Annotated in this window: 58 protein-coding genes and 1 riboswitch (2 of these 59 only partly in view); of the genes, 30 read left to right on the top strand and 28 right to left on the bottom strand. The window is 66.8% G+C overall.

The genetic code is table 11. The annotated features are described in order from the left end of the window. A protein-coding gene (locus BH683_RS08350; protein ID WP_084835787.1) for an alpha/beta hydrolase crosses the window boundary here: on the bottom strand, positions 1–1,130 show its 5' portion. Its footprint begins 37 nt before the window's first position; only the first 1,130 of its 1,167 coding nucleotides appear in the window; it begins with the start codon at positions 1,128–1,130; its stop codon lies off the left edge, out of view. Between the two features lie 86 nt (positions 1,131–1,216). On the opposite strand from BH683_RS08350, the gene BH683_RS08345 reads away from it, so the two are divergent. Next, positions 1,217–2,167 carry a formylglycine-generating enzyme family protein gene (locus BH683_RS08345; protein ID WP_084835786.1) on the top strand — a complete coding sequence of 317 codons (951 nt, stop codon included), beginning with the start codon at positions 1,217–1,219 and terminating at the stop codon, positions 2,165–2,167. Between the two features lie 26 nt (positions 2,168–2,193). On the opposite strand, the gene BH683_RS08340 is transcribed toward BH683_RS08345, so the two are convergent. Next, positions 2,194–2,763 carry a hypothetical protein gene (locus BH683_RS08340; protein WP_143696013.1) on the bottom strand — a complete coding sequence of 190 codons (570 nt, stop codon included), beginning with the start codon at positions 2,761–2,763 and terminating at the stop codon, positions 2,194–2,196. Between the two features lie 156 nt (positions 2,764–2,919). On the opposite strand from BH683_RS08340, the gene BH683_RS08335 reads away from it, so the two are divergent. From BH683_RS08335 to BH683_RS08325, 3 genes are read left to right on the top strand one after another with little or no spacing between them, the layout of a single operon-like run. Further along, positions 2,920–3,294 carry a TraR/DksA C4-type zinc finger protein gene (locus BH683_RS08335; protein WP_084835784.1) on the top strand — a complete coding sequence of 125 codons (375 nt, stop codon included), beginning with the start codon at positions 2,920–2,922 and terminating at the stop codon, positions 3,292–3,294. Between the two features lie 55 nt (positions 3,295–3,349). Continuing rightward, entirely contained in the window at positions 3,350–3,697 is a 348-nt protein-coding gene (locus tag BH683_RS08330) for a hypothetical protein (RefSeq protein ID WP_084835783.1), read from the top strand. 58 nt (positions 3,698–3,755) lie between these two features. Further along, positions 3,756–4,196, top strand: coding sequence for a hypothetical protein (locus BH683_RS08325; RefSeq protein WP_084835782.1), 441 nt, complete (start codon positions 3,756–3,758; stop codon positions 4,194–4,196). On the opposite strand, the gene BH683_RS08320 is transcribed toward BH683_RS08325, so the two are convergent. The 3 genes from BH683_RS08320 to BH683_RS08310 form a co-directional block, all read right to left on the bottom strand. Beyond that, the gene (locus tag BH683_RS08320) at positions 4,189–5,529 is read right to left on the bottom strand and encodes a lipase family protein (protein WP_084835781.1); all 1,341 of its coding nucleotides are present in this window, start codon (positions 5,527–5,529) and stop codon (positions 4,189–4,191) included. The two genes, BH683_RS08325 and BH683_RS08320, sit on opposite strands and share 8 nt — an antisense overlap. Positions 5,530–5,584: 55 nt before the next feature. After that, entirely contained in the window at positions 5,585–7,171 is a 1,587-nt protein-coding gene (locus BH683_RS08315) for a GMC oxidoreductase (protein WP_084835780.1), read from the bottom strand. Between the two features lie 149 nt (positions 7,172–7,320). Beyond that, positions 7,321–7,872: a TetR/AcrR family transcriptional regulator gene (locus tag BH683_RS08310; protein ID WP_084835779.1), complete on the bottom strand. Its 552-nt coding sequence runs from the start codon at positions 7,870–7,872 to the stop codon at positions 7,321–7,323. A gap of 44 nt (positions 7,873–7,916) precedes the next feature. On the opposite strand from BH683_RS08310, the gene BH683_RS08305 reads away from it, so the two are divergent. From BH683_RS08305 to BH683_RS08290, 5 genes are all read left to right on the top strand, one after another. Continuing rightward, positions 7,917–8,711, top strand: a complete 795-nt coding sequence (locus BH683_RS08305) for an alpha/beta hydrolase (RefSeq protein ID WP_084835778.1) — start codon at positions 7,917–7,919, stop codon at positions 8,709–8,711. Then, complete coding sequence (locus BH683_RS08300; RefSeq protein ID WP_348639217.1) at positions 8,708–9,901, top strand: SpoIIE family protein phosphatase; 1,194 nt, start codon at positions 8,708–8,710, stop codon at positions 9,899–9,901. The genes BH683_RS08305 and BH683_RS08300 overlap by 4 nt, the downstream gene beginning before the upstream one ends. Before the next feature lie 86 nt (positions 9,902–9,987). Next, entirely contained in the window at positions 9,988–10,140 is a 153-nt protein-coding gene (locus BH683_RS28630) for a hypothetical protein (protein WP_168186997.1), read from the top strand. A gap of 53 nt (positions 10,141–10,193) precedes the next feature. After that, positions 10,194–11,075: a hypothetical protein gene (locus BH683_RS08295; protein ID WP_084835777.1), complete on the top strand. Its 882-nt coding sequence runs from the start codon at positions 10,194–10,196 to the stop codon at positions 11,073–11,075. 314 nt (positions 11,076–11,389) lie between these two features. Next, positions 11,390–12,331, top strand: coding sequence for a dioxygenase (locus BH683_RS08290; RefSeq protein ID WP_084835776.1), 942 nt, complete (start codon positions 11,390–11,392; stop codon positions 12,329–12,331). Positions 12,332–12,376: 45 nt separating this feature from the next. Here BH683_RS08290 and BH683_RS08285 read toward each other — a convergent pair whose 3' ends face one another. Continuing rightward, positions 12,377–12,589, bottom strand: a complete 213-nt coding sequence (locus BH683_RS08285; RefSeq protein WP_084835775.1) for a hypothetical protein — start codon at positions 12,587–12,589, stop codon at positions 12,377–12,379. Between the two features lie 127 nt (positions 12,590–12,716). On the opposite strand from BH683_RS08285, the gene BH683_RS08280 reads away from it, so the two are divergent. Further along, entirely contained in the window at positions 12,717–13,835 is a 1,119-nt protein-coding gene (locus tag BH683_RS08280; protein ID WP_084835809.1) for an XdhC/CoxI family protein, read from the top strand. 79 nt (positions 13,836–13,914) lie between these two features. Here the strand turns inward: BH683_RS08280 and BH683_RS08275 are convergent, their stop codons facing one another. Both BH683_RS08275 and BH683_RS08270 read right to left on the bottom strand, forming a co-directional pair. Next, complete coding sequence (locus BH683_RS08275; protein WP_143696012.1) at positions 13,915–14,646, bottom strand: pentapeptide repeat-containing protein; 732 nt, start codon at positions 14,644–14,646, stop codon at positions 13,915–13,917. A 90-nt stretch (positions 14,647–14,736) separates the two neighbouring features. After that, on the bottom strand, positions 14,737–16,350 hold the full coding sequence (locus BH683_RS08270) for an FAD-dependent monooxygenase (protein ID WP_084835773.1): 1,614 nt from the start codon (positions 16,348–16,350) through the stop codon (positions 14,737–14,739). A 214-nt stretch (positions 16,351–16,564) separates the two neighbouring features. Between BH683_RS08270 and BH683_RS08265 the strand changes: the two genes are divergently transcribed. After that, positions 16,565–17,116: a YceI family protein gene (locus BH683_RS08265; protein WP_084835772.1), complete on the top strand. Its 552-nt coding sequence runs from the start codon at positions 16,565–16,567 to the stop codon at positions 17,114–17,116. 103 nt (positions 17,117–17,219) lie between these two features. Here the strand turns inward: BH683_RS08265 and BH683_RS08260 are convergent, their stop codons facing one another. Beyond that, positions 17,220–17,834 carry a TetR/AcrR family transcriptional regulator gene (locus tag BH683_RS08260; protein ID WP_143696011.1) on the bottom strand — a complete coding sequence of 205 codons (615 nt, stop codon included), beginning with the start codon at positions 17,832–17,834 and terminating at the stop codon, positions 17,220–17,222. 113 nt (positions 17,835–17,947) lie between these two features. On the opposite strand from BH683_RS08260, the gene BH683_RS08255 reads away from it, so the two are divergent. The 3 genes from BH683_RS08255 to BH683_RS08245 are packed head-to-tail and all read left to right on the top strand — an operon-like array spanning position 17,948 to position 21,463. Continuing rightward, positions 17,948–19,630 (top strand): adenylate/guanylate cyclase domain-containing protein, encoded by a 1,683-nt coding sequence (locus BH683_RS08255; RefSeq protein WP_246833255.1) that lies wholly within the window; start codon positions 17,948–17,950, stop codon positions 19,628–19,630. Positions 19,631–19,681: 51 nt separating this feature from the next. Continuing rightward, positions 19,682–20,566, top strand: a complete 885-nt coding sequence (locus tag BH683_RS08250) for an oxidoreductase (protein ID WP_084835769.1) — start codon at positions 19,682–19,684, stop codon at positions 20,564–20,566. A gap of 21 nt (positions 20,567–20,587) precedes the next feature. Further along, complete coding sequence (locus BH683_RS08245) at positions 20,588–21,463, top strand: oxidoreductase (protein WP_084835768.1); 876 nt, start codon at positions 20,588–20,590, stop codon at positions 21,461–21,463. Between the two features lie 10 nt (positions 21,464–21,473). Here the strand turns inward: BH683_RS08245 and BH683_RS08240 are convergent, their stop codons facing one another. Beyond that, complete coding sequence (locus BH683_RS08240; RefSeq protein WP_084835767.1) at positions 21,474–22,139, bottom strand: alpha-ketoglutarate-dependent dioxygenase AlkB; 666 nt, start codon at positions 22,137–22,139, stop codon at positions 21,474–21,476. 232 nt (positions 22,140–22,371) lie between these two features. Between BH683_RS08240 and BH683_RS08230 the strand changes: the two genes are divergently transcribed. Together BH683_RS08230 and BH683_RS08225 are read left to right on the top strand one after the other, a co-directional pair. Further along, positions 22,372–23,733: a hemolysin family protein gene (locus BH683_RS08230; protein WP_084835765.1), complete on the top strand. Its 1,362-nt coding sequence runs from the start codon at positions 22,372–22,374 to the stop codon at positions 23,731–23,733. Beyond that, complete coding sequence (locus BH683_RS08225) at positions 23,726–24,742, top strand: hemolysin family protein (RefSeq protein WP_084835764.1); 1,017 nt, start codon at positions 23,726–23,728, stop codon at positions 24,740–24,742. Before BH683_RS08230 ends, BH683_RS08225 begins: the two co-directional genes overlap by 8 nt. A gap of 23 nt (positions 24,743–24,765) precedes the next feature. On the opposite strand, the gene BH683_RS08220 is transcribed toward BH683_RS08225, so the two are convergent. Beyond that, positions 24,766–25,941 carry a pyridoxal phosphate-dependent aminotransferase gene (locus tag BH683_RS08220; RefSeq protein ID WP_084835763.1) on the bottom strand — a complete coding sequence of 392 codons (1,176 nt, stop codon included), beginning with the start codon at positions 25,939–25,941 and terminating at the stop codon, positions 24,766–24,768. 143 nt (positions 25,942–26,084) lie between these two features. Here BH683_RS08220 and BH683_RS08215 point away from each other — a divergent pair, with 143 nt between their 5' ends. Continuing rightward, complete coding sequence (locus tag BH683_RS08215) at positions 26,085–26,912, top strand: hypothetical protein (protein WP_143696010.1); 828 nt, start codon at positions 26,085–26,087, stop codon at positions 26,910–26,912. Between the two features lie 31 nt (positions 26,913–26,943). Here BH683_RS08215 and BH683_RS08210 read toward each other — a convergent pair whose 3' ends face one another. After that, positions 26,944–28,596 carry a DNA repair helicase XPB gene (locus BH683_RS08210; RefSeq protein ID WP_084835761.1) on the bottom strand — a complete coding sequence of 551 codons (1,653 nt, stop codon included), beginning with the start codon at positions 28,594–28,596 and terminating at the stop codon, positions 26,944–26,946. 91 nt (positions 28,597–28,687) lie between these two features. Then, complete coding sequence (locus BH683_RS08205; RefSeq protein WP_094647330.1) at positions 28,688–31,018, bottom strand: helicase-associated domain-containing protein; 2,331 nt, start codon at positions 31,016–31,018, stop codon at positions 28,688–28,690. A gap of 6 nt (positions 31,019–31,024) precedes the next feature. Here BH683_RS08205 and BH683_RS08200 point away from each other — a divergent pair, with 6 nt between their 5' ends. From BH683_RS08200 to BH683_RS08180, 5 genes are read left to right on the top strand one after another with little or no spacing between them, the layout of a single operon-like run. Continuing rightward, positions 31,025–31,213, top strand: a complete 189-nt coding sequence (locus BH683_RS08200; protein ID WP_110469776.1) for a hypothetical protein — start codon at positions 31,025–31,027, stop codon at positions 31,211–31,213. 4 nt (positions 31,214–31,217) lie between these two features. Then, positions 31,218–31,718 (top strand): cyclic pyranopterin monophosphate synthase MoaC, encoded by a 501-nt coding sequence (gene moaC, locus BH683_RS08195; protein WP_084835759.1) that lies wholly within the window; start codon positions 31,218–31,220, stop codon positions 31,716–31,718. Positions 31,719–31,733: 15 nt separating this feature from the next. Next, the gene (locus BH683_RS08190) at positions 31,734–32,210 is read left to right on the top strand and encodes a MogA/MoaB family molybdenum cofactor biosynthesis protein (protein WP_084835758.1); all 477 of its coding nucleotides are present in this window, start codon (positions 31,734–31,736) and stop codon (positions 32,208–32,210) included. After that, the gene (locus tag BH683_RS08185) at positions 32,210–32,647 is read left to right on the top strand and encodes a molybdenum cofactor biosynthesis protein MoaE (RefSeq protein ID WP_084835757.1); all 438 of its coding nucleotides are present in this window, start codon (positions 32,210–32,212) and stop codon (positions 32,645–32,647) included. Before BH683_RS08190 ends, BH683_RS08185 begins: the two co-directional genes overlap by 1 nt. A 57-nt stretch (positions 32,648–32,704) precedes the next feature. Then, positions 32,705–33,466 (top strand): alpha/beta fold hydrolase, encoded by a 762-nt coding sequence (locus tag BH683_RS08180; RefSeq protein ID WP_143696009.1) that lies wholly within the window; start codon positions 32,705–32,707, stop codon positions 33,464–33,466. A 150-nt stretch (positions 33,467–33,616) separates the two neighbouring features. Here BH683_RS08180 and BH683_RS08175 read toward each other — a convergent pair whose 3' ends face one another. From BH683_RS08175 to BH683_RS08155, 5 genes are all read right to left on the bottom strand, one after another. Then, positions 33,617–34,225 (bottom strand): transglycosylase family protein, encoded by a 609-nt coding sequence (locus BH683_RS08175; RefSeq protein WP_084835807.1) that lies wholly within the window; start codon positions 34,223–34,225, stop codon positions 33,617–33,619. Positions 34,226–34,231: 6 nt separating this feature from the next. After that, positions 34,232–34,419: riboswitch (cyclic di-AMP (ydaO/yuaA leader) on the bottom strand. Positions 34,420–34,729: 310 nt separating this feature from the next. Beyond that, positions 34,730–34,978: a MoaD/ThiS family protein gene (locus BH683_RS08170; RefSeq protein WP_084835755.1), complete on the bottom strand. Its 249-nt coding sequence runs from the start codon at positions 34,976–34,978 to the stop codon at positions 34,730–34,732. A 1-nt stretch (position 34,979) separates the two neighbouring features. Next, positions 34,980–36,071 carry a GTP 3',8-cyclase MoaA gene (moaA, locus tag BH683_RS08165; protein ID WP_084835754.1) on the bottom strand — a complete coding sequence of 364 codons (1,092 nt, stop codon included), beginning with the start codon at positions 36,069–36,071 and terminating at the stop codon, positions 34,980–34,982. Between the two features lie 100 nt (positions 36,072–36,171). Further along, the gene (locus tag BH683_RS08160) at positions 36,172–36,699 is read right to left on the bottom strand and encodes a flavin reductase family protein (RefSeq protein ID WP_084835753.1); all 528 of its coding nucleotides are present in this window, start codon (positions 36,697–36,699) and stop codon (positions 36,172–36,174) included. 13 nt (positions 36,700–36,712) lie between these two features. Beyond that, positions 36,713–36,958, bottom strand: a complete 246-nt coding sequence (locus tag BH683_RS08155; RefSeq protein WP_084835752.1) for a hypothetical protein — start codon at positions 36,956–36,958, stop codon at positions 36,713–36,715. 157 nt (positions 36,959–37,115) lie between these two features. On the opposite strand from BH683_RS08155, the gene BH683_RS08150 reads away from it, so the two are divergent. Beyond that, the gene (locus BH683_RS08150) at positions 37,116–37,532 is read left to right on the top strand and encodes a cold-shock protein (protein WP_084835751.1); all 417 of its coding nucleotides are present in this window, start codon (positions 37,116–37,118) and stop codon (positions 37,530–37,532) included. A gap of 87 nt (positions 37,533–37,619) precedes the next feature. On the opposite strand, the gene BH683_RS08145 is transcribed toward BH683_RS08150, so the two are convergent. Further along, complete coding sequence (locus BH683_RS08145) at positions 37,620–38,153, bottom strand: DUF2771 family protein (RefSeq protein WP_084835750.1); 534 nt, start codon at positions 38,151–38,153, stop codon at positions 37,620–37,622. Continuing rightward, entirely contained in the window at positions 38,150–40,003 is a 1,854-nt protein-coding gene (locus BH683_RS08140) for an MFS transporter (protein ID WP_246833254.1), read from the bottom strand. Before BH683_RS08140 ends, BH683_RS08145 begins: the two co-directional genes overlap by 4 nt. Positions 40,004–40,147: 144 nt before the next feature. On the opposite strand from BH683_RS08140, the gene BH683_RS08135 reads away from it, so the two are divergent. Genes BH683_RS08135 through BH683_RS08125 form a run of 3 tightly spaced genes read left to right on the top strand, consistent with a single transcriptional unit; the run spans position 40,148 to position 44,281 of the window. Next, on the top strand, positions 40,148–40,876 hold the full coding sequence (locus BH683_RS08135) for a DUF3027 domain-containing protein (RefSeq protein WP_094647338.1): 729 nt from the start codon (positions 40,148–40,150) through the stop codon (positions 40,874–40,876). 5 nt (positions 40,877–40,881) lie between these two features. Then, the gene (locus BH683_RS08130; RefSeq protein WP_084835748.1) at positions 40,882–43,632 is read left to right on the top strand and encodes a hypothetical protein; all 2,751 of its coding nucleotides are present in this window, start codon (positions 40,882–40,884) and stop codon (positions 43,630–43,632) included. Continuing rightward, entirely contained in the window at positions 43,616–44,281 is a 666-nt protein-coding gene (locus tag BH683_RS08125) for a phosphatase PAP2 family protein (RefSeq protein WP_246833253.1), read from the top strand. The genes BH683_RS08130 and BH683_RS08125 overlap by 17 nt, the downstream gene beginning before the upstream one ends. Here BH683_RS08125 and BH683_RS08120 read toward each other — a convergent pair. After that, positions 44,169–44,411, bottom strand: a complete 243-nt coding sequence (locus BH683_RS08120) for a DUF2530 domain-containing protein (RefSeq protein ID WP_084835746.1) — start codon at positions 44,409–44,411, stop codon at positions 44,169–44,171. The two genes, BH683_RS08125 and BH683_RS08120, sit on opposite strands and share 113 nt — an antisense overlap. A gap of 223 nt (positions 44,412–44,634) precedes the next feature. On the opposite strand from BH683_RS08120, the gene BH683_RS08115 reads away from it, so the two are divergent. Continuing rightward, complete coding sequence (locus tag BH683_RS08115; RefSeq protein ID WP_246833252.1) at positions 44,635–45,066, top strand: MarR family transcriptional regulator; 432 nt, start codon at positions 44,635–44,637, stop codon at positions 45,064–45,066. Positions 45,067–45,271: 205 nt separating this feature from the next. Here BH683_RS08115 and BH683_RS08110 read toward each other — a convergent pair whose 3' ends face one another. Beyond that, positions 45,272–46,498 (bottom strand): GNAT family N-acetyltransferase, encoded by a 1,227-nt coding sequence (locus BH683_RS08110; protein WP_084835745.1) that lies wholly within the window; start codon positions 46,496–46,498, stop codon positions 45,272–45,274. Between the two features lie 74 nt (positions 46,499–46,572). On the opposite strand from BH683_RS08110, the gene BH683_RS08105 reads away from it, so the two are divergent. Continuing rightward, on the top strand, positions 46,573–47,409 hold the full coding sequence (locus BH683_RS08105; protein ID WP_084835804.1) for an RNA methyltransferase: 837 nt from the start codon (positions 46,573–46,575) through the stop codon (positions 47,407–47,409). Here the strand turns inward: BH683_RS08105 and BH683_RS08100 are convergent. From BH683_RS08100 to BH683_RS08085, 4 genes are all read right to left on the bottom strand, one after another. After that, complete coding sequence (locus BH683_RS08100; RefSeq protein ID WP_084835744.1) at positions 47,406–48,164, bottom strand: hypothetical protein; 759 nt, start codon at positions 48,162–48,164, stop codon at positions 47,406–47,408. The genes BH683_RS08105 and BH683_RS08100 overlap by 4 nt on opposite strands. 76 nt (positions 48,165–48,240) lie before the next feature. Then, positions 48,241–49,266 carry a septation protein SepH gene (gene sepH, locus BH683_RS08095; RefSeq protein WP_084835803.1) on the bottom strand — a complete coding sequence of 342 codons (1,026 nt, stop codon included), beginning with the start codon at positions 49,264–49,266 and terminating at the stop codon, positions 48,241–48,243. A 146-nt stretch (positions 49,267–49,412) separates the two neighbouring features. Then, positions 49,413–50,546: a phosphoserine transaminase gene (gene serC / locus BH683_RS08090; protein ID WP_084835743.1), complete on the bottom strand. Its 1,134-nt coding sequence runs from the start codon at positions 50,544–50,546 to the stop codon at positions 49,413–49,415. 101 nt (positions 50,547–50,647) lie between these two features. Further along, positions 50,648–51,775 carry a citrate synthase 2 gene (locus BH683_RS08085; RefSeq protein WP_084835742.1) on the bottom strand — a complete coding sequence of 376 codons (1,128 nt, stop codon included), beginning with the start codon at positions 51,773–51,775 and terminating at the stop codon, positions 50,648–50,650. A 128-nt stretch (positions 51,776–51,903) separates the two neighbouring features. Between BH683_RS08085 and pdxH the strand changes: the two genes are divergently transcribed. Both pdxH and BH683_RS08075 read left to right on the top strand, forming a co-directional pair. Then, a complete protein-coding gene (gene pdxH / locus BH683_RS08080) occupies positions 51,904–52,581 on the top strand; it encodes a pyridoxamine 5'-phosphate oxidase (protein WP_094647334.1) in 678 nt (225 codons plus the stop codon). Beyond that, positions 52,582–53,850 (top strand): MFS transporter, encoded by a 1,269-nt coding sequence (locus BH683_RS08075; protein ID WP_084835740.1) that lies wholly within the window; start codon positions 52,582–52,584, stop codon positions 53,848–53,850. A gap of 67 nt (positions 53,851–53,917) precedes the next feature. Here the strand turns inward: BH683_RS08075 and BH683_RS08070 are convergent, their stop codons facing one another. Together BH683_RS08070 and BH683_RS08065 are read right to left on the bottom strand one after the other, a co-directional pair. Then, positions 53,918–55,258 carry an AarF/ABC1/UbiB kinase family protein gene (locus BH683_RS08070; RefSeq protein ID WP_084835739.1) on the bottom strand — a complete coding sequence of 447 codons (1,341 nt, stop codon included), beginning with the start codon at positions 55,256–55,258 and terminating at the stop codon, positions 53,918–53,920. Between the two features lie 332 nt (positions 55,259–55,590). Further along, a protein-coding gene (locus BH683_RS08065) for an oxygenase MpaB family protein (protein ID WP_246833251.1) crosses the window boundary here: on the bottom strand, positions 55,591–56,191 show its 3' portion. Its footprint extends 419 nt past the window's final position; 601 of the gene's 1,020 nt are visible here — the last part of the coding sequence; its start codon lies beyond the right edge, outside the window; it ends in the stop codon at positions 55,591–55,593.

The following is a 56,191-nucleotide window of genomic DNA, read 5'->3' as shown; positions in this document are numbered from 1 at the left end:
GCAACGGCCGAATCACCGTCGCGCAGTTCGAGCTCTGTCAGGAACGGATCGATCGCGTCCTCGATCGCCCGGTTGTAGAGCACAGGTTGCTGCCCCGGATTGGCGTGCCCGGTGCCCGGCATGCGAACGACCAGCAGCCGCCCGTCGGGGCCGCCGGTGTGCTCGAACAGTGCCCGCTGGCTGTAGTCGACGTCGACCACGGGATCAGCGTCGCCGAAGGTCGGCCGGAGGAAGACGAACGCCGGGCTGTTGTCGCCGGAGGTCAGGGTCTCCAGGTCGTCTTGAGCGCCGGAGGCGACGATGGCACGGAACTGCGACTCGATCAGACCGTTGCTGGCGGTGTTCTTCGACAAGATCTTCTTGTGCATCACCTCGTCGACGACGTGGGTGAGTTCGCCCAGGTCGACGAACCGATTGTGGCCGGACGACGGGAACAGGTAGCGATCCTTGCGTGCCACGGTCTCGACCAGCAGTCGCAGCGATCGACTCTCCCGGGCACCGGGTAGCCAGCCCATCCAGCGCAGCATGTCCTCCCCGGCGTCTCGGCTCTGCGCGCGGACGGCGTGCAGATTGATCGGTGTGCAGTCGAGGATGACGGCCTTCAACTCGAGGTCGGTGTCCTCGGCGATGTGCTCGGCGACTTCGAGTGCGATGATCCCGCCCATACTGTGGCCGGCCAGCACGATCCGGTCGACTCCTTCACGCAGGGCATGCTGGGCGATGATCCTGCTGATCACCGCGGTGTCGAGACCGGAGTTGTCGTACTGCACCGCCCAGACCTGACCGATCCTGGTGAACGAGGGCAGTGCCATGGCCGTGGCGCTCGCGTCGAGATTGCCGAGGCCGACGAGGTCGACGACTGCGGTGTCCTGGTCGAGCGGGTCCTGCGCGTCGTAGATGTGGTGTACCTGCGGGTGCGTCGACGCCAGCCGGGCGCGCTCGGGTGCGACGTCGTACACCCAATACTGGGTGCACACGATGACCACGGCCAGTAGCGCGACACCGAGCTGCACAACGGAGCGGCGAGGTGTTCTGCCTCCGCCCGATCGGGTCTCACGCAGCCGCTCTTTGCGGCGGTCATCGTCCCAGTCGGTGACCGTCCGCGGAGCGGGGCGGAGGTCGTAAGCCATTGCGCTCCAGTCTAGGCGCGCGGGCGGTGGGCGTATCCGGCCGAAGGCCGGGCGTCCGCTCTGGCCGCTGCCAATACAGTGGCCCCATGACAGATGGTTGCTGTTCGCCGAGCGGCGGCCCGGCCGAGAATGCTCCAGCAGAGAACGAAACCGCCGCTGCTGTGCACTCTCGCGCGAACCCGACGGCGTCCGAATCGCTGATCACCGTGCCGGCTCAGACGTTCCGGATGGGCGACGACTCGCAGTGGGCTTACCCCGCGGACGGGGAGGGGCCGGTGCATGAGGTGTCGCTGTCGGCGTTCCGGCTCGACCGGTACGCGGTGACCAATGCTCGCTTCGCCGAGTTCGTCGCCGCGACCGGATGGCGTACCGACGCCGAGAAGTACGAGTGGTCGTTCGTGTTCGACGGCTTCCTGCCCGCTGACTTCCCGCCCACCCGCGGGGTCGAGGGCACCCCGTGGTGGCGGCAGGTGTTCGGTGCGGATTGGAACCATCCAGAAGGTCCTCAGTCCGACATCGACGACCGGCCGGATCACCCGGTGGTGCATGTCTCGTGGAACGATGCCCGCGCGTTCTGTGCCTGGTCGGGTACCCGGTTGGCGACCGAGGCCGAGTGGGAGGCGGGCGCGCGGGGCGGATTGGCGGGCATGCCGTTTCCGTGGGGTGATGAGCTCGAACCCGCAGGGATGCACCGGATGAACGTCTTCCAAGGCGTGTTCCCGGGCGAGAACACCGCGGCGGACGGGTTTGTCGGCACCGCTCCGGTCGACGCGTACGAGCCGAACGGGTACGGGCTGCACAACATGACGGGCAACGTGTGGGAGTGGTGCTCCGACTGGCGCGACCCCGCGTACTACGCGCATTCACCCGCGGTGAGTCCGACTGGGCCGAGCACCGGATCGGAACGTGTTCAACGCGGCGGTTCTTACCTGTGTCACGCGTCGTACTGCCGCCGGTATCGGGTGTCGGCGCGGATCGGCAGCGCGCCCGACAGCTCTTCGGGCAACGTCGGATTCCGGGTTGCTGCCGACGTCTGACCCCCGTCCGAGCCGGGGGGCCCACGTCAGTGGGTGAGGTACACCTTGACGAGGGTGATGATCGTGGCCACCGCCGCCACCCCGACCCCGGATGCGATTGTGCGCCAAGATACTTTGCTCGATTGCAAGCGCTCGACAACGAGTCCGAGAAATCCGATCCGGACGATGATGATGGCTGCTGCGCACAGCTGGGCGCCGGGCGGGTCGAACAACTCGATCACCTCGAACGACCCGACCACCAAGATGATGAACGGTAGCGTCCCCGAGGTGATGATCGGGAACGCATCGCGCAGTGCCGCAGCGACGTCCATCTTCGACGGCTCCGGGCCGTCCGTCTCGCCCGGTCGTCGGGCCGTGATGCCGTGGGACAACCATTCGGCGAACACGTGCGCAAAGAACGTCGACACCGTGGTGCCCAGCACCAGCCAGGCCGCCTGCCTGTTCTCGACCGCGTGCGACTCGGAGACCACCACGACCGACAGCACGAGGATGTTGCCGTAGGCAAACGCCGATATCCGGCGCGCGGCACGGGCAGGCGGCAACCTGCGGCCACCGTCGCGGCGGGTCAGCGACGTGAAAAACCCGGGTTCTCTCACGATCTGGTGGTCCTTGTCGTCCGAGTGCTGCTGTGGCGAGGACGCGTACTGCCGCCCCGGTTGATGTCGACACATCGTACAAAGATCGGGCCGTTAGACCCGCAGTATTGTGCGGCGCGCGCCCGTGTTGTCCCTGGACGTCCGTATCATCGCGCCATGGACCCCGATGTCGCCCGCGAAGCCCTCGCGACCGAACGCGCCGAGGCCGCGGAGTTGATCGAGACGATGTCGGTTCGCCTGCGGTCGGTGGTGGAGGCCGGAGCCGGCGAGAGCTCCGACGACGAACACGATCCGGAAGGATCGACCTTGGCCTTCGAGCGCGGCCAGCTCGTCGCGCAGATCGAGAGATCGAAGGCGCTGGTCCTCGACATCGACGCTGCCCTGCTCCGGGTCGACGACGGCACCTACGGCATCTGTGAACAGTGTGGATCCGCGATCGCCGAGGCCCGGCTCGAGGCACTTCCCGCAGCGCGGCTGTGCATCACCTGCGCTTCGGCTGCGGACTCGTCGCGGCGCTGGGGGATACGCTGACGACCGGAGACTGCGGCGGCGCGCCGCGACGACCATTCGTGAAGACGGGGGGATCATGAGCACGTTTCAGAAGATCGCAGCAGTGGTGAACACGGGATTCAGGGTCGTCGCCCGTATTCCCGTGCTCGACAAGATCATCGGTAAGGCGATCACCACCATCACCTACACCGGTCGGAAGTCGGGCAAGACCTTCTCCATCCCGGTCGCATACAAACGTTCCGGCGACGACGTGATCATCGGGGTCGCGATGCCCGACAAGAAGACCTGGTGGCGCAACTTCTCCGGCGCCGGCGCGCCGATCTCGATCGAGCTCGACGGCGTCGATCGACCCGGGCACGGGGTGAGCCGCCGCAACGACAAAGGTGAGGTCTCGGTGAAGGTGACGCTGAATCCGTCCCTCTGAGAAAGCTTTACCCGCCGGGTAATCGCCGGACCCGGGCCGGACGGTGCAGCCTTGTCCCATGGACGGACGAGCGCACGAGACCACAACAGTTCCCGACCAGCCGGCGATCCTGCGCCACGCATTTGCCGTCGCGGCCGCCGGACGTATCGCCTGGGGCGTTGCCGCGCTGGTGTCGCCGGGAGCGACCCTTCGGGCCGCTGGAGTCCCCGAATCACAGTCGCCGGAGGTCGACTACCTGACGCGGGTATTCGGTGCCCGGGCATCGGCCATCGGACTCGGCTACCTCACGGGAGATTCGGCGGCGAGAGTCCGGTGGCAGCGGCTCGGGATGCTGGTCGATTCCCTCGACACGATCAGTGGCCTGACCGCGTTGCGGAGTATCGACGACGCACCGCGGCGCCGAGCGGCCGCACTCCTGGTGGCGATCACCGGCACCTATGCCGCACTCGGGGTTGCCGGCTCGGTCCACGCGTTGCTGTCAGGGTGCCGGCTCAGCTGAACGTGCAGCCGTTGACCGGTTTGTCGGCGAAACGGTCCATCAGGTAATCGATCACCCCGTTGGTGACGATGCCGTCGATGACCTCGGGCCCGAAATGGTTGGGAATGACCAGTCCCGGCCCGATCGGGGGTAGTTCGTTGGTGCGGAACGTGACGTCGGCGCCGCCGTCGCACCAATTCGTGGCGAGCGCCTTCACCTGGTTGTGAGGGATGGTGTCGTCGTTGATGCCGGCGGTGACCAAGACGGGCGTGCTCGGCGTCAGGGTTCCGATTCGTTGCTGCTCGAATATGGGTGCGGCCTCGGGGATGGTCTCGAGATTCGCCAGCAATGATCGGCCGTCTCTGGTCAGCGAGCTCGTCCGCAGGAAGGGGTGCTTGAGGATCACATCACCGATGCACTCGGTGCTCAGTTGATCGAGCATCACCTGACCCGCTGGTGATGTGCGTTCGCGCAGGGGCTTTTCCAGGGCAGGATGCCGCGCGACGAAGCCGTTGATGGCGAAGCCGATCGCGCCGCCGATGAGGTTTCCGTCGTCGATCTTGGTCAGCACGGCGAGTAGATCAGCGGGTGGCGCACCCGACCAGGTCCCCTTGAGATTCAACTCGGGTGCGTAGGTCGGCTGGAGTTCGGCTGCGGCGGCGGTGGCACCGCCACCCTGTGAGTAGCCCCAGAACGCGATCGGCGTCTGGGGTCCGCTGCCGCTGATCGCGTTCGCGGCCCGAGCTGCGTCGAGCACCGCGTGTGCCTCTTCGATGCGGTTGACATAGGTGTGGACGCCAGGGGTGCCCAACCCGATGTAGTCGGTGACGAAGACCCTGGCTCCCAGGGCATTCCACCTGGCCGCAGCCGGAGCTTCCTGATTCGCGGACAGCGACAGCTGATCGGGGTTCAGGAGTAGGCCGGTGGAAAACGCCAGGGACGGCGCGCAGTGGTCGCCCTGGCCCATGGTGCCGGGTGCGATGACGACGGTCGGCCGTTCGCCACCGCCCTGCCACGGCTGGGTCGAATCGATGAAGGTTCCGGTCACCACGGTGGGATCCCCGGTCTCCAGCTGCGAGGTGTACATCACGCGCTTCGCCGAACCCGGCCACGGGCCGTTGAGTCCGGGGACGGACACGAGCAGCGGCATGGGTTCGGTGCGAACCACCGAACCGGGTGTGCTCGAGACGTCCGCGGGTGGTTGGTAGAACGCGGTCACCGGCGCCGCGGTCGCTTGCGGGACTGCGGTGTTCAGGCCGACTGCGGTCGTGATCGACAGCAACACGGCGAGTATGCCTGCCCTGCCGCGCCGGCGACGCGGCGGCCGGTTGGAGTTCGAGACGTCGTTGGTCATGGTCTTTCCTGTTCGCGGTCAGCGTGTGCAGATGTCGGTCGATCACCCGTGGCCGTCATATCGCGACACCCACGTCGCGGACGACTATCTGGTCGAGAGCTCGCTCGGCCACCGCAGCGATGGTCATCGACGGGTTGCAGGCCGCGGAGTTACCCGGCATCAGGGCGCCGTCGAGAACATAGAGCCCGGGTTGGCCGTGTACCCGGCCCTCGAGGTCGCAGACCGATCCCATGCTCGCCCCACCGAGGGGATGCCAGGTGGAGGGGAACGCCAGGTTGGTATCGGTGAGAATGCCTGCCGGCCCGGCGATCTTGCGTACCGCGGGTCCGATGTGCCCGTTCTGGACGGCCGAATCGGCGTCTGTCGGCCAGCGCAGTCGAGCGTCGTCGCCCGCGGAGTCGTAGTAGAACCGGCCACGCCCCCGGCTGACCCCGTAACCGACCATCATCGTGCTGCGGGCGTCGAACGACAACGGTGGCACGGAGGCCTGGATGACGGTGAACGCCGATTCCGGGTTGTCCCAGTTCTTGCTGCCGTAGACGACCGGGCCACCCTGCGGCGCCCCGAACTCGGTCTCGAGGTTGGTCCAGACGTAGATCCGGTCGGCGTTCGAGCCCCAGTTGCCGCCCAGATCGTCGGGCATGTCGGGGATCTGACCTTTGGCGGCAGCACGCATCAGCAGCTTGGTGGTGTTCATGCTGCCCGCTGCCATGATCAGCGCCTTGGTGGTCAGGATCTTGTTCTCGAGCACCTTTCCGGAGGTGTCGGTCCGTTCGACGTGGACGATCCACCGGCCGTCCTTGGCCCGCTCGACGTCGGTGACCTGGTGCAGCGTCTGTACCGTCGCGAGTCCGGTCGCCTCCGCTGCGGCGATGTAGGTGACGTCCACCGAGTGCTTACCGCCGTTGTTGACCCCGAGTGCGCCGGATCCGTTCGAATACGACGGCTTCATCTTTCCGGCGACCTCGTCGAGGGCGAAGTTCCAGTCGATCGGCATCGGGATCTTCGACACCGGGAGTCCGGCTCGCCGGACATTGTCGGCGAACACTCTCGGTGCCCGATAGTTCGGGCTCGCGATCAGTTCGTCCGGAGCGACCTGCAGTTGCAGCATCTGGGCGACACGCGGGTAGTGGACCCGGTTCATCAGCGCCCAGTCGAGCTCCTGTGGGAAGTGCGTGTTGAACACGGCTTCGACGGGCTGCAGCGTCATCCCCTGGTAGACCAGGGACCCACCCCCGACCCCCGCTGCGCACAACGTGGTCATGTTGTCGCCGACCACGGCTTCGAGGAGCCCGACGTACGGGTCGAACACCGCGGGTTTGCCGAAGAGCTGCGGGGCGGACTTGTGCCAGAGAATGCGCTTGTCCGGGGAGGTTGCGTCGGGGAAGGTGTTGGCGTTCGGGCCTGTGGGCCAGCGTTTTCCGCGCTCGAGCACCGTCACCGGAACACCGGCCTGCGCCAGGCGCAGGGCCGCGACCCCGCCACCGAAGCCGGACCCGATGACCACCGCACGGTGGTCTTCGCGGGTCAGCGGGATCGCGGAGGGATTCGGCGCCGCTTGCGCGAGCACCCGAGAGCCGGCCAGCGCAACACCCGCGGCTGCCGCACCGGTCAGAAAGGTGCGGCGTTTGATGGCAGAAATGACATGACCCCCATTGGCTGTCGTACTCCACTGCGTCCGGAGACCCTGGTGATCCCGACCCCCGCAGCGTGCTCAAACCTAGACACTCGGAGCGTAGAGTGTCAAGAATTACTGTGCGACCTCGATTGTGTCCGGTGTCACGACGGTGATCACGGGTATGAGGGCAGCGCAGGCCCGAGCCAGCGCGTCAGGAACTGTCGTAGATCGTCATCGGAATGGACCGACTCGTCGTCGAACAGGACGACGGACAGCCCCAGGCGCAGTGCGATCTCGACGATGTCGTCGAGGTTTGCCTGCACGGCTGCATTGCGTGCGGCCAAGGGCGAGAGGAGCTCGTGCGCAATGGGTCTGGCTCGGGTCATCATCCCGGTGTCGAACACGGGGTTGCCTTCACCGGCCGTCAACAGCGTGGCGAGGAGCTGATCGTCACGGACGAGTGCACGACCGCTGACGATCAGTTCGACGATGTACTCGACCGGTGACTCGATCGATTCCATTCGAGATCGGATGGCGGAGAGGATCTCCAGGGCGACTCCGGCGACCGCCTGCGACACCAGATCCTCGCGCGACCCGAAGATCGAGTAGACGGTCTGTCGGGAGACCCCGGCGGCCGACGCGACCGCAGCGATGTTCACCGCCTCGAATCCGCCGCTCCCGATCAGGCCGAGAGTGGCATCGAGGATCTTCTGGCGTGACCGCATCCGGTCATTATCAACCACGTCGGGCCGGGTGAGAGGATGGTCGGGTGGATGTGCGGGTGCGAAACAACGTGACGATCACCGGCGTGGACGACGCCCCGACCGTGATGCTTGCGCACGGCTTCGGATGTGACCAGCATCTGTGGCGCCTGGTCACCGCGCAGTTGGAGCAGCATTTCCGGGTCGTCCTGTTCGATCACGTGGGGTCTGGTTCGTCTGATCCGGCGGCCTGGGACGCGCAGCGCTATGCCTCACTCGATGGGTATGCGCAGGACGTGCTCGAGCTCGTCCGAGACCTGGATCTGCGTGACGTCGTGTTCGTCGGTCACTCGGTGGCCGCCATGATCGGGGTGCTGGCCGTGGCGGCGGATCCGAGCCGCTTCTCGAAGTTGGTGTTGCTGACGCCCTCACCGCGTTATCTCGACGACGAGGGGTACCGCGGCGGCTTCACCAGGGGCGACATCGACGAACTGCTCGAATCCCTGGAGAGCAACTATCTGGGATGGTCGCGGCAGATGGCGCCGGCGATCATGGGAACCCCGGAGCGCCCGGAACTCGGCGACGAACTGACCGAGAGCTTCTGCCGCACCGACCCCTCCCGCGCCCGCGTGTTCGCGCGCACCACCTTCCTGTCCGACAACCGGGCCGACCTCGCTCGCGTGAGGGTGCCGACCCTGGTGATCGAATGTGCCCACGACTCGCTGGCTCCTCGCGAGGTCGGCGCCTACGTCACCGAGCACATCGCGGGGAGTCGACTGGTGACCCTCGATGCCACCGGACACTGTCCGCAGCTCAGTGCGCCGGACGCAACCGCGGACGCGATCACGGCATTCGCCAGGTGATCGGTGGCACCGGTGGTTCCGACGAGCTCGAAGACCTCTTCGAAAACGCACCGTGCGGCTTTTTGTCGATGTCGCCGGAAGGCCGCATCGGCAGGGTCAACAGGACCCTGTGCGGATGGTTGGATCGTTCGCCGAGCTCGCTGATCGGTACACAGTTCACGACGATCCTCAGCGCAGGCGGCCGGATCCACTACGAAACCCACTTCCGCCCGGTGCTGCAGATGAGTGGACAACTCGACGCGATCTCGGTCGATCTGGTGCGCGCCGACGATTCTCGGCTGCCGGTCTTCGTCGATGCCAACGCGAAGACCGACGCCGCCGGCAATGTGGTCCTGATCCGGGTCACCGTGCAGGATGCCCGCGAAAGGCGTTCGTACGAACAGGAACTCCTCTCCGAACGGCGACGGGCCGAGCGCGAGCGTGCGCGGGTGGGGGTTCTCGCCGCCACCCTGCAGCGCGCGATGCTACCCCCGTCCCTGTCCCCGCCGGACGGCCTGGAAGCCGCTGCGTACCATCACCCGGCCTCCTCCGACGATGTCGGCGGTGACTTCTACGATCTGTTCCCGCTGTCCTCCACCCAGTGGGGATTCTTCCTGGGAGACGTGTCGGGCAAGGGCGCCGCCGCGGCTGCGGTGACGTCGCTGACCCGCTACACCCTGCGCGCGGCGGCGGTGTACGACGCCGATCCGGTTGCCGTGCTGCACAACCTCGATACCGTCTTGAGCCACGAATACCACGGCGACGACCCCCATTTCTGCACCGTGATCTTCGGGGTGCTGACCATCCGCGAGGGCGAGGCCGACCGCGGTGGGGGATGGGACGTCGAGCTGGCCAGTGGCGGCCACCCACCGGCCCTGCTGTTGCGGGCCGACGGCACGGCGCGGCAGATCAGCACCGCGGGCGGTCAGTTCGTCGGAATCCTCACTGATCCCACGTTCGTCTCCGCGCGAGTGCGACTCGGTGCGGGCGACACCCTGGTCCTCTACACCGACGGGCTCACCGAAGCCCGCACCGGCGTCGGCACTGCGCGATACGACGACGACGGTGCGCTGCTCGAGTTCGCGAACGCGCAGGCCCCGGCCTCTGCTGCGGACGTCGTGGCGGCGCTCGAACGACTACTCGCCGGTTTCGGGTCGGGTCTCGACGACGACACCGCGATACTTGCGCTGGGTGTTCCGGCCGATGAGTGAATCCGGGTCGCCCCGGCGGTCTCACGGCCGGTGAGTGCGGCCTGCTGGACGAATGGCGCGCGTGCCTGCGGGCGTAATCTGGGCCGATGACCTCCGAGAAAGAGCGCCCCGACTCCGACGAGCCCACCGAAGAACCGAAAGGCGGGCGGCCGGGCCCTGTCGACGAGGGCGGCACAGGCGGGATGGCGACCCGCGAGGTCGCGCCGGAGATCGTGCACAAGAAGGGCAGAAAAGACTGACAGCTGCCCCGACCTGCATCACTGCGCCATCGTGAACGCAGTAGCGTTCGGGCATGACTCAAGTGTTCGCGTCGGTGCTGGAGGTCGGTACTGCCCGGATCAGATCGATCCCGGGCGGTTCACTGATCTTGCAAATCGTGTCGGATCTCGCCCGCAGTGAGATCGCCGACCGGGCGATGACCCTTGCGGGGCAGGCCTTCACCTCGATACTCCCCGTGATGATCCTGCTGTCCGCGATCCCGGGCAAGGGCGTTCTCGACGACGCGCTCGCGGGGTACGACCTCACCTCCGGCGACCTGGCGCTCGGTTCCTCGGGCAAGCAGGATGCCGCCGTGACCTTCGGGGTGCTCGGTGCGGTGATGACTCTCGTGAGTGCTACGTCGTTTTCTCGCGCCCTGGACCGGATGTACTCCCGGGTCTGGGGAGTACCGAGGCTGTCGCTGAAACAGAGCTGGCGTTGGCTGGTCGTCATCGTCGCCGTTGCGATCGGCGTCGCGATCCAGACAGTGCTGCCCTCGCTCCGCGACGTCTGGTCGGTCCGGGCGGCCGTCGACTTCGGTGTGGAATTGGCGCTCGGGTACATGCTGTGGGCTGTCCTGTGGTTCGGGATCGCCTGGCTGCTCACCTCGGGCCGGGTCAACACGCGGTGCCTGCTGCTCAACGCCGGCATCACGGCCGCGGGGCTCACCGTACTGGTCGTCGCGACGCATATCGGGATGTCTCGGGTGCTGGCGTCGGCGACGAACCAGTTCGGCATCCTCGGCGTCATCTTCACGGTGATCAGCTGGCTCTTTGTCTTTTCGGCGATCGTCATCGCGGCGACCGTGATCGTGCACGCATTGTTCGTCGAAGAGGGTGTGGTCGGACGGTGGCTTCAGGCCGCCGGCACGCACGGCCCCCGGGTTGACCCGCCGCAGGCGGTGGCCATCGACTGAGGAAAGTCGGCAGACGAAAAAGCCGCCGGCCAGATGGTCGGCGGCTTTCTCGATGCCAGGGACGGTGCCCGCCAATGCGCCTCTCGGCAAGTGGCCGCTCTCGGCGGCTTATGGGGTGGTACCCGGGGCTTGATCCGGACACCGTCAGACCGTTCAACCGGACGATCGAGGGATCTATTCCCTTGTGGTCGTGGTCTTCGAAAGTGGCCCGAGATGGACCGCTCCCAGCGAACTCACAGGGTATGTGCAGGTCGCGCGGGGCCTGCGTGGATACCAATGGATACACACGACAGCAGCCCCTGAAGGAGTAAACGATGAGCAAGCGCCGGATGTTCGGTCGCGACCCCGAGGTGCACGAGCACGACCTCGGCCTTTCCCATGACATGAAGACGATGTCGCGCCGCGGGGCCCTGGCGCTGTTCGGCGCGGCAGGCGCCACCGCCGCTCTCGCCGCGTGCGGTTCCTCGTCGACGTCGTCCTCGTCGACGGCCACCGCAGGTACGGCCACCTCGACCGCAACAGCGGTGGGTGAGTGCGTGGCCGCAGCACCCGGCGAAACCGCGGGACCGTACCCGGGCGACGGGTCGAACGGCCCCAACGTCCTGGTCGAATCGGGCATTGTCCGCAAGGACATCACCAGTAGTTTCGGTACGTCGATGGGTAGGGCCGAGGGCGTCCCGGTCACCATCACGATGGCGTTGCAGGATCTGACGAAGAACTGCGATCCGGGTGCCGGTATGGCCGTCTACCTCTGGCACTGCGACCGCGATGGTGAGTACTCGCTGTACGGGAAGGCGATCACCGACCAGAACTATCTGCGCGGTGTGCAGGTCGCCGGCGCCGACGGCACGGTGTCGTTCACCTCGATCTTCCCGGCCGCGTACTCGGGCCGGTGGCCCCACATCCACTTCGAGGTCTACGACTCCCTGGACGTCGCGATCGCGGGAGAGAACGCTCGGCTCACCTCGCAGATCGCGCTGCCGCAGGAAGCCTGCGACGCGGTCTTCGCCGGTGCGGAAGGGTACGAGAACAGCGTCACCAACATGACCCGCACCACCCTGTCCTCGGACAACGTCTTCGGTGACGGCTGGGATGCCGAACTCGCCACCGCGACCGGCAGTGTCGCCGGCGGCTACGACATCGCGATCACCATTGGTGTGGCCGCGAAGTCGGAGAACGCCCAGGCTGCCCCGCCCGCCGGCGGCGGACCGGGCGGCGCAGGCGAGCCCGGAGGCGAACCCCCGGCCATGCCCTGACCCTGCCGACCGCGTGCGAAACAGCCGCCGACCGCGTGCGAAAAGTCAGGTCGCGAACGACAGTCCGCGAAGCTCGAGCTCTTCGGTGAGGATGCGAATGGCCTTGGGGCCGACGCCATGAATTGCCAGGAGTTCCTTCGCGGTGACCGCGGTCAGATCGGAGAACGTCGCGTAACCGCGGGCCGCCAGTTCGCGGCGAGCGACCTTGCCCAGTCGTACCGGGAACTCGGTCGCCGACACGGTGTCATCTGGTGCCATCGGATGACTCTCCTGCGCCGAATGGACTGTGGGTGTGGGCGGGTGCCACGATCGGAGTTTACGTTGGACGTTGCCGGCGCGGTGCCGGTCGCAGAAGGACTGGCCGGGCACCGGCATGGAGGCCACAATGCAGGATGTGCTCGCAGAGCTGATGGAGATCTGGCGCAGCGGCGGGACAGCCGGTGTCGGCACCGTTGTCCGGACTTTTCGTTCGGCGCCTCGGCCGCCCGGTGCGTCGATGGTGGTCGCACCGAACGGCACCGTCAGTGGGTCGGTGTCCGGCGGTTGCGTCGAGGGGGCGGTCTACGAGTCCGCGTCCGCTGTCACCGAGTCGGGGATACCGTCGCTGCAGCGCTACGGGGTGAGCGACGACGACGCGTTCGCGGTCGGGCTGACCTGCGGCGGAATCTTGGACATCTTCACCGAATCCATATCGCAGGCAACGTTTCCCGAGCTCGGCGACATCGCCGACGACATCGAGCAGCACCGTCCGGTGGCCATTGCGACCGTGATCTCACACTCCGACGCCTCGTGGGTGGGCCGCCGGCTGATCGTCCGTGCCGACACCGCGCAGGGGTCGCTCGGCTCCGACAGGATGGACGCCGCCGTGATCGACGACGCGCGTGGGCTGTTGGCTGCCGGTCGCAGTGAGGTGTTGACCTATGGTCCCGACGGTCAGCGCAGAGGCGAGGGCATGGCCGTGTTCGTCGCCGCGCACGCCCCCCGCCCTCGGATGCTGGTGTTCGGGGCCATCGATTTCGCCGCGGCGGTTGCTCAGCAGGGCTCCTTTCTGGGCTACCGCGTGACGGTGTGCGATGCCCGCGCCGTCTTCGCGACGTCCGCACGTTTTCCGACCGCCGACGAGGTCGTCGTCGAGTGGCCGCACCGGTACCTTTCGGCTCAGCTCGCGGCCGGATCGCTCGACGCCCGGACGGTCATCTGCGTCCTCACGCACGACCCCAAATTCGACGTCCCGTTGCTCGAGGTGGCGCTGCAGATACCGGAGGTCGCCTTCGTCGGCGCGATGGGGTCGAGGCGAACCCACCTCGACAGGCTCGAGCGGTTACGCGAGGCGGGGCTCGCGCAGGCACAGATCGACCGGCTCTCCAGTCCGATCGGACTCGACCTCGGTGCCCGGACGCCTGCGGAGACCGCGGTGTCCATCGCGGCCGAGATCATCGCGAAGCGCTGGGGCGGCGGCGGTCGTCCGCTCACCGAGATCGACGGCCGAATTCACCACGAGTGACCCGATGATGGGTCGTTCTGGCGGTCGCGACCTGCGCACATGCTCGCCATAACGACCCATCATCGGGGAGAGCGGGGGGCTATTCGGCGCTGGGTGGTGGGGTGAAGCCGGCGGGCCAGACGGTCTCCTCGTCGTAGGACACACCCTCGAAGTTCGCACCGGTGAGGTCGGCGCCGGTCAGATCCACCCCGATGAAAGTGGCATCCACGAACGTCGCGTCCGTGAGATCGATACCGGCGAGGCTGACGTCGAACAGCGCCGTCCGGCTGAAGTCGGCACCGGGTGCCCGGGCCCCGGTCAGCTCCGTGAGCACCACAGGTTGTCCGGGGGCCGGAGACCGAGCGAGCTCGTTGTTGATCACCACGGACCGCAGGACAGCACCGGTGAGGTCGGCACTCTTCAGGTTGACGCCGATGGCCACCACCTCGGTGAGGTCGGCGTAGGCAAGGTTCGCGCCTTCCAGATTGGTCTGCAGCAGATCGCAGCCGTTGAGCTTCGCCTCGCCGAGGTTCGCGCGGGGCAGATCGAGGCCGGCCAGGCTCAGTCCGGCCAGATCGATGGCGTAGAACGGCCGCTCGACCGTCGGATCGGCGATGGAGCGGCCCCGGACGAAGCGAAGATTCTCGAGCCGCTCGGCGCGTGCGTTCTCCTGCCGGGAGATCTCGTGATCGCGATCGGCGCGCACGTCGTCGATGAGTTTCTGCCCGACGATGGTGCCGGCGCTGATCACCACCGCCACGATCCCGGAGATCAGGACGTCGCGGACCCACCACCGTGGTTCGCGGGTGGACCGCCCGGGATCCGTCGACATCTGCTCATCCTCACGCACTCCGGGGCCGCGTTCGGCCGAACTCCGTCCATCGGCGGGTCCCCGGCCGGGGACCCGCCGGTCCGACGCGATCTATCGGAAGGTCTTCTTCAGGAAAGCGACGAGATCGTCCTCGGATACCGCGCTCGCGCTGTACCCGAGGTAGCCGTCGGGCCGGATCACGAACAGCGACCGATCGTGCGCGCCATAGGCTTCGGCGAAGGTGCCGGCGGCGTCTCGGATGACCGGCAGCACGGTTGCCGCGACCTCGGCGCCCGGGGAGGCGACGAGGTAGATGTCGAGCTCCCCGTGTGCGGCCGCCTGCGCGGTCTCGACAACGCGCTCGATCTCGAGGAGATCGTCGGTGGTCGTTGTCCCGTCCAGGTAGATGACGCAGGTGTGCCGCAACCGGTCCAGCAGTGAGAACAAGCGGATCGGGTCGGTGACCATGTCCCTGGTGAGACCTTTGGCGTCCGGGGCGCGCACACCCGGCCGGAGGGTCGCCTCGTCGGTGGACTTGCCGATGACAGGGCTGTCGACGTACTCGATGAGGAGCTGGGCCTCGCGGCGCATGACGTAGGCCGGATCGTTCTCACCTGCGCCGATACCCTCACGGGCGCTGCGGACGGTGCGGCCGACGACCTCCTCGCCGACGGGCCGGCGTTCGGCGTCGTAGCTGTCGGTCAACTCCGCAGATGCCTTGCCCTGGACGGCCAACGCCAGTTTCCACGCCAGGTTGTGGGCATCCTGGATTCCGGTGTTCATACCCTGCCCGCCGGTGGGCGGGTGGATGTGCGCGGCGTCCCCTGCGACGAAGACGCGCCCGTGGCCGTAGGAGTCGACGATGCGGTGGCTGATCCGGAACACCGACGACCAGCGCAGATTTCGCGCGGTGGTCGGCTCGGGGGAGAGGCGATCGAGAACGGCCTGGACGTGAGAGAGTTCGGGCTTCTTCTCACCCTCGAATCCATGTGCGACAGCGCCGCGTTCGGGTTTCGCGGTAGCGAGTTCGTCGGGGACCAACATCGACATCCGGTACCTGCCCCGGCCGTACAGGGGGATGCAGACGAGCAGATCATCGGTCTTCCCGTCGGTCTGGTGCATTGCCCGGATTCCATAGCCTGCGGGCTGCGACCAATCGACCTCGACGTCGCCGAGCATGTACTGCTCTTCGAAGGCCGCGCCCTCGAAGGTCAGGCCGAGGGCCTTTCGGGTGACGCTGTGCGCTCCGTCCGCGCCGATGAGGTACTGAGCGGTGATCGTCTCTTCGCCGTCGGACGTGGACAGGGTCGCGGTGACGCCGTCCGCGTTCTGCTCGAATCCGGTCAGTGCCTTACCGCGCTCGATCGGCAGCTCGAGGGTCGAGAGTCGGTCTCGCAGGATGCGCTCGGTGACGTACTGGGGGATCGAGGAGAAGCCGAACGGGACGTCGTCCGGCAGTTCGAGGTCGATCCGTCCCGCTTCCTCACCGTTGACGAAGACCACCTGGCCGCGCATCTGTGTCGAGGAGTCCAGGATCTGACGCAGCACACCCATGCCCTCGAAGACCTCGAGCGTCCGGGGCTGGACGCCGACTGCCTTTGCATACTGCGGTGGTTCGAGCAGGGGGTCGACGATCCGGCACCGGACGCCGTGGCGTCGCAGCTCGATCGCGGCGGTCAATCCGACCGGTCCGGCTCCGACCACGAGGACTTCTGTTTCTGCCACTGCGCTACCGCCTGTCTCGAGTTTCGCTTCCCGCCCCGACTGAAGATTATGCAATGAAACGGACACCCGGGAGTGCTTCCGGTCACATTGTGGCCGCGTCGGCGCAGGTCAGTAGTGCTCCCAAGTTTGATTGCCGAATCGGGGAATGTATTCGGACCGAGGTCCGTTTAGACTCTCTGTAGACCAAAAACGCAGGACACCAAGGAGCAATCACATGAGCACCACTCTCACCACCACCGATCTCGAAGCCGGCACCTGGACCATCGATCCCGTGCACTCGTCCGTCTCCTTTTCCGTCCGCCACCTCATGGTCAGCAAGGTGCGCGGCAAGTTCGAGACCTTCTCCGGCGCCATCACCGTCGACGAGAAAGGCGCTCCTTCCGTCACCGCCGAGATCGACGTGAACTCGATCAACACCGGCAACGAAGGCCGCGACGGCCACATCAAGTCCGCTGATTTCTTCGAGGTCGAGAAGTACCCGACCGCCACGTTCACGAGCACCTCGGTCAAGGCCGACGGCGACGACTACGCCCTCGAAGGTGACTTCACCCTTCATGGCGTGACCCGCCCGGTCACCCTCAAGCTCGAGTTCAACGGCGTCAACCCCGGCATGGGCAACGGTCCGGTCGCCGGCTTCGAGGCCTCGGTTGTGCTCAACCGCAAGGACTTCGGCATCGACCTCGACATGCCCCTCGAGACCGGCGGCAGCGTCGTCGGCGACAAGGTCACCATCACCCTCGAGATCGAGGCCGGCAAGTCTGCCTGATCTCGCCTGAAACCACCTGGTCCGATCCCCCCGTCGGATCAGGTTCAGCGGCGGCCGCGCGTACCGGAAGATCCCGGTGCCGCGGCCGCCGTTTCCATGTCTGTCAGTGGGCGATGAGACCGGCCAGCAGCAGATCGACGAGGCCGCCGAGGTAGTGCTCGTCGACGGGTTCGCGACTGAGCAGCACCCGCGTGTAGATGGGTGCGTGGAGCACCTCGAGCGCCATCGCGAAGTCGGGGCGTGCGTTCTCGCCGATCTCGCCGCGCGCGATGGCCCGCGCAAAGATCACCGCCAGCACGTCGAGCCGGGCCTCGACCATGCGGCGCCGGGCCTCGTCGAGCGGGTCGATGTCCACAGGCATCGCCGCCAGACGCAGGAGTGCCTTCATCTGAGGACTCGTGAGCGAGGTGTAGAGGTCGGTGCACATCGCGATGAGATCGCCGCGGAGCGAACCCGTGTCCGGTGAGGCGATCGTCGGATCGAAATGATCGATGAGGGCGTCTGTGACCAGTTGCTCTTTGGTCTTCCAGCGCCGATAGATCGACGTCACGTGGACGCCCGCGCGCTCGGCGACGTGCGCGATGGTCAGACCGTCGAAACCGACGTTGAGCAGCTCGTGGACCGCAGCCGACATCACACCGTCGCGGACGGCCGCCCCCCGGCGATGCGACCGGGTGGCGCTCGGCCGTTCCGGTGCGGGGGGTGGGGGCTGCGTCACCTGCTCCACTCTAACGCAACTCCAGTTGCAATATGTATACTCACCGGCGAGACTTCCGTTGCGGTCAGGGCCACGTCCGAGGCACGATCAGCGGCGAGAGAAGGCGGACCTCGATGGCACGACCGAGCACTCGACGATCCGGGGTCGCCGGTGCGCTCAGTGCGGTCATGCACCTCGACGATTTCCTGATCGGTGTGCCCGACCCCAGTCAGGACGGCCCGGACAGTCGCAGACATGTCGCCAACCGGTTCATCATCCTCGCGGTCCTCGGCCTCGCGATCAGCAACATCATCGCCGCGATCGAGACCGTGGTGATGATCCAGCTGGTGATGACCGGTGGTGAGCTGAGTGTCTCGGGGATGGTGTCCGGGACCAACCTGCCCGTTCTCGTCATCGCGGTGGTGGCGGCGCTCGCCGTGGGCGGCGCGCTCAGTGTCTATCTGCTCTACCCCCAGCTGACCTGGTTCGTCAAAGCCGTACCCGCCACCCCGGCCAAGCGTCGATCGATCCAGTTGATGCCGCTGCAGCAGGCGGGAGCAGCGATGCTCACCTGGGCTGTCGGTGCCATCGTCTACATCCCGATCGGGCTGGGCGGTTCGGCCGTCGAGTTCGTCGTCTACGGTTCCGCATTCCTGATGGCGGGCACGTCGGCCGGCTGCCTCAGTTACCTGTTCGTGGAGCGGATGTCGCGGCCGCTGGTCGCCATCGCGCTGCGCGGAGGGGTGCTCGGCGGCGCGATACTCGGTGTGCGCGAGCGTCTGCTGGCGGTCTGGATCGTGTTCTGTGCCGTCCCGCTGTTCGGCATCATCGCGATCAACGTCGGTCGCCTGACGGGCTGGCTACCGGACAACCGCATGCTGATCGATACGCCGACGGTGGTGCTCGCCATCTTCTGCCTGCTCGGCGGGATCCGGGCCACCGTGTTGGTCTCTCGGTCGATCACCGACCCGCTGCGCGAGATCCGGACCGGTATGGAGCAGCTGCAGTCGGGTCAGGTTCACCCCGTTGTGGACGTCTACGATTCGTCCGAGCTGGGGATCCTGCAGCAGGGCTTCAACGACATGGTGGCCGGGCTCGCCGAACGAGAGCAGATCAGGGAACTCTTCGAGCGTCATGTCGGGGATGGTGTCGCGCGACTGGCATTGGAACAGGGCGCGGGCTTCCACGGTGAGAACGCCTTCGTCGGCGTGCTGTTCGTCGACATCCAGGGGTCGACCAAGCTCGCCGAGCGCGAGAAACCCGAAACGGTCGCCACTCTCCTCAACAGCTTCTTCGCCATCGTCGCAGAGGTCGTCGACCGTCATGACGGTTTCATCAACAAGTTCGAGGGCGACGCCGCACTGGCAATCTTCGGTGCCCCGAGCGAGGTCGACGACCCCGCGGGCGACGCACTGGCCGCTGCCCGTGATCTCTACGCGGAACTAGAGGTTCTTCGGCCGCTTCGTTTTTCGATCGGCGTCTCCGCGGGCACCGTGTTCGCAGGCAACATCGGCGCGGTGACCCGGTACGAGTACACCGTGGTCGGTGACGCCGTCAACGAATCGGCCAGGCTGTCCGAGGCCGCCAAATCGGTGCGGTCTCATGTGCTGGCCAGCGGATCCGCGCTGGATGCGTCGGAAGACGAGTCCGCGCAATGGAATTCGATCGGTTCGCTGGTGCTGCGTGGTCGCGCAGTGCCGACCAAGCTCTACACCATCGCCGCCGGCGCCGACCCGGCCGGATGGAGCCTCAAATCGCTGGTCGGCAGTGCGCTCAAGATCCCTGGCATGATGCTCGGACTACGTGAGCGCCGGTAAATACCTTCCAACACAAGGAGACATGCACGTGAACCCAGGTACGTTGAAGCGATGACGTGGACTACCGCTGACATCCCAGACCAGACCGGACGCAAGATCCTCATCACCGGGGCCAACAGTGGCCTGGGCAAAGAGGCCGCACTCGCGCTCGGCGCCGCGGGCGCCGAGGTGATCCTCGCCTGCCGCACCGTGTCCAAGGCCGAACCGGTGGCAGCCAGGATCGGCGCGGGCGCGTCGATCACCGAACTCGATCTCGCCGATCTCAGTTCGGTGCAGGCGTGTGCCGAGCGCACCGGACCGATCGACGTGCTGATCAACAACGCAGGCGTGATGGCGGTGCCCGAGGCCCGAACCGCCGAGGGTTTCGAGATGCAGTTCGGCACAAATCATCTCGGGCACTTCGCGCTGACGGGACTGCTGCTGCCCAAGATCTCCGATCGGGTGGTGACCATGTCGTCGTTCATGCACCAGATCGGCAAGATCAACCTCGAGGACCCCAACTATCGCGAGCGCAGGTACAGCCGCTGGCCCGCGTACGGGCAGTCGAAGCTGGCGAATCTGTTGTTCGGCTACGAGCTCGCGGCAAGGCTCAGGGCATCGGGGTCCCCGGTGAAATCCATTGTGGCGCATCCGGGATATGCGGCGACCGAGCTGCAATCCCATACCGAGTCGATCTGGGACCGATTCATGGGGATCGGAAATCTGGCCGCGCAGTCCGCGGCCGATGGTGCGCTACCCGAGCTGTATGCTGCGACGTCCCCGCAGGCCCGCTCCGGCGCGTTCTACGGACCCACGAAGCTCGGCGGCATGCGCGGTGCACCGGGACCCGCGAAATCGAACAAGCGCTCGCACGACGAGCTTGTCGCCGCCGGTCTGTGGGACCTGTCCGAGTCGCTCACCGGCGTGCGTTTCGCCTTCTCCGGTGCCGAGCGCTGACCGGCCGGTAGGTTCGGGGACATGGCATGGACAACGAAGGACATCCCTGACCTGAGTGGCCAGAGCTTTGTGGTCACGGGGGCGAACGGGGGGCTGGGGGAGTACGTGACGGCCGCGCTGGCCGACAAGGGCGCGCGGGTGGTGATGGCCTGCAGGAACACCGCCAAGGCGGCCCCCATCGCCCAGCGGATCGGCGGCGACGTCGAAGTCGTGGCATTGGACCTGGGGGATCTGGCGTCGGTGCGGGCGTTCGCCGAACAGGCCGGGCCGTTCGACGTGCTGATCAACAACGCGGGCATCATGAACGTCCCGATGCGCCGCACCGTCGACGGCTTCGAGACGCAGTTCGGGGTGAATCATCTCGGCCATTTCGCGCTCACCGGGCTGCTGCTCGATCGCATCTCGAACCGGGTCGTGACGGTGTCGAGCATCGCGCACCGGCAGACCAACACCCTGCATGTCGAGGACCTGAACTACGAGAACCGCGGCTATGTACCCGCCGTCGCCTACGGGCAGGCCAAGCTCGCCAACCTGATGTTCGCGCGCGAACTACAACGCCGCTTCGAGGCGGCGGGTTCGCCGCTCAAGTCGTACGCCGTCCACCCGGGGGTCTCGTCCACCGAGCTGTTCACCCACTCCGAGACGCTGATGGACCGGATCGCGAAACCGGCGACGAAGATCATCGGCCACCATCCCCGCAAGGCTGCGCTGTCGACGCTGTATGCGGCGACGGTCGCCGACGCCGATCCCCGAACATATTGGGGGCCGACATGGCTCATGGGGGTTCGCGGACCGGTGGGGAAGTCGCCGTCGACCAAGTTGTCGAAGAACGAGCAGTTGTGGCAACAACTCTGGGATGAATCGGCGAAGCTGACCGGCGTCGACTACCCGCTCTGAAGTCGCCGCCTCAGCGAACGCCGTGGGGGCGGAACTGCACACTGATCCTGGGTCCGACCCCGGTGGTCTTCGGAACCGCATGCTGCCACGTGCGCTGGCAACTACCGCCCATCACCAAGAGGTCGCCGTGGCCGACGGTGAACTTCAGCGATCGGCCACCGCCTGTGGGGCGAAGCAGCAACGGTCGCGGTGATCCGAGGGAAAGAATCGCGACCATCGTGTCCTCGGTCTTACCGCGACCGATGGTGTCGCCGTGCCAGGCGACACTGTCGTTGCCGTTGCGGTACAGGCATAGTCCGGCCGAGCTGAATCCCTCGGGCAACTCGTCACGGTAGAAGTCGGTGAGAGCACCGCGGCATGTCTCGAGCAGCGGGTGTGGGAACGTGCGGCGGTCTTCGTAGTGGCTGACCAGTCGCGGTACCGGCAAGACGCGGTCGTACATGACCCGGCGTTCCTCGCGCCACGCGGCGTCTGACTCCAGACGGTCGAACAATTCGTCGGCAGCGGTGACCCAGCCCGGCCTCAGATCGACCCAGGCTCCGGCGCTGAGCGTGCGCCGGGCGACGGCTCCGGGGAGCGGAGACAACCCGTCGGTGTTGACGCCGATCATCGAGTTGCTGTCGGCGTCCTCTGCTGCGTCCTCCTCGAACAGCGACGCCTGGCGACCGGGATGCATGAGGTACAGGCTACCCGGTGTCGAACATACAAGCGAACAGTTGTGGAGATGAATGTGGCCTCGTCGTGCCGTCATCGCCCACCGCCCGCACCGATTGCAAAATATCCTTTACTATTGGCGGGTACATTGTCCGATCGATCGTCTCGACAACAGAAAGAGCCATGGTCAGCGCACCGTGCAGTAGCACACCGCCCGTATCCCTCACGAACATCGAAGCGGGGTCGAGCCCGCGTTGACGGTTCTGACCATCGCGTTCGGAATTCTTGTAGTCCTTCTCATCACCGCACTCACGGGGTATTTCGTAGCCCAGGAGTTCGCGTACATGTCCGTCGACCGGTCCCGGCTCAAGGCCGGAGCCGAGGCAGGCGATGCCGGCGCGGCGCGGGCATTGTCGGTGACCCGCCGTACATCGTTCATGCTCTCGGGCGCCCAGCTCGGGATCACGGTGACCGGTCTGCTGGTCGGCTATGTCGCAGAGCCGCTCATCGGCCGCGGGCTCGGAGAGCTACTCGGTGGTGTCGGTATCCCGACCGCGGTCGGGATCGCCGTCGGCGCCGTCCTGGCCGTGCTGTTCTCGACGTTCGTGCAGATGCTGTTCGGTGAGCTCTTCCCGAAAAACCTGGCCATCGCGCGACCCGAACCGGTCGCCCGGTGGCTGGCGCTCTCGACCACCCTGTACCTGCGCTTGTTCGGCTGGCTGATCTGGCTGTTCGACCAGTCGTCCAACCTGCTCCTGAAGGCGTTGCGCATCGAACCGGTGCATGACGTCGAGCACTCGGCGACGGCCCGCGACCTCGAGCACATCGTGGCGCAGTCGCGCGATGCCGGGGAACTGCCCGCTGAACTGTCGACCTTGCTGGACCGCATTCTCGACTTCCCGACGCGGACCGCCGAACACGCCATGATCCCGCGCTCACGGGTCGACACCGTCGATGCCGACACCCTGGCCTCGGAGGTGCTGGCGAAGATGGGGTCCGGGCATACGCGGTACCCCGTGATCGGTGAAGGCGCCGACGAGCTGTGCGGTGTGATCCACCTGCATGATCTGCTCGGCGACTCGGTCGACGGTACGGCGCTGGGTCGGATGCGCCCCGCGGTCGTCGTACCCACGACGCTGCCGTTGCCTCAGGTGCTGGCGCAGCTGTCGGCGTCGTCCGAGGAGATGGCACTCGTCGTGGACGAATACGGCGGTTTTGCCGGTGTGATCACCACCGAGGACATGGCCGAGGAACTCGTCGGTGAGATCGTCGACGAACATGATCCCGAAGGTGCCGGGGATGTGCAGGGATCGCTCGAATCGGGATGGACGATGCCCGGCGACATGCACATCGACGAGGTGCAGCGAGTGCTCGGATTCGACCTGCCCGAAGGCGATTTCGAGACTCTCGCCGGCGCGGTCGTCGCCCGGTTCGAAGGGTTGCCCGCGATCGGTGAGGTGGTCCGGATCCCCCTCCCTGCCGACCCATCGGATCTGCTCGACGAAGATGCGGCGCCGCAGCGCACCCTCGTCGCAGAAGTGCTGGAGATCGACAAGCACGTGCCCGCATCGTTGTTCGTGATGCTGGCCATCGACAAAGGATCTGACGATGAGTAATCCATGGATTGTTCTCGCCGTCACCGTGGGGCTCATCGCTGCCAGTGCGTTCTTCGTCGCCGTCGAGTTCGCGCTGATCGCTGCGCGAAGGCATCGCCTCGAAGACGCCGCGCCGGGCAGCCGGTCGGCGCGCGCGGCGCTGCGTAGTTCCAGCGAGCTCTCGGTGTTGCTCGCCGGCTCGCAGCTCGGAATCACCGTCTGCACGCTCGCGCTCGGCGCGGTCACCAAACCTGCTGTGCACCACTGGCTCACCCCGGCGTTCGACGACTGGGGCGCGCCGCTCTGGCTGGCCGACGTCCTCGGATTCGTGCTCGCGCTGATCATCGTCACGTTCTTGCATCTCGTGGTCGGCGAGATGGCGCCCAAGTCCTGGGCGATCGCTCACCCGGAGAAGTCGGCCACCCTGCTGGCCATCCCGATGCGCGGATTCATGTGGCTGACGCGGCCACTGCTCAACCTGCTGAATCAGATGGCCAACGCGCTGCTGCGCACGGTCGGTGTGACGCCGGTGGATCAGGTTGACACGGGCCAGGATTCGGCCGCCCTGAAACACCTCGTCGAGCACTCGGCGACGGTGGGAACGCTCGACGAGCGCTATCACGGACAACTCGCGGTCGCACTGGAGCTCGAGCACCTGACCGTCGGCGAACTCGTCGCCCCCGCAATCGGGGCACCGAGCACGGTGGATGTCGGCGCGAGCGCGGCAGACGTGCGCGACGCCGGTCACCGCAGCGGACACCTGCGGCTGCTGGTGCGCGGCGTGGACGGCATCGCAGGGGTCGTGCATGTGCGTGACAGCGTGGATGCGCCCACACATGCGACAGCGTCAGACCTGATGCGTCCGGTGCTCACGCTGACAGCGGCGACGCCCGTGTACGAGGCACTCGGCACGATGCGGGAGAGCCGCAATCACCTGGCAGTCGTCGTCGACGACGCCGGGTTCCGTGGGGTGCTGACCATCAACGACGTCCTGGCAAAGCTGATGCCCACGCCGGCAGCGTCCGCCTAGACCTCCGCTCGATGGCGCCTGGGTCAGGCGAGTGCTCGGAGCCGGTCCGCAGCTTGCGCGATCACCTCGTCTTTCTTGGCAAAGGCGAAGCGGACCAGATGATTCCACGGCTCGGGGTGGTCGACGAAGGCGCTTACCGGCACCGCGGCCACCCCGATGCGGCCGGGGAGGTCGCGGCACAGGGCGGCGCCGTCGTGGTAGCCGAGTGGCCGCGGGTCGGCGCAGACGAAATAGGTTCCCTCGCTCCGGTGAACGCCGAATCCGACGTCCGTCAGCGCCGCCGAGATCAGGTCGCGTTTGCGTTGCAGGGCCGCTGCCGATCCCGCAACCCAGTCCATCTGCGACTCCAGGGCCACCGCCACCGCCGGCTGAAACGGGCCACTGCCGACGTAGCTCATGAACTGTTTCGCAGCCCGGGCCGCGGCGACGAGCTGGGCCGGACCGCTGATCCAGCCCACCTTCCAGCCGGTGACATTGAAGGTCTTACCCGCCGACGAGACCCGTAATGTCCGTTCCTTCATGCCGGGCAGGGTGGCCAGAGGGGTGTGCTCACGGCCGTCGAACAGCAGATGCTCGTACACCTCGTCGGTCAACGCGACGACGTCGTTGTCGATACAGACCGTGGCTATGGCGGCGAGGTCGTCGGCGGAAAGAACGGTCCCCGTGGGGTTGTGGGGACTGTTGATCACCACCAGCGCGGTCTTCGGGGTCACGGCAGCCGCGAGCGCATCGCGGTCGAGGGCGAAGCCGTCGCCGTCCGCGACCAGGGGCACGGTCACCCGCTTGGCCCCCGCCATGGCGGTCGCGGCGGCGTAGGCGTCGTAGTAGGGCTCGATCATGACGACCTCGGAGCCCGGCTCCACGAGGCCGACGATGGCGCCGGCGATCGCCTCGGTGGCGCCGACGGTGATCAGTACCTCGGTGTCCGAGTCGTACTGCAGTCCATAGTGATCGAGTTGGTGTTCGGCCACGGCGGCTCGCAGGGCGGGGATCCCGGGTCCGGGTGGATATTGATTCTGACCGGTGGCGATGGCGTCCTGGGCGGCGGCGAGCATGGCGGCGGGCCCGTCGGTGTCCGGAAAGCCCTGGCCGAGATTGATCGCGTCGTGCGCGACCGCCAACTGCGACATCTCCGCGAAAATGGTGGACGAAAACGGTTGTAGCCGTGCGACGGTCCGCGTGTCACCCTTGGCAGTCATTCCGCCAGCTTACCTATTTGCGATCGCGATCAATCGGCTTGGTAAAGCGGAAAATGTGGGCCGCCAGGGTGCAATTGACCGGCGGGAGGGCTCCCCGGCCAGTACGCTCACAGCGCAGGCATCCACGTCACCGGAGGTATCTCGTGTCCGATCAAGGCCCATATCCCGGTGCGCCCGGGCCGTTCAATCAGCCCGGCGGGGGCAATCCGTACAACCCTCCCGGCGGCGGCAATCCTTACAATCAACCGCCCGGTCCGCAGGGGCAGCCCGGTTACCCACCGCCCGGCGGGCAGCCGAATTACCCGCCCAACCCGCAACAGGGCGGGCAGCCGTACCCCGCCGGCGGGCAGCAATACGGACAGCCTGGCCAGCCGTACGGCGGTGGGCAACCGCCCTACGGCGGCGGTGTGCCCCAGTTCGGCGGCTCGAACTACAACACCCCGCCACCGAAGAAAAAGAAGACGATCTGGATCGTCATCGGATCGTTGGTGGCGCTCGTCGTAGCCGCTGTCGTCGCACTGGTGGTGGTCGGCGTGGTTCTGGCCGACGACATCAGCGATGTGAAGGCGGGCGACTGCGTCACCGTCACCGGCTCGAACTCCGACGCCGACTTCGACAAGGTCGACTGCGGCGACACGGGTTCGCTGAACTTCTATGTCGCCGACAAACTCGACACCACCGACGGCTCGTGCGGGGGAGAGCAATACTCCGAGCTGACCCAGACCGGCGACGAGACCACCAAACTCTGTCTCGTTCCGAACTTCGAAGAGGGCAAGTGCTACGAGATCCCGATCTCGTCACTGACCGGCATGAAAGAGGTGGCCTGCGGTGCGGGCGACAGCAGCCAGCTCAACCGGACGGTGAAGGTCACTGCGAGGGTCGACTCCGTGAACGTTCCCGACTGCGACGACCCCGTCACCTTCGACAAGCCGAAGCCGCTGGGCTACTGCCTGGGCGACCCCACCGAGTGACCAATCACCGAGGCCGGCGACGGAACTCGGGTCAGCCGACCGCGGGCCCGAGCAGGTCGTCGGCATCGGTGATCCGGTACGCATAACCTTGCTCGGCGAGGAAGCGCTGCCGGTGGGCGGCGTAGTCGGCGTCGACGGTGTCGCGCGAGACCACCGAGTAGAAGTGGGCTTGCCCGCCATCGGCTTTCGGACGCAGTAGCCGACCCAGTCGCTGAGCCTCTTCCTGTCGCGATCCGAAGGTTCCGGACACCTGCACGGCGACCGACGCCTCGGGCAGGTCGATGGAGAAGTTGGCGACCTTCGAGACCACCAGCGTCTGGATCTCACCGGTGCGGAACTGCGCGAACAACACCTCGCGTTCCTTGTTCTTCGTCGACCCCTTGATGACCGGTGCATCGAGGGCTTCGCCCAGTTCGTCCAGTTGGTCGAGGTACGCCCCGATGATCAGCGTCTGAGAATCCTTGTGATTCTTGAGGATCGACTTCACCACGTTGATCTTGGTGTGCGCGGTGGAGCAGAGCTTGTACTTCTCCTCCGGCTCGGCCACCGCGTATTCGAGGCGTTCGTTGTCGGTCAGGGTCACCCGCACCTCGATGCATTCGGCAGGCGCGATCCAGCCCTGGGCCTCGATGTCCTTCCACGGCGCGTCGTAGCGCTTCGGTCCGATCAGGCTGAAGACGTCACCTTCACGGCCGTCCTCGCGGACGAGCGTCGCGGTGAGCCCGAGGCGACGACGGGACTGCAGATCGGCGGTCATCCGGAACACCGGTGCCGGCAGCAGGTGGACCTCGTCGTAGATGATCAGACCCCAGTCGCGGGAGTCGAAGAGGTCGAGATTGCGGTACTCGCCTTTCGACTTACGAGTCATCACCTGATAGGTCGCGATGGTGACCGGCCGGATCTCTTTGCGCTCGCCTGAGTACTCGCCGATCTCTTCCTCGGTGAGTGAGGTCCGTGCGATCAATTCTCGTTTCCACTGCCGTCCGGCGACGGTGTTGGTGACCAGGATCAGCGTGGTGGCCTGCGCGGTGGCCATCGCGGCGGCTCCGACCATCGTCTTGCCCGCACCACAGGGCAGGACCACGACGCCCGACCCGCCCGCCCAGAACGACTCGGCCGCGAGCTGCTGGTAGTCGCGCAGCTCCCAGCCGTTCTCGTCCAGGGAGATCGAGTGGGCTTCTCCGTCGACGTAGCCCGCGAGGTCCTCGGCGGGCCAGCCGACCTTGAGCAGGATCTGCTTGAGGCGCCCGCGTTCGGAGGCGTGCACGATGACCGTGTCGTCGTCGACCCGCGCCCCGAGCATCGGCGCGACCTTCTTGTTGCGCATGATCTCGACCAGGACGGCCCGGTCATTGCTCACCAGCGTCAGACCGTGGACGGGACTCTTCACCAGTTGGAGCCGGCCGAAGCGCCCCATGGTGTCGACGACGTCCATCAGCAGGGGTTGCGGCACCGCGTACCGGGAGAAGCTGACCAGGGCGTCGACGACCTGCTCGGCGTCATGTCCGGCGGCCCGCGCGTTCCACAGGGCGAGGGGGGTCACGCGGTAGGTGTGCACGTGTTCGGGAGCCCGTTCGAGCTCGGCGAAGGGTGCGATCGCCGCCCGCGCCTCGGCCGCCTGGGGGTGGTCGACCTCGAGTAGCAGGGTTTTGTCGGATTGCACGATCAATGGTCCATCGGTCACAAGGATCCATTGTCCACGACAGCCGGTTGTGGTGGCTTCTGGCGAGGCCGACCTGGGGTTTCGTCCGCCGAAACCCACCAAGATCGGGAGGTCAGTCGACTATTTCGACCGTGGTGATGCGGTGCAGGGAGAACCGGTGCTCTTCTTCGCTGCCCGGTTCGACCGCGACGACCTGCCCCGCACCGATCATCCGGGGCGCGACGATGTGCTTGCTGGCGAACCCCTGAGCGTTGACGTAGCCCAGACGCACTGTGCGTTTGGTGTTCAGGGCGGTCTGCAGCAGCGCTGCGGCGGGCGTCCCGCCGCCGGTCACCGCAGAACCTCCGGCGCCGATCCTGGTGGCCACGGCGGCGTTGGCCGCGTCCTGCGATCGCATGTGGGTGACGACGGTGGCCAGGCGGTCCCGGGTCGGGGGCACGAGCGCTGACGTGCGGGCCGTCCGGCGTTCCCTCGGGGTCGGCAGCCGGGCGCTGCGCGTTCGCAGATCCACCAGTGCACCGGTCGTGTCCTCGCCCGCCGGGGCGAAACCCGCTGCCCGGAGAGCTTCGAGGACTTCGATCAACGGGTCGGTGCTCACCGCGACCGTCGGTGCCAGGGCCCTCAGGGAGAGCTGCTCGGCGACGGGGGAGTTCAGCACCGCTGCCAGCATGGTCGCGTCCTCGCATCGGATGAACGAGGTGGCAACGCCGACTCGCAGCTGACCGTGTTTGCGCGCCACATCGTCGATCAGATAGGTGATCGACTGTGGCACCGGGGTTTTCGAATGTGTGGTGAAGAAGGTGACCAGCTCGGTCCCGGTGCGGCCGGCGTCGAGTGCGCGCCGGACCGACGACTCGGAGACGCGATAGACCGAAGCGGCACCGCCGGATTCGAGGTCGGCCACCAGGGCGAGGTCGGCGGCGAGTTCCGGTGTGAGCGGTCCGGGAGCGGTGACCGTCTGATCGGCCTGGGCCAGAAAGAAGTCGATGGGCGACGGGATGGATCGCGCCATCGCCGCCACGGTGTGCTTCTCCACCTCGTCGGCGGCCCCCGCTGCGATCAACTGGCGTCCCGCCGACGTCAGCGCGCCGTGGGCGACCAGACCCAGAGCCTGTGCTTCGGACAGGGTTTCGGTGATCGTCGTTCGCGGCATCCGGCGCACCCATCGAGGGTGTCGCCAGGCGATGTACCTGGCCACCGACACCGGCGTGACGTCGGCGCCGGCCTGTGCCGCACCGAGTGCCTCGAGCACCAGCAGCCGTTCGGCGCGGGCGGCACCTTCGGCCATCTCGCCGACCAAGGCCCCGATGGGGGTGCCGTCGGGGGTGCGGCCGCCGATCTGCCACGGCCGCCTCTGCAGGTTCACCCATGCCGACGCGATCGAGAACCAGCGTCGCTCGGCGGCCTGATGGATCCAGCTGTCTGTCGATGAGGTGGGCGCCCAGGACGGTTCGACCCCGTCGGAGATGTCGGGAACGGGGAACCCGGAGTCGATGAGCCGCAGTTCGGCCAGTACCTCCAGGACCAGGCCGATGCGCTTCTCGTCGACGCCGACCAGTTTCGCCAGCCGGCGGATCTCCCGCACGCCCATTCCGCCGGCCCGCAGGACGGCTGCGGGTTGCACGCCCAAGGTGTCGAGGGTGTCGCCGGCGTGCCGGAGGAACTCCAGCGCTTCACCGGCGGCTGCGGCGTCGACCTCGCTCAACGCGATCTTCCGGCCCCCGGCGCCGGTGAGTTCCGGCGGACGCAGATCGGAAGGCTCGGACGGGTCTTCGCCGCGGATCAGCTGGCCGACGACCACCGGCAACTCCACGGTCTGATCGTCGACGACGACCAGCAGATCCTCCCGCACCAACCGCGGCACCGGACGATCCGAGTCGGGGCCGAGCGCGGCGTCACGGGTGCGTCCGAGACCCGGACCCGAGGCCAGCGTGCCGAGAAGCTCTCGTTCACGCTCGGGGAGTGCGGCGATCTTCTCCCGGATCTCCTCGAGGGTCAGGGTGTTGATCGCCGCCGTCGCCAGTCGTGAACGCCAGGGCCAGGCTGCGGCCAGGTGCGGGCCCGTGACCAGCGCTTCCGGGGGTCCCCAGAGCAGGGCGAGGTCGACGAGTCTGTCGATCCGGGCGCTGATGTCCGCCGGATCCAGCCGGCCGGACAGCGTCTTGACGATGTCTGCGGCGGCCACCGGGGTGGGGCCGAGAACGCTCACCGTCTCGAGTATTGCGATCGAGGGCAGATCCAGTTCTTCGCCGCTGCGGTTGACCGATGCGGCCGACAGGGCCCGCTGCGCCAGCACCGCGACCCCGGGCGGTGGCGGGCTCGCCAGGTCGGGACGCGATTGCATGAGGTCGAGCAGCTGGTCGTCGTCGCGGCCCGCGAGGTCGTCGGCCAGACTGGTTGGCGCCTCGGTCTTCATCCAGCCGATGATATGCGGGTAGTTCATGGCAGAATGACGCCCGTGGCTGAAAAGAAGAAGTACGTCGACAATGGCTGGCCGGTAGTTCCCGAGGGCGAGCACGCGGTCAGCGAGTTCGCGGCCAACGTGTCCGGGTCGCTGTCACCGTTCGGAGATGTGGAGTTCCCGCTGCCCGTCGAGGATCTGCCGTACATCCACCCGAAGACCTCCGTCAATCGCTGATCCGTTGACGACGTCGCCCGAGGGTGGACGCCTCAGTCATCTCGACGATGCCGGGGCGGCCCGCATGGTCGACGTGGGCGGTAAGCCGGCGACGACGCGAAAAGCTGTGGCCACCGGTACCTTTCGGACCACAGCCGAAGTGATCACGTTGCTCTCGTCCAACGGGTTGCCCAAGGGGGATGCGCTCGCCACGGCCCGCATCGCGGGGATCATGGCGGCCAAGAAAACCTCTGAACTCATCCCGCTCTGCCATCAGGTCGCGCTCAGTTCCGTGAGCGTCGAGTTCGACCTCGGCGAGGACTCGATCGGCGTCCGGGCCACGGCCGTGACCACCGACCGCACCGGTGTCGAGATGGAAGCGTTGACCGCCGTCGCGGTGACGGGTCTCACTCTGCACGACATGGTCAAAGCGGTCGATGCGCGCGCATCGATGACCGACATCGGTCTGTACGAGAAGACCGGCGGCAAGAAGGGGCACTGGAAACGTGACGGCGACACCCCATAAGGCCGGAGCAGGGCGATGACTGACCCGGCCGCAGTGGTCGTCGTTGCCTCGACCCGAGCGGCCGGCGGCGTCTATCCCGACCGCTGCGGACCGATCATCGCCTCCTGGTTGCGGGAGCGTGGCTACGCGGTGTCCGACCCGATCGTCGTCCCCGACGGGGATCCGGTGGGCGGGGCTCTACGCGAGGCCATCTCGCAGAAAGCCGCCGTCGTGATCACCACGGGTGGCACCGGATTGAGCCCCACCGATCACACACCCGAACAGACCGCCGCTGTGCTCGACCGTCAGATCCCGGGGCTCGCCGACGCCATCCGTCGCAGTGGGCTGCCGAAGGTGCCCACCGCCGTCCTCTCTCGGGGCATCGCCGGCACCGCGGCCCGCACCCTGATCGTGAACCTGCCCGGTTCGACCGGAGGGGTGAAGGACGGCCTCGAGGTGCTCGACCCTGTACTCGCTCACGCCGTCGACCAGATCAACGGAGGCGATCACTGATGAGTGCCGTCGTCGCGCGAGCGGCCGTCACCGAAGAACCGTTGTCGACCGCCCTGCACGAGCAACTCGCGGCCGACGCCGCCGGCGGCACTGCCGGGGCGATCGTGAGCTTCGTCGGCGCCGTACGCAACCACGACGGTGGCAGGGACGTCACCGCGCTGAATTACAGTGCCCACCCGACTGCTCCCGACGTCGTCGCGAAAGTGGTCGCCGACGTGGCTGCAGGCGCCGATGGGGTGCGGGCGGTGGCGGTGTCGCATCGGGTGGGTGACCTCTCGATCGGTGACGCCGCGCTGGTGGTCGCCGTCGCAGCCGACCATCGCGCTGCCGCGTTCGCCACCTGCGCGCTCCTCGTGGATGAGGTGAAAGCGCAACTGCCCGTGTGGAAGCACCAGATCTTCGCCGATGGTTCCGACGAGTGGGTCGGATCGGCCTGAGGTCTTTTCCCACCCCTGGCGATTGAAGATCCGGTGACTGCCCGGTACGGTCCGAGCATGAAAACCAAGGGTTGCCTAACACGCGTGGTGTCTGCCGCGGTCTTGCTGACCGCCATCGGCTCGTTGTCCGTACCGGCTGCGTCGGCCGACGGAGTGCCGGCGGGGGAGCGCATCGTGCTCTTGGTGCCCGGCCAGCAGGCCACTCCCGGGACCACGAGCCGGGATCAGTACGAGGACATGGCAGCCGAGCTCACCGCACAGGGGTACACCGTGCACACGGTGGATGTGAAAGGCCTCGATCTCCCGGCCGACACCCGCGTGGTCGAGGCCGCGGTCGCGGAGGCCACCGCAGGCGCCGATGTCGAATCGGTGGCGATCGTCGGCCACAGCTACGGCGGTCTCTCGTCCCGTAGTTACCTGAAGACCCTCGGAGGGTCCGACGTCGTCGACACCTACATCGCCATCGGGACCCCGCAGTACGGATCTCCCGGTGGCTGCGCGCAACTGCCCGGATTCGGCTGGGACGGCTGCCCGGTGACCCCGTTCATCGCCGATCTCATCGCCGGAGACGACACCCCGGGCGACACGGCGTACTACTCGATCCGCAGCGACGAGGAGCTCGCGGACGGTCGTCTCGACGGCGGTCAGTACCGGGTCGCCCCGATACCCGATCTGGTCCATGAGGTCGAACCCGCCGACCCACGGGTCGTCGCGGCGGTCTCGCAGATCCTCGCCGGCCACAGTTCTGCCGAGTTCGTCGACGAGGCCGAGGGCGACATCACCCTCGAGAAGACGCTCTTCCCCGCACCCACCCGCTGACCCCGATCCTGGGTCGTTGTGGCGAGGCCGACCTGGCCTTTCGTTCGCCATAACGACCCATCATCGGAACTCGGGCACCGGGAACAATGGAAAAGGGCCCCGCACGGACTCAGAGGTCGCGTGCGGGGCCCTTCGTCTGGGTCTCCGTGATCAGGAGAGGGGCAGAACGTCCTTGTACTGGTTGAAGAAGGCGATCTGGCCGGCGTCGAGGTCGCCTGCCGCGTTGGCCTGGTCGATCAGCGCCTTGATGGCGGGATCGGAGATCGAGGCCTTGAGCTGGTTCGCGATCTCATCGGTCTGCGCTGCGAGGTCCGGGAGCTGGATCTGCGGCAGAGCCGGGATCTCGAGGCTGGGGGCAGCCTCGGGAGCAGGCGCGCTGCGCTCGGTGGCGCCGCTGAGGCCGGTGCCGCAGGTGGGCCATGCGCCCTTGCCCTGGCCGGCGAGCACGCGCTCGGCAACGGCGATCTGCTGCTCACGGGTGGCCTGGTCCGCGGACGGCGCGAACTCGGTGCCGCCGTGGCCCGCCCAGGTGCTCGGGGAGAACTGCAGTCCGCCCTGGTATCCGTTGCCGGTGTTGATGGCCCAGTTGCCGCCCGACTCGCACGCGGCGACGGTGTCCCACTCGGCGTCGGTTGCTGCACCGGCGTTGCCGCCGCCTGCGAACGCGAGGCCTGCGCCGCCACCGATCACAGCTGAGGTGACGGCGATCTTGGCAATGGTGCGACCGGTGCTGGTCGACTGACGATGACGTCCTGACATGAGTTTGCTTCCTCTCTCCACGCGCCTACGAAGTCAGCTGTCGGGTTCGAGCGAGAGGTTGCTCGGTTCCAGTGGAACTACACCCCAAGGACTCCGTCGGATGAAAGCGTGTCGCTTTCGATCGTCGGCAGCCCGGTGATCTCCAGGAGATGTTTGGGTCCCCCGCCCTCGTCCCTGAATTGCGTTTGTTGTGTTCTCGGTTCGCGGGACGAGGTTGGGCGCGGCGAGCCGGGAATATTCAATTGCGTTGCGGTCGATCAGATCAACCGAGTCAGACGGTACGTGTTAATTCGGGTCGACACACATCTTTGTGAGGTGAGGTGTTTGACGTGTCGGGAGGCCATTTCGCGTTCATTTCGTATTCGCGCTGCTCATCGCTATGACTGTCGTCCCGTGTCCGTACCGTGACCGTACCGTTATGTGATGAAGGTCACTGTGTCATCCGAAGGAATGAGGCGGCGTTGTGGGTCGATCGACCCGATTGCCGGCTCCCGATCGGTGGTCTCAGCCGCCCGCGAAGGGTGGGAGCACGTCCACCGTGTCGCCGCTCGACAGCACTCGCGAGCGGTCGCGAATGGCAATCGACTCATGCAGATATGAGCATCGGTTCAGTACGTTGGCCAATTCTGGATTCTGTTGACCCAACACATTTTCCAGATCGGCAAGTGTGGCTTTGTCAGTGAGTTTCACCACAGTCTGATCCGTGCCCGCGGCAGCTTGGGCCGCGGCGAAGAATCGAACGCAGATCTCCACCTCAGCCGCCGATCGCCGACATGGGCCGGGAAGGCTGCAGAAAGCCGGGTTCGTTGACGCCGTGGCCGGGGAGTTTGCCCCATGTGGACTGCCGCCAGCGCAGAGCGATTTCTTCGTCTGAAGACGAAGTTGACTTCAGCAAATCCGCCAGGTCGGTCTCGTCGCTCGCGAAAAGGCAGTTGCGTAGCTGCCCGTCTGCGGTCAGCCGAGTGCGGTCGCAGTCGCCACAGAATGGCCGGGTGACCGATGCGATCACGCCGACGCGCGCCGGCTTCCCGTCGGCACCGAGGTATCCCTCGACGGTCCAGCGCTGGGCAGGCGCTGCGCCTCGTGGTGCGGCATCGGGGCGCAGATCGAAGTCCCGCTGCAGCCGCTCCAGGATCTGGTCCGCGGTGATCATGGTGGTGCGAGACCAGTGATGCTCGGCGTCGAGCGGCATCTGCTCGATGATGCGTAGTTCGTAGCCGCGGTCCAGGCACATCCGGAGCAGCGCGGCGGCGTCGTCGAGGCCGTGTTCGGTATCGAGGACCGCGTTCACCTTGACCGGGAGCAGGCCGGCCGTGGCCGCGGCATCCAGTCCGGCGAGTACGTCGGGTAGCCGGTCGCGACGCGTGATCGCGGCGAACCGGGCCGCATCGACCGTGTCGAGCGAGACGTTCACCCGGTTCAGTCCGGCGTCGGCCAGTCGCTGGGCCTGATGCTTCAGGCCCAGGCCGTTGGTGGTCAGCGCGATCTCGGGTCGTGGGTCCAGGGCCGCAACGGCCTCGATGATGTCGGGCAGGTCTTTCCGTAGCAACGGTTCACCGCCGGTGAAGCGCACCGCTTCGACGCCGAGATGTCGCACGCCGATCGAGACCGCCCGAACGATTTCCCCGGCGGTCAGAACCTTCTCCCGCGCAAGCCAATCGAGTCCCTCCGCGGGCATGCAGTAGGTACAGCGCAGGTTGCAGCGGTCGGTGACCGAAACGCGCAGATCGCGAACAGCCCGCCCGAAGGTGTCGACCATGGGTCCGCTGGTGGGCATGGCGGCGTCGCGCGGAACGGGCTTCTGCGCGGACAAGCCGCTCGGCATGCCGAGAGCGATGACAGTCACAGGTCCCAGCGTACGGTTTGTGCCGACTGGTGGTCGGGCCGACGGGGGTGAGGGCCACGGCAGTATCCGCACGTGCGGACGTCGTCGACCTCTCGGGCCGCTACTGCGGAGTTGACGCCTTTTTCCGTTCCAGGGCGCGGAAAGTGCTCGCGTGAAAGACCAGCGGTTCGTGGACCGGGTCGGCGCGCAGGGCATTGACCTTGAGCAACACCAGGCTGTGGTCTCCTGCGGGGATCTCGTTGTAGATGGTGCAGGAGAGCTGGGCGACGGCCCCGCCGATGAACAGTGCCCCGTCCTCGGTGGTCTCGAGATCGAGCCCGGTGAAACGGCGATCGGCGGCTCCGGCGAGCTGCTTGCACTCGGCGTCCTGATCGTGGGCGAAGACCGACACCCCGAGGACCGGCGCGATACGGAGTTTCGGCCACGTGGTCGACTCGTTCTGCACGCAGAGCGACACCAACGGCGGGTCGAGTGAGACCGTCGCAAATGAGCTGGCGGCCAGGCCGATCGATTGATCGCCGGATTGGTGGCAGACCGCCACCACACCGGTCGGGAAACAGCTGTAGGCGCGCCGTAAGGCCGATCCATCGCTGGTCGGCGTCAGGGCTCCGTCGATTGGTGTCGTCATGTCACCGACCAGCCTAGTTCGCCCCGGTGTCGCCGGTCGGGTTGCGCTGCTCGGCTCGCTGCCGTCGGCCTGATCGCAGGGCAAAAATCAGCCCGAATAAAAATCCGAGCGGCGCGCACATCGTCAGTAGGTAGACGAACAGTGGTGCGGTCTCACCGGTGATCGGCGGCGTGAGGAAGAGTGCGGCCAGCGCGATGAGCCCGATCGCGAAGAGCCCCAGTGCCACCCGCAAGAGCAGGTTGCCGTCGGTTTTACGCATGAGGCCAACGGTAGTGCAGGCCACCGGGGCCGGGTAAAACCCCTGTGCTGCGCGCGGGGGCCAGGGGCTAGACTGACTCCACACGCGTCTGGCTGGACCTACCGTCACAGCGGGCGCTTTCGTTTTGTTTGATGACGAGCAGATGAGGGTGAGCACAGTGCCCAGCGGCAAGGTGAAGTGGTACGACGCGGAGAAGGGCTTCGGCTTTCTCTCGCAAGATGAGGGCGAAGACGTCTACGTGCGTTCGTCCGCGCTCCCCGATGGGATCGAGGCTCTCAAACCCGGCCAGAAGGTCGAGTTCGGGATGGCCGCGGGTCGTCGCGGTCCGCAGGCGTTGTCGGTGAAGGTGCTCGATCCGGCCCCGAGCGTCGCCAAGAACACGCGCGAGGCCGCTCGCAAGGATCAGCCGAAGAAGCACACGACCGACGAGCTGCACGGCATGATCGCCGACCTCGTCACGCTGCTCGAGGCCAAGGTGCAGCCGGACCTGCGCAAGGGACGTTACCCCGACCGCAAGACGGCGCAGATGGTCTCCGAGGTCGTGCGGGCCGTGGCCCGAGAGCTCGAGAACTAACCCCCGACCTCCGATTTTGGTGGGTTCTGGCGAGCGTTTCCCCTGGTCACGCGCGCCACAACCCACCATTTCCGGTTCTCCCGGGTGTTACTGATCCGGCGCGGGCACCTCGACGCCGTCGGGAAGGGTGTCGATACCCCAGATCCCGCGGGGTACGAAGCCGAACTCGTCCTCGACCTGTGAGGGTTGCTTGATCTCGATGGCGGCCAGGATCCGGTCGCGGGTCGAGTCGAGCGTGATCGTTCGTGCCGAATCACTGGGGTAGAAGACCTCGTCGCCGATGTCCGAACCCTCGGCGGTGAGGTACTGCACCACCAGGGTCCACGGACCGACCGCCAGCTCTGCCGACAGGGACAGCATCACGGTGTCTCCGACCTTCACCGGAACTCGTGCCGGCGGGTCGAGCGCCTCCTGGTTGCAGTTCTGCAGGTCGATGCTGCAGTACTTGAGCGGCTCCACCCGGACGAGCTTGTCTCCGCTGGCCACCTGCACGTACGGGGTGTCGTCGGCCTCGTGTCCGGACGCCAGCACCGCCACGGAACTGGCGACGACGGCGACGAAGAGGACAGCGACGATCGAGAAGATGGCGAAGAACTTCTTTTCGCCCGAGGACAATCTCATGCGCCGTGTGCACCTTTGTTCCAGGCCTCGCGGGTTTTCGGATCGATGTGGATCGCGCCGGTCGGCATTGTCATGTCTGGTCGTTTGCCGCCGAAGCCGGGGACGAGTGTCGACCCTCGGTTGGTGACGAAGGTCTGGATGAATCCGAGTGCCAGCAGTCCCGCGACCACACCGAAGCCGATGGTGAGGTTGGGCGGCAGCAGGACGCCGAGCGATGCCCCGAACACCCAACTCATCTGCAGCACGGTTTCGGAGCGACCGAAGGCAGAGGCCCGGGACTCGTCGGGCAGATCATCCTGGATCGATGAATCGAGGCACACCTTGCCGATCGCGCTGGTGCCCGAGGCGATCAGTGCCGCGATGGCGATCAGCAGCAGGTTGCTGAATATGGCGGCCACCGCCGCGACGACCATGCAGGCCCCGGTGACGATGACGATGATGTTCTGGGGGTTCTTCAGCTCAAGGCGGGTGCCGGTCGCGTTGCCGATGAAGTTGCCGATACCGGCCGCGGCTCCGACGGCGCCCAGCATCGCGACCTGCGCCCATCCGCTGCCCCCGCCCTGCTGCGACTTGGCGTAGAACGCGATGAACAGGGTCAGGAACCCGGTGAGGATGCGGATGGTGCCGTTGCCCCACAAGCCCACCAGGACGTTGCGCCCCAGGGGTTGACGCATGCTCGCCGCGAGCGCCTTGACCGGCGACTGCTTCTCACCGGGCGGCTCGGTCGCCGCAGGACCGGAATCGGGCCGGTACAGCGGGTCGCGGGCGGGTTCACCGTGGTAGGTGAGTGTGGTCGGGACCTCCCCGGCAGTGACCTCCACCCACGACGGGATCCGCATACACAGGACGGCGCCGACGACGGTGATGATGGCCAACCACACCATCGCTCCCGGGAGATGCAGCGGCAGCACCTTGCCGAGCAAGACCTCACACAGCGCTGCCACGCCGCCGCCGATGATGGTTCCGCCGACCAGTCCGAAGGTGGTCAGCCGAGAGTTCACCCGCACCAGGTCGATGGACGGGGGCAGGACACGGGGCGTGACAGCGGACTTCAGGACACCAAAGGACTTGGACAGCACCAGCATTCCGAGAGCGCAGGGATACAGCACCCAGGGGTCGTAGGTCAGCTGGCCGGCTGCGGAATCCCATCCGCAGTTGGCCATGATCAACACGGCCAGCAGCGTGCGGCCGGCGAACGTCCCGGCCATCGCGATACGTCTGCCGCGTTGCAGCTTGTCGAGCATCGGCCCGATCAACGGCGCGATGATCGCGAACGGCGCGATCGTCAGCAGCAGGTAGAGGCCGACCTTGCCCTTGGACTCGGCGCTCGCCGCGGCGAAGAACAGCGTGTTCGCCAGGGCGATGGTCATGGCGGCATCGACGGCGAAGTTGACGACGGTCGGGTAGGTCAGCGCGGTCAGACCCGAGCGGTCGGCGCCGTCGGCCGTGGCGGCCTGGTGGATCTTGCCGATGCCCTTGGACGTCAGTTCACGCCCCCGCAGAGCGGCCACGCGCGTGACCGTGAGCTTGCGAGGCATGGCGCGCTGGTTGTCGTCGCGGTGGTAGTCGGTCTCGTCGAGCGGCGGCAGATGCGGGTTGTGTGAGGTCTGCTGCCGGGTCTCGTGGCGGGTTGCACCCGGCGGGGGATAGGCCGCGGTCGGAGGGTTGCCGGTCGGCGGGGGCCCGGCGGGGGGTGGCCCAGGCGGTCGCTGCCGAGGCGGCGGGGGGCCCTGGCGCGGTGGCCTCGGCCCGGCAGCGCCGTCGACCGGATAGTTTGCTGCTCCCGGGTGCGCGCCGGGCGACGGGCGAGGAGGCTGCCTCGGGTCGCGTGGTGCATTTCCTCGGTTCACTTCCACGATTGTTCCCTATCTCCGGTTGGCCGACCAACCCTCGGGCACCTGCGGCGAGTTGCGATACGGCACACTGGAGGGGTGAACGCGGTAACCGAGCAGGCAGACACAGCAACTGATCATGAGCAGGCAGATCAGCAGCGCGTGGCAACGTTGCTGGCCGGGGCCGTCTCGCAGGCGCGGGAGGCCATCGACGCGGAGGGTGACGAGGTCGGTGAACATCTCGACGCGGTGACCGAGGCGAGCTACACCGTCACCCACTACTTCGCCGCCGACGTCCCCGGTTACCGGGGATGGCAGTGGTGCGTCGTGCTGGCGGGCTGTCCCGACAGCGACGACGTGACCGTCAACGAGGTCGCCCTGCTCCCCGGAGCGCAGGCGCTGACCGCACCCGACTGGGTGCCGTGGGCCGAGCGGCTCAAACCGGGCGACCTCCACCCCGGCGACCTGCTCGCCAGCCCGCCCGACGACCCCCGCCTGGAACCGGGCTACGTCGACAACGGCGACGTCGATCCCGTCGACCCGGCAACCCAGGTCGTCGCCGAACTGGGTTTGGGTCGCGACCGGCTGATGACCCGCGAAGCCCGTCTCGACACCGCACAGCGTTGGGCCGAAGGCGAATACGGCCCCGACTCGCCGATGGCGCAAGGCGCTCGCCACAACTGTGTCAGCTGCGGTTTCTACATCCCGATCGTCGGCGCACTGCGCGCGGCATTCGGGGTGTGCGCCAACGAGTACTCCGCGGACGGGCGGGTGGTGCATGCCGATCACGGTTGCGGTGCCCACACCGACGTGAAGGCTCCGTCAGGTGCAGGTAGTCCGGCGTACGACGCCTATGACGACGGTGCGGTCGAAATCCACGCCAACTCCTGACGCCGGTGGCTGACCCTGCCGATCGAGGAACCGAACTCCGATCGGAGCCGGATCCGTTCGGGATCAACGAGATCCGCGATTCGATCCTGCAATCTTGGCTCACCTCGCCGACCCGACTGCGCGAGGACGTCGCAGCTGAATCCGATCTCGTCGCGGTCGGGTACCGGGATCGCCTCCTCACCGAACTGGTGGCGAATGCCGCCGATGCGGCAACGGCCGCAGGAGTCGCCGGAGTGGTGCAGGTCTGGCTCGACGGCGGCGACCTGCACGTCGCGAACACCGGAAGTCCCCTCGACGCAGGCGGGGCCGCCGCGCTGACCGCGTTGCGTTCGTCGAACAAGACCGGCTCCGGACTGGTGGGGCGCTTCGGGGTCGGGTTCACGGCGGTCGCCGCAGTGACTCGTCACGTCCAGATCCGTTCGGCCAGTGGGTCGATCGAGTTCTCCGCCGAGCGCACCCGCCGTGAATTGGCGGCGCGCGGGGTCGAGGTCGAGCAGGTCCCGACCCTGCGGCTCGCCTGGCCGGTCGACAGTGCGCCCGCGGCCGGTTTCGACACCGAGGTGGTGCTGCGTCTGCAACCGCATGTCGACACCGAGGTGATGATGCGGGACTTCGCCGCGGAAGCCGTCGAGCTGTTGCTGGAATTGCCCGCGGTGCAAACCATTTCGATAGCCGATCACCCGTTCACCCGGGAGCGTGCCGGTTCGGTGGTGTCGGTGGGGTCGCAGAGGTGGCTGGAATACGCGGCTCCCCATGCCCGCTGGCTGCTGCCGATGACCGGCGAGTGGCTGGTGTCCCGGCAGCGCGACGTGCTGCGCGCCCCGACGAGGACGGACGTAGAGCTCACGGTCCCGGCGATCTGTATCGCCGACGTGCGTCTGACCGCTGACCGTCGCGGCCTGCATCCCGATGCCGACATTGCCACCGCAGCAATCGGATACGCGGACTTCGCTGCATCCCTGTCCATCGACCAACGGACGATACTCGTTCCGGAACCGGGGTTCGCCGCGAGCCGCACCGATGAGCGTCTGCGCAGCGCTCTGGTCGCCGAGTTGGCATCGCACCCGTGGCTCCCGGGCGCCGGCGGCGACGACCTGATCCCGGAGCGCGCCGAGGTGCTCCTCGACCTGACCCCCGGTCTGTCCGAACTGTTGGGCGAGATCATCACCACGCTGGTCCACCCCGATCTGTCCGACCGCGGTGCCGTCACCCGGCTGCGGTCGGTGGGCGTGACCGAGATCGGCCTGGCGGACATCGCGTCGCGGCTCACCGGAATCGACCGCGAACCCCGTTGGTGGGGAAGGCTGTACACCGAGCTGGCGGTGGTCGCCCAGGGGCAGGTCGACGAACTCGGCGCCTTGCCGGTGCCGTTGACCGATGGCCGGACCATGCCCGGTGCACGTGGCGCGGTACTGCCTCCGCCGCAATCCGACGGCTCCGGTACCGATGTGGTCGCGCCGTCCTGGCTACCCACTGTCCACCCGCAGGCGGCCCATGAGCTGCTCGGACGCCTGGGCGCCCGGCAACTGTCGGTGTCGGAGATGCTGTCCGACCCGGCGCTGCGCGGCGAGCTCGAATCCGACCCGGAGGGCGATGACCTCGCCCGTAGCGTGCTGGGTCTGCTCCGCGCCGCGCCGGACGCATCGGTACCGGCCTGGCTCGGGCAAGTTCTGCTACCCACGATGGACGGCGATGAACGGCCGGCGGACGAACTGCTGCTGCCGAACAGCCCGCTGGCGTCGGTGCTGATCGACGATTCACCATTCGGCGTCGTCGACCCGGACTGGGTCGAAACGTATGGTGCAGAGGCTTTTCGCGCGCTCGGGGTCGGGTGGGGGTTCACCGTCACCCACGAGGAGTATCCGACCGGCCCCGACCATGACCTTCCCGACGAAGCGCGGTGGTGGGACACGATCGTCGATCCGCCGCAGACCTTTTCGGCGGTCCGTGACCTCGACCTCGTCGACCGGGACCGGTGGCCGCAGGCTCTGAGTCTGCTCGCCGAATCGCCGGACTGTGCGGCGTTGCTGACCGACCGCGACGGCTACACCGCCTGGTGGCTTCGCCACTACGCGGAGGTCGACGAGGCGCCGCTGGGTCACTGGCGGGCCCCGAGCGACGACACGATGGCGGGTGTCTTGGATCCGCTGGATCATCCACACGCGGATGAGCTGTCCGGGGCTCTGGGCGCCGCCGACGTCGAGGACACCGATCAGGCGTTGATGTTCCTGGCCCACCTGGCCGATGCCGGCCGGACGATCAGCCCGTCGGTGGCTGCCATCGCCCACACCGCACTCGCGGTGGCGCTCCGGGACGGGCGTATCGACCTCGGGCGGGTCGAGCCCCCGACCGGGCTGCGCACCCTCGCGGGCTCGGTGGCCGACGACGCCGTGGTGTTGGACGTGCCCTGGCTGGCCGCGGCACTCGACCCCGCTGTCGTGGTCGCGGTGGCACCCCCGGGGTTTGCCCTGGCGACGCAATTGGCCGACCTGCTGGACATCCCGACGGCCACCGAGGAGTACTCCGGTGGGCCCACGGAGCCGGGTGAGGCGTCGACGTGGCAGGCCCAACCGCAGGCACTTCGGTCGGCGTTGATCCAGGATCGTCCACTGCCGACCGGTCCGATCCGCGTCCACGACACACTGACGGTCGAATTGCGGCGCGGCGACGAACGCAGCGAGCACCGGGTGCCCTGGTGGCGCGACGAGCACGGCATGGTCCACGTGGATGCGGGGTTCGATGTCCTCGGTGGCTGAAGTCGTCGAGACCCAGGAGGTGTTCGGTCCCGACCAGGCGGTCCTGGACTGGATGGTCGACCACCGGACCGGCTTCTGGGACTCGGCGATGAAAGCGGTCACGACCCTGGGCAACACCGGGGTGCTCACGGCGGTCGCCGTCCTCGCAGCTGTGGTGCTGGCGAGCAACCGGCAGTGGCGGCCGGCGTTGCTGGTCTCGGTCGGCTCGCTGGTGGGGTCGATCGTGATGTTCGGGCTCAAGCAGCTCATCGCACGACCGAGGCCGCCGATCCCGGAGCGGATGGTCGAGCTGTCGAGCTTCTCGTTCCCGTCAGGGCACGCGATGACGTCCACGGTGGTCTATGGGTCCATCGCGGTCTCGGCCTATTGGTGCAGCGATTGGGTCCGCGCCCATCGGTGGGTGCTGATGGCCGCACCGGTGCTGGCCATCGCCATCGGGATCTCGCGGGTCTATCTGGGCGCACACTGGATGACCGACGTGCTGGCAGGCTGGGTTTTCGGGTCGATCTATCTCGCGGTGGCGGCGTTCGTGGTGCTCAGGACAGACCCTGCTGGGCCGCCCGGCTCCCGCGGCGGACCGCCCACTTCTGCAGGGACACCACGAAGCAGCCGAACACACCGACTCCGAGGCCGACCAGACAAATCGTGAGCGTGTTGTCGGTCCCGACGTCCCAGCCTGCGACGACAACCGTGGCGATCAACCACCCGAGCATGCCGACGATGATGACCGGCGCAGGGGAGGTCAGCTTGTGCGGCAATTCGGGGATGTGACCGGCCATGAGGATCAGCCTAATTCGGATTGCCCGGGCGGTGCTCTCTGGGCCTTGAAAGTACATCCTCTCGAAAAAACTGAACATAGTTTCGCCAGCGAAGAAACCGGTGTGCGCAGGCACTGAGCTGATGACCCAGAACCGGAAGTTAACCGTGATTCACCGGTGGGCCGAACACATGAACATCGTCGGTTTGGCATGCAATTCACGAAAGCTGACTTATCCTGGCTGCGTGGACCAGAATGACGAAAAGCTCGCGAGTGACTTGGCGTTGGCCGTGGTCCGACTGACGAGGCATCTGCGAGGCCGCAGAAATGCGTCGCCGGTGTCGCTCACGCAACTGTCGGCGTTGTCGACCCTCCGTAGAGAGGGGCCGATGACCCCGGGTGCGATCGCCGCGCGCGAGCGCGTCCAGCCACCGTCCATGACCAGGGTGATCGCGTCACTGGCGGATCTGGGGCTGGTGAAGCGTGATCCGCATCCCACCGATGGCAGGCAGGTGATCGTCACCCTGTCCTCGACGGGGGACGACGTCGTGGTCGATGAGGCGAATGCCAGGGAAGAATGGCTGCGCGCCCAGCTCAAGCGGCTCGATGATGATCAGCTCGCCACCCTGCGCAGCGCGGTCGGGATCATCGAATCGATCGTCGCCGAAAGCGACTGAGTCTTTTGGGAATGCCCGCGATGGCGAGTCAGGCACACTCAACGGAAGCCGTTTACGTGAGGTGAGCAAGGCAAACTCGCACCGCTTGCCTGCGGACCCGCGTCGTTTGGACTGAGGATGAGCGAGCGAAGCGATGCGAAGACGAGGGAAAACGACGCGTTGAGGGCCGCGGGCCCGCGAGCGAAGCGAGCCAAGGACACAGGACCTAGAAGAACGTTCCCGCGTGCGGCTTCTTGTCGGTGCTGAAGGCTTGATCGACGGCGTGCAGAGTGGGGGCATCGGCCGCCCAGAGACGCTCCGCTGCCGCGAAATCAACCGCCCGATACCCGCCCAGGTAGAGGCTGCCCAGTGCGGAGATGTCCATCCGGACGGTCGGGTCGGCGTCCGTTGCGGTCACGGTGGCCCGGCTGTCGGTGATCGACACCGCGAACTTGCCGCCTGACTCGCGGTACGTGTCGGAGACCTCGAGCACGAACTCGGTGTCGTGGCCGTACTCCCGCAGGGTCAGGGCCTTCTCGACGTCGAGGATCCGCAGCCACATGCTGTCGCGGATGGCGGTGACCGCGGGAGCCCGCAGGTCCGTCAGCTTCAGGGGCAGCGGGTCGTCAACCGGGGTGGTTGCGGTGATGGCCGGGATCAGGTCGAGTCCGACGAGCACGCGCCACAGGTCTGTGTGCGCCTCGTCGGTGACGGCGAAGATCTCGTAAACCTCTGCAATGGAGGTGTTTTCGGTCTCGTGGTGAATTCGGTAGCTCGCGTAGCCGTCGGCATGAAGCAGGTAGTGCAGACCGCTGCGACCGTTCCGCAGCATCGGCCGGTCGGCGAAGATCATGTTCCACCACACCGGAGCTCGCACGATGGCCCCGGGTCTGGTCGAGACCCACCGGTTGTGTAGCTCGGGTACGCGCTCACGAATCTGATCGGGCTCGCCGAACCGAACGCGGGAATCGGCAGGCGCCGGCGCCCGGAACTCGGCCCGGCGCAGGTCGACTCGCCAGGAATGCTCGAACGAGGCTGGGCCGTAACCGAAACGTTCGTAGATGGTGCCCTCGGAGGCGGTCAGGATGGAGAAGACGGATTCCTCTTGCTCCCACTGCTCGAAGAGTTCGGTGATCATCATCCGCAGGATGCCGCGCCTGCGGTGGGTCGACGCCACGGACACCCACGACAGGCCGGGCAGGTTCGCGCGGTACCCGCCCGGCACCGACATCACCATGCGGTAGAACATCGCGATGCCGACCAGAACCGGACGGTCGGGGTCCACGTTGTCGTGGACGACCACGACGTCGCCGTCGTCGACTTTGGAGCGGATGTCGGCCAGCGCCTCGTCGTCGAGCGGTTCGATGAAGGCGAACGCCCGGGCGTCGGCGGTCGCGATGTCCTGCCAGTCCGAATCGGTTGCGCGACGAAGAGTCAGGTTGCCGTTGCTCACCCATCCAACTTGTCATACCCGACGTCGGGCAGACTAGCCGGATGCCCGGATCGCAACCTTCCCGCGCCGTCGCCCTGCCTGATCTCGCGGTGACCGTGGTCGACATCGACGACCCTGCGGACCCACGGGTCGACGACTTCCGAGATCTGAATTCTGTCGATCGGCGTCCTGATCTGCCGATCCTGCCCGGCGGTAGCCGCGGTAAGGGGCTGGTGATCGCCGAGGGAGTGCTGGTGGCCGAGCGGATGGTCGCCTCTCGCTTCGCGACACACGCTTTCCTGGGCGTCGACAAGCGGCTGCGCGAGCTCGGCCCCACTCTCACCGACCCATCGTTGGCCGGCGTCCCGTTCTATCGCGCGAGCGCGGCGGTGATGGCCGATATCGTCGGGTTCCACCTCAATCGTGGGGTCCTGGCGGTGGCTCGCCGGCCGGTCCCGCTCGAGGTGGCCGACGTGGTCGCGACAGCGCGCACGGTTGCCGTGCTCGAGGGTGTCAACGACCACGAGAACATCGGCAGCATCTTCCGCAATGCTGCCGGCCTCGGTGTCGACGCGGTGATTTTCGGGGGCGCATGTGCGGACCCGCTGTACCGCCGCTCGGTGCGCGTGTCGATGGGGCACGCGCTGCTCGTCCCGTTTGCACACGCCGCGAACTGGCCGTCGGACCTGGACATACTGCGCGGCAAGGACTTCCGGATCATCTCGATGACACCGGACGCCGAAGCGATCCCGTTGTCCGACGCGGTGGACGCCGAGAGGGTGGCGTTCATGGTGGGCGCAGAGGGGCCGGGACTTTCCGAGACCGCGATGCGCGCAGGCGATGTGCGGGCGAGGATCCCGATGGCCCGCGGCACCGATTCGCTCAACGTCGCGACAGCAGCCGCGCTGGCTTTCTACGAACGCGCACGTTAGTTCTTGTGGCCGAAGCCGAACCAGCGCGCAACACGTCCAGGGGTGCTGGGCTCTGATTCCTGCGGCGGGCGAGCGTTGCCGGTCGATGCGTCGCTTGTCGAAAGCCCCAGCTCCACATCGGCTTCCGTCGGCTGGTAGCCCTTCGGGCGGATCGCGAAGCCCGAGACCGTGATGGTGGCCGGATCGGTGTCGGATTCTTCCAGCGGCGTGGTGAAGCGAAATCCCAGCCACTCGCGGATGGCCTGTTCGGCGAATTCCTGCGGGTGGAAGGGCAGGGCCTGCGGATCGGGTTGTGCGCCATCGGCATACACCAGCGGATGTTCGCCCGACCAGAACGGACCCTCGAAAACGAAGGGCAGGCCGTTGTTTTCGAGGATGTCGACAGGATTGGCGGAGAACGACCGGCGCAATTCGCCGGCGTCCCAGCGGGCGAACGCTCCCAGCGATGACTCGGGGTCTGTGTGCAACACGATCGTCGACTCCGACGGTAACGCGGCGATCCAGGACTCCGGCAGGGTCGACGGTGTCGCCGAGGCGAGCACGGGACTCGTCACCACCGTCAATGCGCCGTAGGTTCCGATGAACAGCTGGTCGGTATCGGGATTCGCGGCTTCTGCCAGCGTGGTTTCGCCGATCGGCACCGCAGTCAGATCTGGCAGCAGTGCGGCAGCGATCGCTCCGGCCGTGGCCGGGTCGTGGCGCAGGCCTTGCCTGATCTCCGCTGCCGGATCGCTGGAATTGACGAACCAGAGCATGGATGCTGCTTTCGCTGCCAATGCAAGCCTTTCGTGTGGTCCGACCGATTCTGCGTACCGATCAACTTAACCTGTGTCAGGTGTTCCCACTGCTGCGGACCCCGAGAAGTACGTCCTCCCACGCCGGGACGGACGGTTTCCGGTTGCCACGACCGCGTTTGCGGGACGGGGGTGACGTCTCGTCGTGGACCGACGCGTCGCCCGTGTCGTCCGCAGGCGCACTCTCCACTGCGGACTCCTCTTCCACCTCGACCTCGACCTCGGGCTCGGGTGGTGCCGGGCGAGGAGCCGGCCTGGGCGCGGTACGCCGGGCCTGGGCGTCGGTCACGGTGTCGGCATCCACGGTCACGGCTTCGGTACCGTCCGACTTCACCGTCAGCCGGGCTGAGCGTGACACCGGGGAGATGGGCGCCACCTGGGAGGCCTGGGGCGGTGTGTAGTCGAAGGCTAGCTCCGGATGCTCGGAGTCGTCGTCCTCGACCGGCAGCGGTGCAACGGGCTGGACGCTGCGCAGTGGCCTGCTGATGTCGGGATCGATGAGCTCATCGGCGACCTCGTCGATCGCCTCGACGGTGCCCGAGTTGGAGCCCGGCACGTATCGCCAGTGCGCCCGGTTCACGGACCGACCGACGCGCCAGCTGACCTGGACCACCCATCGATTGTCCTCGGCCTTCCAGGCATCCCAGTCGGTGTCGTCGGGGTTGTGTCCTCGCGCCCCGAGTGCCGCCGAAACGACTTCGGACAGCGTCGACAGCGCGGGACCGTCGTAGCGCAGCGGGTGGGCGGCGGCGGCCAGTTCAGCGGCGCGGGCGCGCTCGAGCAGCACTGGGTGGGCGAATCGTTCGATCCGATCCATGCCGACGCCGGCCGCAGCAGCGACCTGGGCCACAGAGGCCCCGGCCCTGATTCGTGACTGGATCTCGCGGGGGCGCAGCGTGCTTTCCATCTCGATCTCTATCTGACCCATGCGTGTCAGGTCGCCGCGCGCGGCGGCTCGCAATGTGTCGTCAGCAGGGATACGGAACTTCTCGCCCGACTCGGTGTCCTGACAGATCACCTTTTTGCCGTCCGGCTCCAGGCCGATGACTCGAAGCTCACGCATCTGCTCCTCCTTCACGTCTCGGAGCCAGCCTCTACATTTGCGTCGGTCTGCATTAGCGTCAGCGTAATGCAGTGTTGTGAATTCACCTGCCGTGACACGCGGAAAAATGCCAGCTCAGCAGGGGTGTCCTCCGGCCCGGCCGGCGACTAGAGCGCCCCCACCACATAGTCGATGCTTGCGGTGAGCTTGCTGATGTCATCGGGTTCGATGGCCGGGAACATGCCGATGCGCAGCTGATTGCGGCCGAGCTTGCGGTACGGCTCTGTATCGACCACGCCGTTGGCGCGCAACACTTTCGCGACGGCAGCGGCGTCCACGTCGTCGTTGAAATCGATGGTTCCGACGACCTGGCTGCGGTAGGTGGGGTCGGTGACGAACGGCGTTGCGTACTCGCTCTTCTCGGCCCAGGTGTAGAGCCGTGAGCTGCTGTCGGCGGTGCGCGAGGTGCACCAGTCGAGTCCGCCCTGGCCGTTCATCCACTCGAGCTGGTTGGCGAGAAGCAGCAGTGACGCGACGGCCGGGGTGTTGTATGTCTGGTTCTTGCTGCTGTTGTCGACGGCGGTCGGCAGCGAAAGGAACTCGGGGCACCAGCGATCGGACTTGCCGATGGTGTCGATGCGCTCGAGCGCGGCCGGGCTCATGAGGGCGATCCACAGACCACCATCGGAGGCGAAGCTCTTCTGCGGCGCGAAGTAGTAGACGTCGGCGTCGGCGACGTTGACCGGCAGGCCACCCGCTCCGGACGTCGCATCGATGGCGATGAGCGCGTCGCCGGCGAGCTCGGGCCTGGTCACGGGTACGGCCACGCCCGTCGAGGTCTCGTTGTGGGCCCAGCCCACGAGGTCGACGCCGTCGAACTTGTCGGCGCCGATCGTCGAGATCGACGGGGCGGTGCCGGGCTCGGTGGAGATCACGACCGGATCGTCGAGGAAGGGGGCCTTCTTGGCGACGGTGGCGAACTTGTTCGAGAACTCACCGTAGGTGAGGTTCAGCGAGCGCTTCGAGATCAGCCCGAACGCGGCGGCATCCCAGAAGGCGGTGGTGCCGCCGTTGGAGAGGACGACCTCGTAGCCGTCGGGCAGGGAGAACAAGTCGGCCAAACCGCTGCGGATCGCTCCGACCACATTCTTGACCGGTGCCTGCCGATGGCTGGTGCCGAAGACCGAGGCGCCGGTGTCGACGAGGGACTGCAGCTGCTCGGGTCGGACTTTCGAGGGGCCACAACCGAACCGGCCGTCGGAGGGAAGGAGGTCGGCCGGAATGGTTATCGATTCACTCATGGGTCCAGTCTAGTGACCGCCCCGCAGCTCGATGATGGTGGGTTTTGGTGAGCGCGACCTGGGCATTTACTCGCCAGAACCCACCATCATGGGGTTTGGGGTCACTTCGGGGCGATGGTGTCCCAGCCCTCGACGTCCTCGGGACGACGGGGCGCCGCGCCGACGTACAGCGCCGCGGGACGGACCAGCTTGCCCAGGCGCTTCTGCTCCATGATGTGGGCGCACCAGCCCGCGGTCCGGCCACAGGTGAACATCGCGGGCATCATGTGCGGTGGCACCTCGGCGAAGTCGAGGATGACCGCGGCCCAGAACTCGACATTGGTCTCGATGGCGCGATCAGGACGACGTTCGCGCAGTTCGGTCAGCGCCGCCTGCTCGAGCGCGGCGGCGACCTCGTAGCGCGGTGCGTTCAGTTCCTGGGCGGTGCGGCGCAGCACCCGGGCCCGGGGATCCTCGGCGCGGTAGACGCGGTGCCCGAACCCCATGAGCTTTTCCTTGCGGTCGAGGATGCCTTTGACCAACGCCCGGGCGTCGCCCGTTTTCTCGACTTCTTCGATCATCGGGAGCACGCGGGCCGGGGCGCCGCCGTGCAGCGGTCCCGACATTGCGCCGATGGCGCCGGAGAGCGACGCGGCGACGTCGGCGCCGGTGGAGGCGATGACGCGGGCGGTGAAGGTGGAGGCGTTCATGCCGTGTTCGGCGGCGCTGACCCAGTAGGCGTCGATGGCGCGGATGTGTGCCGGGTCGGGCTCGCCCTTCCAGCGGGTCATGAAACGTGCTGTCACGGTGTCGCATTCGTCGATGACCGCTTGCGGCACCGCCGGCTGGTGGATGCCCCGCGCCGATTGCGCGACGTAGGACAGGGCCATCACCGAGGCGCGTGCGAGGTTGTTGCGGGCGGTGGTGTCGTCGATGTCGAGGAGTGGCTGGTAGCCCCAGATCGGGGCGAGCATCGCCAGTCCGGCCTGCACGTCGACGCGGACGTCACCGGTGTGGATGGGCAGCGGGAACGGCTCGGCCGGTGGCAGCCCGTCGCCGAACTTGCCGTCGACGAGCAGCGCCCACACATCGGAGAACGTGACCTGATTCTCGACGAGGTCTTCGATGTCGACGCCCCGGTAACGGAGGTTGCCGCCGTTCTTGTCCGGTTCGGCGATCTGGGTCGTGAAGGCGGTGACACCCTCGAGGCCCTCGACGAAACCTTCGGGTATTTCCACGTTGACTGCCATCGAACCGGACTCCTCATGCCATGTGCGCCATTGCCGTACTGGTTAGGACTGTAGTGGGCCGAAGAGATCCCGGTTACCCGGGAGTAGCGTTATTTGCCGTGGGTAGCGAACCAATCGATTTGGCGAACATGCGGGTGTCGTACGCGGCGAGTGGCGGGGACGACGCCGCGGGCAAGGACGGCGTGAAAGGCAACCTCGATCCGAGCTGGCTGGCAGGCGATCCGCCCTGGACCGCGCTGTTCTCCCGGTGGCTCACCGAGGCGATCGACGCACGAGTCGCCGAACCCAATGCGATGGTGCTCGGCACCGTGGACCCCGACGGTCATCCTTCGACGCGCACCGTCCTGTGCAAAGGCGCCGACGCCTCCGGAATCGTCTTCTTCACCGGCTACGACTCAGACAAAGGCGCCCATCTCGCGGCCGCGCCGTACGCGTCGGTGACGTTTCCCTGGATCGCGATGGAACGGCAGGTGCATTTTCGCGGACCGGTGGAGATGGTCCCGGCCGAGCAGACCGAGAACTACTGGGTCAAACGTCCTCGCGGCTCGCAGCTGAGCGCATATTCGTCGGCCCAGTCCGAACCGATCGAATCTCGTCAGGCTCTGGAGGAGAAGGCTGCCCGGACGGCCGCCGAGTTCGGTGGTGAAGACGGCGGGCAGCCGGTACCGGTACCGCCTCGCTGGGGTGGGTATCGCCTCGTACCGACCGAGGTCGAGTTCTGGCAGGGCCGGGCCAACCGCCTGCACAACAGGGTTCGCGCCACCCTTGCCGACGGCCGGTGGTCCGTTGTGAGACTGCAACCGTAGGTGGCCCGCCGCTTCCTCGCCGACACCACTCCGCTTCAGCAGCCAGATTTCCGACGCCTGTGGTGGGCGAACATCGTCACCGTCATCGGCGCCCAACTCACGGTCGTCGCGGTCCCCGCACAGATCTACCAACTCACCGGAAGCTCCGCGTACGTCGGATTGACGGGATTGTTCGGGCTCGTGCCGTTGGTGGTGTTCGGCCTGTGGGGCGGCGCGCTGGCGGATGCGATGGATCGCCGCATCCTGCTGATCATCACGACCATCGGCCTGATCGGCACCAGCGCACTGTTTTTTGTGCAGTCGTTCCTCGGGTTCGGCAACGCCTGGCTGATCCTGTGTCTGTTCGCGGTCCAGCAGGCATTCTTCGCCGTCAATCAGCCGACCCGCACGGCGATACTCCCGAAGTTGTTGCCGACCGCGCAGTTACCGGCAGCGAACTCACTGAACATGACGGTGATGCAGGCCGGCGCCATCGCCGGGCCGCTGGTCGGCGGAGCGATGATCCCCATCCTCGGCTATTCGCTTCTCTACTTCGTCGACGCACTGTTCTTGTTCGCGACGATGTGGGCCGTCATACGGCTACCGTCGCTGCGGCCGGGTGATGGCCGCACCAAGGCACAGACGCCCGGACTCAAATCCGTCATCGACGGGTTCCGGTATCTCGCCGGGCACAAGGTGCTGATGGCGTCCTTCCTCGTGGACCTCATCGCGATGATCTTCGGCATGCCGCGGGCGTTGTTCCCGCAGATGGCTCACGAGAGCTTCGGTGGTCCCGACGGCGGTGGTGTGGCGTTCGCGCTGCTGTTCTCCGCGATCGCCATCGGGTCGGTGGTCGGAGGTGTCTTCTCCGGGTGGGTCTCCCGCGTCGAACGGCAGGGTCGCGCCGTCATCATCTGCATCCTGATCTGGGGTGTGGCCATCATCGGGGTCGGCGTCAGTGTCGGATTCGCCGGTGGCACGGCCATGCCGATGCTGCCGGTCGCGGTGACGCTGCTGATGATCGGCGGCGCCGCGGACATGGCCTCGGCGGCTTTCCGCCAATCGATGCTGCAGGCCGCGGCGAGCGACGAGGTCCGTGGCCGTCTACAAGGCGTGTTCATCGTGGTGGTGGCCGGAGGTCCCCGGATCGCCGACGTCGCTCACGGCGCCGCGGCGGCCTCGGTCGGTACCGCGGTGGCAACTGCCGGAGGTGGCGTCCTCGTCGTCATCTTCACCGTTGTCGCAGCCCTCGCGATCCCGGCGTTCGTCCGCTACCGCATCACCCGTTGACCGATTGTGGTGGGTTCGGGTGGGCCTGACCTGGGGAAATGCTCGCCAGAACTCACCAATTCCGGGATTACCGGGCAGCGGCGGTGCGGGCCCGGCTCGAGTCCTTGAGGAGTCCGGCGGTGTAGCCGACGACCATCGGATCCGACATCGCCTTCCAGCGCGGCGCCAGCAGCTTCATGTACCGCTCGACGTACAGCAACTGCTTGCCGACGAGGACGAGTTCGCGGGGGAGTCGGGCGTCGTAGGTCTTGGCCATCGCGGCCAGCTGCCGGCCGAGGTTCGCGTACGACATGTCGCCCAGTTCGGTGCCGCCGATCGGCGCTGCGACCCTGCGCAGGTCCTTGGCGGTCTCACGAACAGTGCCGGGCTTGCCGAACGTGCCCATCGAGGCAAGAGCCTGCCCGGCGGCTTCGTAGTCGCTGCGCATCATGTTGCCGAGCAGCGAACGCACGATCATGCGGGTCTCGTCATCGAAGCGTCCGACGATGCCCCAGTCCAGGAACACGATTCGGCCCTGCGCGTCGACCAACACGTTCCCGGCGTGGAGGTCGCCGTGGAAGATGCCGTCGGTGAACGCGGACTCGAGCAACGACATCAGCAGGGTCTTGACGATTGCTGCGGGGTCGTGGCCCGCTCGGCGGATGGCCTTGACATCGTCGATGCGGGTGGCGTCGACGTATTCGAGGGTGAGTACCTTCTCGGTCGTGTAGTCCCAATACACCTGCGGGACACGAACCTTGTCGGCGAACCGCGAGCCGGAGATGGCGCTCGTCCACTCCTCCATGGTCGCGGCCTCGGTGCGGAAGTCGAGCTCGGAATTGAGGTTTGCCGTGAAGTCCTCGATGACGGCCTTGGCGCTGAGCATGCGGCCGTATGACGAGAACTCCGCGAGGGCGGCTGTCCGCTGCAGGATCTGCAGGTCGGCAGCGAGCCGGGATTTGATGCCCGGACGCTGGATCTTGACGACGACGGACTCGCCGGTCAGGAGAGTTGCGGTGTGAACCTGGGAGATCGACGCCGAAGCGATGGGCTCGGGATCGAATTCGGCGAAGACCTCGTCCGGGTCACTGCCGAGCTGGGCCGTGAGCAATGCCCGGACCTCGCCGGGGTCGGCGGCCGGCACGCGGTCTAGGAGCGAGCGGAACTCGTCTGAGAGGACCTTGGGGAACACCCCGGGACTCGACGCGATGAGCTGCCCCAGTTTGACGTAGGTCGGGCCGAGCGCTGCGAACGTGTTGCGAGTCTCCCCGGCGCCCTTGGAGGCCAGGTCACCCGCTCCGGGTACGCGAGCGGCGAAGCGGGCTCCGCCGCACACTGCCTGCCACGCAGTGGCCCCGATACGGGCAGCCTCGGTGGTGAGCGGCACCTTCTGCAGGGTCAGGGGGGCTTTCTCGGTCGTGATCGTCATAGGTCCTCCGCATGCGACTTCTTGCCTGGGTCGGCCCGGGGGTGGGGCCACAGTTACTCGATTGCCGGAATGCTCCGCGTGAGTTTAGGGCATCAGGCCGATATCACCAGGTCGATCAGTATCCGCAGACCGCAGTTGTTACCGCGCTGCGCTGTTCTCGTACTGATAAGGAGTCGAAAACGCAGGCCACGGTGTTAACGCGCCACGCCGACAAATGCCTGTGTTGTCGCTAACACTATGCGGTAGAGACTGCACGAGCCGCCCACCCGTTTTCGTGCCTCCCAGCCGCTATTGCTGGTGGTCCGTGCAAAAACGGGTGGGGGATGCGGCGATCAATGTGCGACGGGACATTCCCCGGTTTCGTTGGCCTGCCAGGGCAGATTCGCCCGCCGGGCTGTGGTGACCGGGCAATAGTGCATCGATCCGCCGCGCACCGCCTCGGGCGGCAGGTTGCGGGTCGGCGTCTCGAGCAGTGGTGCGTCGACGGGCACCGTGCCGGCCAGGCGATCCCACGCATCGCGGCAGCGCGGATGCTTCCGGTAGCGCTCGGGCAGTGCGTGCATGAACATGTTGACGGCCTTGCCGAACCGCCGGAATCGGCGTTCGTCCGCATCCGACCACGTGAAGCCCATCATCTCGCGGACGGCCGGGTGATACAGCCCGGCGGTCAGCCAGGTGAAGAACTTCTCGGTCGGCTTGACCATCACCTTCCACACGGGCCTGGGCAGGCGCGCCATCCACGGCGGTGGCGGTAGCTCGGAGATGTCGAGCACGGTGCGCACGGCAGGATGATCTTCGAGTACGTTGCGGCACATGTGATCCCAATACTCGAGGAACTCCTCGTAGGTGTCGGGGCAGGGCCGGGTGCTCACGCCGTACATCGAATACCAGGTCCGCGATTCCTCGAAGAGCTCACGCTTCTCGGCCTCGGTG

The sequence above is a fragment of the Williamsia sp. 1138 genome (assembly GCF_002095435.2).
Classification (GTDB): Bacteria; Actinomycetota; Actinomycetes; order Mycobacteriales; family Mycobacteriaceae; genus Williamsia.
Note: the sequence above shows the minus strand (reverse complement) of the source record. Positions and strands in the feature narration are given on the sequence as shown.

Excerpts from the sequence above, each read along its gene's own strand:
- BH683_RS08145 (WP_084835750.1), bottom strand. The coding sequence starts at position 38,153 with ATGAGATTGTCCTCGGGCGAAAAGAAGTTCTTCGCCATCTTCTCGATC.
- BH683_RS08190 (WP_084835758.1), top strand. The coding sequence starts at position 31,734 with ATGACTGACCCGGCCGCAGTGGTCGTCGTTGCCTCGACCCGAGCGGCC.
- BH683_RS08290 (WP_084835776.1), top strand. The coding sequence starts at position 11,390 with ATGAGCAAGCGCCGGATGTTCGGTCGCGACCCCGAGGTGCACGAGCAC.
- BH683_RS08225 (WP_084835764.1), top strand. The coding sequence starts at position 23,726 with ATGAGTAATCCATGGATTGTTCTCGCCGTCACCGTGGGGCTCATCGCT.
- BH683_RS08250 (WP_084835769.1), top strand. The coding sequence starts at position 19,682 with ATGACGTGGACTACCGCTGACATCCCAGACCAGACCGGACGCAAGATC.
- BH683_RS08085 (WP_084835742.1), bottom strand. The coding sequence starts at position 51,775 with ATGGCAGTCAACGTGGAAATACCCGAAGGTTTCGTCGAGGGCCTCGAG.
- BH683_RS08345 (WP_084835786.1), top strand. The coding sequence starts at position 1,217 with ATGACAGATGGTTGCTGTTCGCCGAGCGGCGGCCCGGCCGAGAATGCT.
- serC (WP_084835743.1), bottom strand. The coding sequence starts at position 50,546 with ATGAGTGAATCGATAACCATTCCGGCCGACCTCCTTCCCTCCGACGGC.
- BH683_RS08175 (WP_084835807.1), bottom strand. The coding sequence starts at position 34,225 with ATGTCAGGACGTCATCGTCAGTCGACCAGCACCGGTCGCACCATTGCC.
- BH683_RS08255 (WP_246833255.1), top strand. The coding sequence starts at position 17,948 with ATGGCACGACCGAGCACTCGACGATCCGGGGTCGCCGGTGCGCTCAGT.
- BH683_RS08120 (WP_084835746.1), bottom strand. The coding sequence starts at position 44,411 with ATGGCCGGTCACATCCCCGAATTGCCGCACAAGCTGACCTCCCCTGCG.
- BH683_RS08265 (WP_084835772.1), top strand. The coding sequence starts at position 16,565 with ATGAGCACCACTCTCACCACCACCGATCTCGAAGCCGGCACCTGGACC.
- BH683_RS08155 (WP_084835752.1), bottom strand. The coding sequence starts at position 36,958 with ATGCGTAAAACCGACGGCAACCTGCTCTTGCGGGTGGCACTGGGGCTC.
- BH683_RS08285 (WP_084835775.1), bottom strand. The coding sequence starts at position 12,589 with ATGGCACCAGATGACACCGTGTCGGCGACCGAGTTCCCGGTACGACTG.
- BH683_RS08125 (WP_246833253.1), top strand. The coding sequence starts at position 43,616 with ATGTCCTCGGTGGCTGAAGTCGTCGAGACCCAGGAGGTGTTCGGTCCC.
- BH683_RS08320 (WP_084835781.1), bottom strand. The coding sequence starts at position 5,529 with ATGACCAACGACGTCTCGAACTCCAACCGGCCGCCGCGTCGCCGGCGC.
- BH683_RS08240 (WP_084835767.1), bottom strand. The coding sequence starts at position 22,139 with ATGCATCCCGGTCGCCAGGCGTCGCTGTTCGAGGAGGACGCAGCAGAG.
- BH683_RS08100 (WP_084835744.1), bottom strand. The coding sequence starts at position 48,164 with ATGCTCTGGTTCGTCAATTCCAGCGATCCGGCAGCGGAGATCAGGCAA.
- BH683_RS08295 (WP_084835777.1), top strand. The coding sequence starts at position 10,194 with ATGACTCAAGTGTTCGCGTCGGTGCTGGAGGTCGGTACTGCCCGGATC.
- BH683_RS08310 (WP_084835779.1), bottom strand. The coding sequence starts at position 7,872 with ATGCGGTCACGCCAGAAGATCCTCGATGCCACTCTCGGCCTGATCGGG.
- BH683_RS08200 (WP_110469776.1), top strand. The coding sequence starts at position 31,025 with ATGACGCCCGTGGCTGAAAAGAAGAAGTACGTCGACAATGGCTGGCCG.
- BH683_RS08160 (WP_084835753.1), bottom strand. The coding sequence starts at position 36,699 with ATGACGACACCAATCGACGGAGCCCTGACGCCGACCAGCGATGGATCG.
- BH683_RS08335 (WP_084835784.1), top strand. The coding sequence starts at position 2,920 with ATGGACCCCGATGTCGCCCGCGAAGCCCTCGCGACCGAACGCGCCGAG.
- BH683_RS08280 (WP_084835809.1), top strand. The coding sequence starts at position 12,717 with ATGCAGGATGTGCTCGCAGAGCTGATGGAGATCTGGCGCAGCGGCGGG.
- BH683_RS08325 (WP_084835782.1), top strand. The coding sequence starts at position 3,756 with ATGGACGGACGAGCGCACGAGACCACAACAGTTCCCGACCAGCCGGCG.
- BH683_RS08185 (WP_084835757.1), top strand. The coding sequence starts at position 32,210 with ATGAGTGCCGTCGTCGCGCGAGCGGCCGTCACCGAAGAACCGTTGTCG.
- sepH (WP_084835803.1), bottom strand. The coding sequence starts at position 49,266 with ATGCGTGAGCTTCGAGTCATCGGCCTGGAGCCGGACGGCAAAAAGGTG.
- BH683_RS28630 (WP_168186997.1), top strand. The coding sequence starts at position 9,988 with ATGACCTCCGAGAAAGAGCGCCCCGACTCCGACGAGCCCACCGAAGAA.
- BH683_RS08220 (WP_084835763.1), bottom strand. The coding sequence starts at position 25,941 with ATGACTGCCAAGGGTGACACGCGGACCGTCGCACGGCTACAACCGTTT.
- BH683_RS08330 (WP_084835783.1), top strand. The coding sequence starts at position 3,350 with ATGAGCACGTTTCAGAAGATCGCAGCAGTGGTGAACACGGGATTCAGG.
- BH683_RS08180 (WP_143696009.1), top strand. The coding sequence starts at position 32,705 with ATGAAAACCAAGGGTTGCCTAACACGCGTGGTGTCTGCCGCGGTCTTG.
- BH683_RS08205 (WP_094647330.1), bottom strand. The coding sequence starts at position 31,018 with ATGAACTACCCGCATATCATCGGCTGGATGAAGACCGAGGCGCCAACC.
- BH683_RS08275 (WP_143696012.1), bottom strand. The coding sequence starts at position 14,646 with ATGTCGACGGATCCCGGGCGGTCCACCCGCGAACCACGGTGGTGGGTC.
- pdxH (WP_094647334.1), top strand. The coding sequence starts at position 51,904 with ATGCGGGTGTCGTACGCGGCGAGTGGCGGGGACGACGCCGCGGGCAAG.
- BH683_RS08070 (WP_084835739.1), bottom strand. The coding sequence starts at position 55,258 with ATGACGATCACGACCGAGAAAGCCCCCCTGACCCTGCAGAAGGTGCCG.
- BH683_RS08245 (WP_084835768.1), top strand. The coding sequence starts at position 20,588 with ATGGCATGGACAACGAAGGACATCCCTGACCTGAGTGGCCAGAGCTTT.